The sequence below is a fragment of the Collinsella sp. SGI.180 genome, from assembly GCF_050313455.1.
Classification (GTDB): domain Bacteria; phylum Actinomycetota; class Coriobacteriia; order Coriobacteriales; family Coriobacteriaceae; genus Collinsella.
This window is the reverse complement of sequence record NZ_JBNPLL010000008.1, coordinates 1-57,671: the sequence shown is the minus strand read 5'-3', so window position 1 is coordinate 57,671 and position 57,671 is coordinate 1. Positions and strand designations below refer to the sequence as shown.

Here is a 57,671-nt window from a genome sequence, read left to right as displayed (position 1 = left end):
GGTTATCACCTTGGCCGATGGCGGCGCCACGGGCGTCGGCCGCCTAGACGAGACCATCCGCGGCTATGCAGGAAAAGAGCTCGGCCTCATTGCCGTCAACGGCCTGGTTTTCCTGAGCCTGACCGAGGCGCTGGCGCAGCTTGGCCCCTCGCTGCCGGCGGGGCTCAAGATCGCGACGTTTGACGACTGTCCCTGGAACCATGTGCTCTTTGGCGGAGTCACCACGGCCGTGCAGGACACCCTCACCATCGCCGAGCGCGTGGTCGATCGCCTCTCCGAGCGTATCGACGTTGTTACCACCACCGTGGGCGATGCCGCAAAGCTGGCGCCCGAACGCATCGAGGTTCCCGGCCACATCGAACACCGCGCTTCGACCTCGCGCTAGCCGCTCGTTCGTAACTGCCTGTTCGAGCACGTTTTTTGGGCGCTTGATACGCTTTAACCCTGCGGAAACATTTTTCTGCGATAGTATCTGCGATATAGACCAGTCGAAACCCGCCCGAAAGAAAGGGGAGCGACATGAACCAGCAGAACATCGATTACGTACTCCGTTCCGTAGAGCAGCGTGACATCCGCTTTGTGCGTCTGTGGTTTGTCGACATTCTCGGCCGCCTCAAGAACTTTGCCATTAGCCCCGAAGACCTCGAGGTCGCTTTTGAGGAGGGTATTGGCTTTGACGGCTCCGCCATCGAGGGCTTTGCCACGCCCGAGGAAGCCGACATGCTCGCGTTCCCTGACGCCTCGACCTTCCAGATCCTGCCGTGGCGCCCGAGCCATAACGGCGTCGCCCGCGTGTTCTGCGATGTGTGTACTCCCGATCGCAAGCCGTTTGCCGGCGACCCGCGCGACGCCCTGCGCCGCATGTTCTATAAGGCCGAGAAGGCCGGCTACCTGCTCAACGTGGGTGCCGCGCTGGAGTATTACTACTTCCCCGACGAGCACACCCCCGAGCCGCTCGACAACGTGGGCTACTTCGACCTTTCGGTGAGCGATGCCGCTCGCGACCTGCGCCGCAATACGGTGCTCACGCTCGAGAAGATGTCCGTGCCCGTGGAGTACACCTTCCACGCCGCCGGCCGCTCGCAGCACGGCATTAGCTTGCGTCACGCCGAGGCCCTGAGCATGTCCGACGCCATCACCACGGCCAAACTCATCATTAAGCAGCAGGCCTACGAGAGCGGTTGCCACGCCTCCTTTATGCCCAAGCCGCTGGCGGGCGAGGACGGCAGCGCCATGTTTTTGCATCAGTCGCTGTTCGACCACGACGGCAACAACGTCTTTTGGGGCGAGGACGACGAGAAGTACCACCTCTCCGATATCGCCAAGCACTATATGGCCGGCATTCTGGCACACGCGCGCGAGATCAGCGCCATCACCAACCCCACGGTCAACTCGTACAAGCGCATCACCACGGGCGGCGACTCCGTGCCACAGTACGCTACGTGGGGCCTGCGCAACCGCGCGAGCATGGTCCGCATCCCGGTCTACAAGCCCGGCAAGCAGCTGTCCACGCGCATCGAGCTTCGCAGCCCCGATCCCATGGCCAATCCGTACCTGGTCAACGCCGTCACGCTGGCGGCTGGTCTGGACGGCATCGAGCGCAAGCTGGAACTCCCGCCCGAGGCAACGGCCGAGACGCTCAAGCTTACCGACCGTCAGATGGTCGAGGCCGGCTATACGCCGCTGCCGCGCTCGCTCAAAGAGGCGCTCGACGTGTTTGAGGACTCGCAGTTTATGAAGGATGCTCTCGGCGAGCACATCCACAGCTTCTTCCTCAAAAAGAAGCGCGACGAGTGGCATAAGTTTGAGTCCACGATCACCGAGTGGGAGATCAAGCATTATCTGGCGAACTCCTAATCGCGCCGGCTTGTTCCAGTACGATTGAGCTCATTTCCTTGGAGGCCGATATGTCCGAAAAGAGTGCCCTGTTCATGGCGCGCACGACGCGCTTCCACGAGTTTGCCCGCAGCTTGACGACCACCCTGGGTGTCGAGGTGAGCCTGGCAACCCCCGATTCGCCGACTGCGGCGCACGACTTTGACCTGCTGATCCTCGATTCCGATGGCATCCGCAGCGACCGCATCGATCAGATTGACAAATGGCTCGACGACCGCGGCGGCGTTCCCATGTTGGTAATCGTCGACGACGAGGCGCTCGGCACCCTGCGCCTGCCCAATCACGCGCATGCCGACTTTGTATGCCCCACGGCGACACCCAACGAGCTGAAGGCTCGTGCGCAGCGCCTGATGGGCGAGGAGGAGACCATCACCGCCGACGATGTGCTCAACATCGATAACCTCGAGATTAACCTGGCTACCTACCAGGTGACACTCGACGACGAGCCCATCGACCTGACGCTGATGGAGTACTCGCTGCTGAGCTTTTTGGCGACGCATCCCAACCGTGCCTACAGCCGCGAAGTGCTGCTGCACCGCGTGTGGGGTTTTGAGTACTGCGGCGGCACGCGCACCGTCGACGTGCACATTCGACGTATCCGCTCTAAGGTGGGCCCGCAGATCGCGGCGCACATTACCACCGTCCGCGGCGTGGGCTATCTGTTTAAGGACTAGCTTTTCACCGCAAAGGGGGCAGGCGCCTTCGTGGTGGTTTTGCCGCATGCGTGGATCCCTTTCGAGTTTGCAGCAGAACTTAAGCATTCCTTAAAGATTGCGTTCTCATACACGTTCGCCCGCATATTGGGGTACAACTCAACGTGAACAATGATGGCCCGCCACATGTTTGGCGGGCCTTTGGTTATTAGACGAAAGGATCGCAGTCATGAGCGAGAACGATTCCCAGCGTCCCCAGGATGTGGGCAACGCTGGCGAGACCCAGCAGCAGCCGCGCGTGCAGGTGGAGTCGACGCCTGCCGACGGCAACATTCCCTACGTGCAGGCCTACGACACACGGACCGGCCAGCCGCTGGGTGGTCAGCAGGTTGTAAACAAGCACACGGTGGTCAAGACCAAGACCAAAAAGCTGCCGATCTTTATTACGGCGCTCGCCGGCTGCGCCTGCGGCGCCCTGCTGGTCATCGCGCTCATTATGAGTGGCACGCTCAACATTGGCGGCGGAAAGAATGTCGTGACGGCGGGTGCTTCGGGTTCATCGACGCAAAAGATTACGATCGACTCCGAGGACACCACGCTTGCCGAGGCCGTTTCTGCCAAGGCCCTGCCCTCCGTCGTTTCCATCACCGCCACTTCGAGCGGTAGCCAGAATGGCTCGCTTTCGCAGTCTGCCGACGAGTCGGATGGTTCGGGCAGCGTCGGTTCGGGCGTGGTGCTCGATACCGAGGGCCACATCCTCACCAACAACCATGTGGTCGATGGTTACGATCAGTACGTGGTTACCATGGACGACGGTACCACCTACGAGGCCGAGTTCGTGGGCAACGACGCCTCGAGCGACCTGGCCGTCATCAAGCTCAAGGATGCTGACGCCTCCAAGCTCACCCCGATCGAGATTGGTGATTCCTCCAAGCTCAACGTGGGCGAGTGGGTCATGGCGATCGGCTCGCCGTTCGGCAACGAGCAGTCTGTCTCCACGGGCATTGTCTCGGCGCTCTATCGCTCCACGGCCATGAGCTCTACCAGCGGCAACACCATCTATGCCAACATGATTCAGACCGATGCCGCCATCAACCCGGGCAACTCCGGCGGCGCGCTCGTTAACGACAATGGCGAACTCGTGGGTATTAACTCTCTTATCGAGAGCTACTCGGGCTCCAGCTCGGGCGTGGGCTTTGCCATTCCGGTCAACTATGCCAAGAACATCGCCGACCAGATCATCGACGGCAAGACGCCGGTTCACCCGTACCTGGGCGCCACGCTTTCGAGCGTCAACGCGCTCAACGCCCGCACTAACAATCTCGGCACCGATAGCGGCGCGTATGTGGCAAGTGTCGTCGAGGACGGTCCTGCCGCCAAGGCTGGCATCCAAGAGGGCGATGTCGTCACCAAGCTGGGTGACGATGAGATTACGAGCGCCGATGGCCTGATTATCGCGCTGCGCAGCCACGAGGTGGGCGAGAAGGTCGAGATCACGCTCGTGCGCGGCAAGGAAGAGAAAAAGGTCACGGTCGAGCTGGGTTCTGATGAGGAGCTGCAGAACCAGCAGCAGAACGACAGCGCGACCGACACCGGCAACGGCGGCATTACCGACGAGCAACTGCGCCAGTACCTGGAAGAACTGCTGGGCCAACAGGGTCAGGGGCAAGGCTACGGTCAGGGTTTCTAACGAGCTGTATCGCACATATCGAAGCCAGAGGGGCTGTTCCGCCAGCGCGGGACAGCCCCTCTTCTCTTATTGATCCGTTGGGGACGGAGGAAAACGGATCATTTAGAAATGGCAAGGGCATGGTTCGGAAGGGCTTGGACAGTTAGTTCAGATTTGTATAAAACGGGTGCGGTCAGAGGCGTGTTTTGAGCGGTTTTGAAATGAAAGACGGGCCGAGATGGGTGTCTCGAAGACGGAAGCAAACCTAATTTGCCGTTCAGAACGATTGATTGGGGCGAAAAGCCGATATTTCAGCTCGATTCGGCGCGCGTAATTATACAAATCTGAACTAACTGTCCAACCCTGGTCCGGTCGCTGCCAATTCGGTGCGGTTTGAGACTGCTATTCGGCCCCATCGCGACCGGTGGTACTCTTGTATCCGTTTGAAATCGAGCGAAGGAGTGCCGCTATGGAGCAATCGAGCCTGTTTGGTGACGGCGTGGACATCGATACCGAAACGCCAGCGAGCACGGATACCGCTGCGCCGGCCGATACCCGTGCCCAGGCGGCAGCGCGCGCGGCTGAGTTGCGCCACGAGCTCGACTACCATGCTTACCGCTACTACATGCTCGATGCGCCCGAGATCACGGACGCTGCCTTTGACAAAATGCTCGTTGAGCTGCAGGAAATCGAGGCTGCCTACCCCGACCTGGTGACGCCCGACAGCTATACCCAGCGCGTGGGCGGCTACGTGAGCGAGCAGTTTACGCCGGTCACGCACATGGCACGCATGTATTCCATGGACGATGCCATGGATCTGGACGAGCTCGACGCATGGCTCCAGCGCACCGAGGATGCGCTCGGTGCCGGTAGCGTTACCTATACCTGCGAGCTTAAGATCGACGGCCTGGGCGTCGCGCTTACCTACCAAAACGGCACCTTCGTACGCGCCGCCACGCGCGGTGACGGCACCACGGGCGAGGACGTATCGCTCAACGTGCGCACTATCAAGGATGTGCCCATGCACCTATCCGAGCCGGCGCTCGCCCATATGGGCACCGACCGCGAGCGCACCATCGAGGTACGCGGCGAGGTGTACATGCCCAAGGGCAGCTTTGTTCGTCTGAATGAAGAGGCCGATGCCGAGGGCCGCGACCCCTTCGCCAACCCGCGCAACGCCGCTGCCGGATCCTTGCGCCAGAAGGATCCCAAGGTCACGGCGCGCCGCGACCTGGCCACCTTTATCTATGCCATCGCCGATACCGATCCGCTGCACGTCCACAGCCAGCGCGAGTTTCTGGACTGGTTGCGTAGCGCCGGCTTTAGCGTCAACCCTAACGTGGCTCGTTGTGCCACGCCGGCCGAGGTCCACGAGTTCTGTGCCCAGGCGCTCGAGCACCGCGGCGACCTGGATTACGACATCGACGGCGTGGTCGTAAAGGTCGACAGCTTCCAGCAGCAGCTCGACCTGGGCTTTACCGCTCGCGCACCACGCTGGGCCATTGCCTTTAAGTTTCCGCCCGAGGAAAAGCAGACCATTCTGCGCGAAATTCGCATCCAGGTGGGCCGCACCGGTGTGCTCACGCCGGTCGCCGAGTTCGACCCGGTGACGGTTGCCGGCTCCACCATCGCGCGCGCCACGCTGCACAACATCGACGAGATCCGCCGCAAAAACGTGCGCGAGGGCGATACCATCATCGTGCACAAGGCGGGCGACGTTATCCCCGAGGTCGTGGGTCCGGTGCTCGACAAGCGTCCGGCCGATTCGGTCGACTGGTATATGCCCGAGGTCTGCCCCGTGTGCGGTAGCCCCGTGGTCCACGAGGATGGCGAGGTGGCTTACCGCTGCGTGTCCATCGACTGCCCCGCACAGCTCAAGGAGCGCCTGCTCCACTGGGTGAGCCGCGGCTGCATGGACGTCGATGGCCTAGGCGACGAGATCGTCGACAAGATGATCGCCGCCGGCCTGATCCACGATGTCGCAGACTTCTACCAGCTCACGGTCGACGACATCGCAGGCCTGGACACGGGGCGCACCTATGCCAGCTCCAACAGCAGAAAGGGCGTTAAGAAGGGCGACCCCATTCCGGTAGGCCTCAAGACGGCCGAAAAGATCGTCGCCGAGCTCAACAAGTCCAAGAGTCAGCCGCTCGGTCGCGTGCTGTTTGCCCTGGGCATCCGTCACGTGGGCAAGAGCGTGGGGGAGGTCATCGCCGAGCGATTCCTGTCGATTGACAAGCTTATCTTGGCGAGTGAAGAGGATATTGCCGAGTGCGAGGGCATCGGCCCCAAGATTGCGGCGAGCGTCAAGCAGTTCCTGGCCGTGCCCGAGAACCTTGCCGTCCTGGAACGTCTGCGCCAGGCGGGCCTGTCGCTCGAGGTCGATTTGGGCGCCGCGCACGCGCAAGCCGCAGCCGACGCTGGCGTGGCAGGCGAGCTCGCCGACGCACAGCCGCTCGCGGGTCTGACCTTCGTGCTGACAGGCACGCTCGTCAACCGCACGCGCGACGAGGCGGGCGCGGCGCTCAAGGTGCTCGGCGCCAAGGTCTCGGGCAGCGTATCAAAGAAGACGAGCTATCTGGTTGCCGGTCCCAAAGCGGGTTCCAAGCTTACCAAGGCCGAGCAGCTGGGCGTACCCGTGCTGGACGAGGACGCACTCGAGCAGATCCTGGCTACCGGTGAGGTGCCCCAGGCTTAAGGCATCAATAGTCAAATTGAAGAACCGCCCGAAAGCGCGATGCCTTCCGGGCGGTTCTTGCTTTGTTGGGGAAACCGGCATCGTGATCTGCGTCACGTAGGTCGCGGGGTCGTCGCTGATGATGTCGTCAATGAGGGCGATTTCGCGTTGCCCCGCTACGCTGCTAACTTGTCAAAAGCCCCGCGCCGGTTGAGCACGGTAAACGCGACAACACAGATGACTGCCGACAGAATCGACCCGCACGGCGAGGCAATGCCCATGGGAAACAGTGTGTCGGAATAGGCGTTCGACAGCAGCCAAGCGCCTGGCACGCGAATAAGTGCCACGGCCAGCACGTTGTGCGCAAAGCCGATGTAGCTCTTGCCATATGCAGCGAAAAAGCCGCTAAAGCAAATGTGGATGCCGGCAAAAATCGCGTCGAAAATATAGCTGCGCATATAGCCGGTGCCGGCAGCGACTACTGCAGCGTCCTTGGCAAAAAAGCCAATAAACGCCGGCGCCACCAGCCACATCAGCACCGTGATCAGGCAGCCGTACACCACCGAGATGGTCATGGCGTCTTTGAGCACCTGACGCGCACGGTCGCCCTTGCCCGCGCCGGCGTTTTGCGCCGTGAGTGCGCTGACGGTGGCGCCCATGGAACTCGGTACAATGAACAAAAAGCTGATCATCTTTTCGACCAGGCCCACGGCGGCGGCGTCGACCAGGCCGCGATGGTTGGCGATGACGGTGATAAACATAAACGCCACCTGGATGCAGCCGTCCTGCACGGCCACGGGCACGCCGATCTTAAGGATGCTGCCGAGCACCTCGGGCTGGGGACGCAGGTCGCTACGCTTAACGTGGATGTTCGTACGGCGGCTCTTAAGCCACACGAGCGCGAGGGCAACGCTTGCCGTCTGGGCGGTTACCGTGCCGAGTGCCGCACCCACGGGGCCGAGCCCCAAGTGGCCGATAAACAGAAAATCGAGCGCGATGTTGATGATGCACGCCACGCCGATCACGTACATGGGCGAGCGCGAATCGCCCAGCCCGCGAAAGATGGCCGAGAGGATGTTGTATGCGGCGATAAACGGAATGCCGACAAAGCAGATGCGCAGGTAGGCGGCGGTTCCTTCGACTGCCTCGGCTGGCGTGCCAATAAGTGCCACGATCTGCGGGCACAGTGCGAGCAGGATGGCTGCCAGCACTACCGAGACACCCATAAACAGCGTGATGGTGTTGCCGATGACGGTCTCGGCGCGATCGAAGCGGCGCGAGCCCACGGCGTGGCCGACGATAACCGTCGTTCCCATGGCCAGACCCACGAGCGTCACGGTAATGATATAGAGCGTCTGTGCGCCATTGCCCACGGCGGTGATGCCGGCGGCACCGCTAAACTGCCCCATCATGTACAGGTCGGCCATGCCGTAGAGCATCTGCAAAAAGTACGAGAGCATATAGGGCAGGGCAAAGACCGCGATGGTCTTAAGGACATTGCCGCGTGTGAGGTCGTGTTCCATAGGTGGGGCTTTCTGGCTGGGTCTGTTTCCGTACCAGTGTAGTGAAAACCCTACAACGATTGTAGCGTCAAGGTTTGCGTGTTGAGGATGGGCTTGGGAAGCCGGTCTTGCTCAAAGCGACCTGTCCTGTCGTACGGGTGTCGGCATGATTCTCTCGTGGGGGTATTATGTTTTTCGAAGAATAAAACGCCGCGTGAGGGGAGGGCTGCGTGGACGGGCACGTGCAGCATGACGGTTTTGGCCGCGATATCAACTACCTGCGCATCGCCGTTACCGACAAGTGCAATTTCCGCTGCATCTATTGCATGCCGGCCGATGGCGTGGCGCCCCGTGCACACGACGAGTTACTCAGCGCCGAGGAAATCGCCCGCTTTGTGCGCTTGATGGCGGGGGAGGGCATTCGCCGCGTGCGCCTGACGGGCGGCGAGCCGCTGGTCAGCCGCCGTATTATTCCGCTTATTCGCGACATCCGCGCGATCCCTCAGATCGAGGACATCTCGCTCACCACCAACGGCGCCCTGCTGCCCAAGCTGGCGCCGCAGCTCAAAGATGCCGGGCTTAACCGCGTCAACATCTCGCTCGACACGCTCGACCCTACGCTCTTTGGAAAGATCACGCGCCTGGGTCGGCTCGAGCAGACCATGGCCGGCATCGACGCGGCGCTGGCTTGGGGCTTTGAGCCCGTTAAGGTCAACTGCGTTGTTGTGCGCCGGCTCAACCAGGATGTGGCGGCCCTCGCGCGGCTCACGCTCGACCGTCCCATCCACCTGCGCTTTATCGAATATATGCCCATCGGCGACGAGCACACGAGCTCGCATTGCGCTGTGGACCCGCATGCGCCCGCGCTCAATCCCGAGCTGTGGGACGCGAGCGATACCGTGCCGAGTGACGAGCTGCGGGCGCGCATCAATGCCGGGGCCACCGCGACGGGACTGGGCGAGCTCGAGCCGCTCGACATCAACGACGCTCCTGCCGGCGCGGGCCCTGCGCGCTATTGGCGCGTTCCGGGCGCGGCGGGAACGGTTGGCTTCATTAGCGCCATGTCCAACCATTTTTGTGCGAATTGCAACCGTCTGCGCCTGACGGCCGATGGCAACGTGCGTCCGTGCCTGTTTAGCGATGCCGAGTATTCGGTGCGCGACGCCCTGCGCCGTGGTGATGATATGCAGGTACTTTCGATTTGGCGCGATGCCGTGGCCCACAAACCGCAGGAACACGCGATAATTGAGGGCACGCAACGATTTATGTCCCAAATCGGAGGATGATCATATGGCCAAGAGCAGGTACGCCGACGCCACCAAGGCCGCTCGCAGGGCCGCGATGTCTGCCCACAAAGTCACGGCCGCGGCGAATGCTGGCAACGCCGACGCGTCCACGCAGCCGACTTCCGGCGCGGCCACCGAACCCGCCCGTGACGCACGTCGCAACGAGCTGACGCACGTGGACGCCAAGGGCGAGGTGCGCATGGTCGATGTGTCCGACAAGGTCGAGACCCATCGCATCGCCATCGCCGAGGGCACCATCCTCATGCATCCCGAGACACAGGCCATGGTGCTGCAGGACCGCGCCAAAAAGGGCGACGTGCTTGCCTGCGCGCGCGTGGCGGGCATCATGGCCATCAAACGCACGAGCGACATCATTCCCATGTGCCATCCGTTGCTCATTACCAAGAGCAAGTGCGACATTGCGCCCATCGCTCCGGCGGGGACGCCAGCCGAGGACATGCCCGAGGGCTGGGCACCGGCGCGCGCGGACGGGCAGGTTGGCTTTCACGTACTGGTTACGGCCGGCGTGACGGGCAAGACGGGTATCGAGATGGAGGCCCTGACCGGCGCGAGTGCCGCGTGTCTAACGATCTATGACATGTGCAAGGCGGTCGATCGCGGTATGGAGATCGTCGACGTGCGTCTGTTGCACAAGGAGGGCGGCCGCTCGGGCGTGTGGGACCGCGCAGAGCGTCAGGCCGCTGCTGTTGAGGCCGTGGCCACTGACGGTGCCGCACCCGCGAGCGCACCCGTCGCCGTCGCGCCCGCAGCTCCGACACCGGCCGTCCCCGCGATCGCGTTTATCGGCTACCAAAACTCGGGCAAGACCACGCTCGTCGAGAAGGTTATCGCCGAGCTCACCCGTCGCGGCCTGCGCGTGGGTTCGCTCAAGCATCACGGGCACCACGGCTTTGATATCGACGTGCCCGCTAAGGATACCTGGCGCCATCACCAGGCCGGATCCAAGCACGTGGGCCTCATCTGCGCCACGCGCTGGGCGGAGTACGCCGACACGCGCGAGGAGGACGAGATGCCCGCGCGCGAGCTGCTGTCGCGTTACAACGATGTCGACGTGGTGATCATCGAGGGCTACAAGACCGAGGGCTTCGACAACATCGTGGTCGCGCGCTCCGGTGTCGACCGTCTGCGCGGCAAGAGCTCGCTCGACCTGGTCGACGGCCGCACGCTGGCCCTTGCCTGCAACGAAGCCCTGGCACGCCAGGCCTTCGACGCAGGCTTTGCGACCCGAGCCATCAACATCAACGACGCCCGCGCCATCTGCGACCTTATCCAAGACCATCTGGCCTAAAACCTGCCACAAAGGGACAGAACCTGCCAAAAAGGGACAGGTTTATTTTGTCAGGTTTTATCTGGGCAAACGTCATTTCCACCACAGAGGAGCCAGGCACCTTTGTGGTGGTTTTTGCTTTGGTAGATTTTTGTGACATGCCTTACAATCTACCAAGTAGTTCATGACGGGCGAAAAACGGAGAGAAGGGTCCTGATGCGTCCTTAATGTTTCATGCGGATAGATTGATTTGACAGACGGCGGCGAATGTCCACCGCCCGTATTCGTATGAAACGAGGAGTCTCCGTGCTCGTATCTCTTCTCTCAAAACCTCACCCTTCGTTGTCCGCGCAGGCTAAGCACCTGGTGGCAATGCGCTTCCTCATATATACCGGCTTTCAGACCAGCTACTTTATCGGTGTTATCGGAACACTCACCTATGCGGACGGCGCTTCGGTCGTTGCGACATCGCTTGCCGTCCTGTTTATGAACGTCTTCGTGATTCTGGGATCCTTTGCGGGTGGAGCGGCGCTTGACGCTTGGGGTCCGTGCCGGCATTTCCGGGCGAGTATCTTCGGCACGTTGGCAACCGGCGCGGCGATTATCGCCTTTGGCAGCGCGACCGGAACAGTCCTTGCCGGCGCGGTGCTCCTGGGCTTTGTGATAGGATTCGCCCAGCCCGTCGCCACGTCCTATCCGGCGTATCTCACCGACGACCCCGTCGAGCTCAAAGACATCAACTCCGCCATCGCCATGCTCTCCAACGTGAGCATTATCGTCGGCCCCACACTGGGCGGCTTTGTCGCGGCGGCTGCATCGTCACACGCGGTGTTTTTGCTCATGATGATCTTTACCGTACTGGCGCTCGTCGCCGGTTGGGGCTTTAGGCCGCAAGCAGGTCGCGTGGCCGCGCGCGAAAGTGCTCCCGCGGATAGCAGCACAACGGCAAGTACTGCCATTCAAAGCTCCGACTCTAATAAATCCACCCGCGCCACCTTCGTGACCAGCATCAAGACAGTCTTTACCAGCAGCGTCCTCGCCCTGCTGTTCTGCATTATTTTCCTTTCGAACTTTGGCTATGGCGCCTTCGATCCACTGGAGTCATTCTTCTACCGTGATGTCCTGCATGTCGGTGTCGAGTGGATGGGCTGGCTCTCGTCCGCCTGCGGCGTGGGCGCGGTGCTGGGCGCCGTGGTCGCGCTCCGCTTGCCGCCGCACCTGGTCAACCTTAAGACGCTGCTTGTGGCGCTTCTGTCCGTGGGTCTGGGAAGTTTGCTCTATGTGGGGACACCGTACGTGGGCGTAGCCCTTGTCGGCCAGATTGCCCTGGGCGTGGCCTGGGGCGTCGTCAACCCGCTCCACAACACGATCGTGCAAACGACGGCCCCGCTCGAACAGCTCGGTCGCGTCAACTCGGTCATGGGCTTTGGCAATATGTTCGCCGGCGTGGCGCCGCTGGCGATTGCCCCGTGGCTGGCGGCGACGTTTGGCGTGCAGCAGACGCTCATCGGGGCGGGTATGGTCGTGACGGCGGTTCCCGCGGCACTGCTGCTGTTTGGACGCCGGCATTTGGATCGTGCCGCAAAGCAGTAAAAACCATCACAACATTCGATGAAAATCGCGATTTTGCCGAATAACGTCGAATGTTGTGATGGTTTGCGCCCCGGGTCATGCCATCCTGCGGATCCGGCCACCACAAAGGGGCCAGGCACCTTTGTGGCGGTTTTTGCTATGGACGGTGCGGTTTCGCTGCAGAACCGCCGGCCCGCCGCCTGCCAACCGCTGCCCTCGTTACGTTTTCGCTGCATTTGGGTAAAGCGCCTGCTCCAAGCCGGCGTTGCCTTGTATACTAGAGCGGTTTAACTGTTATGCGGAAGGGAGCGCCTATGGCACTCAGCGAGAAAGACGTGCGCGGTATCGCCGAGTACGCAAAGATCGCACTGACCGATGACGAGCTCGCCCAGATGACGTCCTACATGAACGATGCCGTCCAGATGCTCGAGCCCGTCTTGCAATATGACTTGCCCGACGTGGAGCCCACGTTCCATCCCATCGGAAGCCTGTCCAACGTGATGGGCGATGACCTGCGCGAGCCCGAGCGCGACCTGCCGCTCGACGTCGCGCTCGAAAACGCCGGCAGCGCGCGCGACCGCTACTTCCGCGTGCCGTCCATTTTGGGAGAGGGGGAGAGCGAGTAATGGCGCAGAGCTTCGATTCCCTTACCGCTGTCCAGATTGCCACGGGCGTTGCCGCGGGCGACTTTACCGCTACCGAGGTGGCCCAGGCCTCCCTTGCCGCCATCGAGGCGCGCGAGGGCGGGGTCCAGGCATTCCTGCAGGTGGCGCCCGAGCTCGCGCTCGAGGCCGCCGCGCGCGTAGATGCCGATCGTGCCGCAGGTAAGCCGCTGCCCCCGCTCGCGGGCGTGCCGCTGGCCATCAAGGACAACATGAACCTTGTGGGCACGCGCACCACCTGCGCTTCCCGCATGCTCGAGAACTACCAGAGCGTCTACACCGCCACCTGCGTCCAGCGCATGCTCGATGCCGGCTGCCTGCCCATGGGCAAGGCCAACATGGACGAGTTTGCCTTTGGCAGCTCCACCGAGAGCTCGGCGTTCCACCGCACCAACAACCCCTGGGATACCGAGCGCGTGCCCGGCGGCTCCTCGGGCGGCTCCGCTGCCGCTGTCGCCGCGGGCGAGGTCGCGCTCTCGCTGGGCTCGGACACCGGCGGCTCCATTCGCCAGCCGGCGTCGCTGTGCGGCGTGGTGGGCTTTAAGCCCACGTATGGCGCCGTGAGCCGTTACGGCGTGGTCGCCTTTGGCTCGTCGCTCGACCAGGTGGGCCCCTTCGGCCGCACGGTCGAGGATGTCGCGCTGGCCATGAACGCGCTTACCGGCGCGGGCCACGATCCGTACGACTGCACCAGCCAGGATTGCGCCGTCGACTTTACCGAGCATCTCAACGACAGCATCGAGGGTAAGCGCGTGGGTATCATCCCCGCGTTTATGGAGGCCGAGGGCCTGACGTCCGAGGTCAAGGCCGCTGTTCAGCGCGCCGCCCAGGAGCTGCAGAACCAGGGCGCCGAGCTGGTCGAGGTCGACCTGCCGCACCTGGATGCCGCCATCGCCGCCTACTACGTCATCGGCCCGGCCGAGGCGTTCTCCAACCTGGCCCGCTTCGACGGTATTCGCTACGGCTATCAGGAGGAGGGCTGCGCCAACCTGTCCGACCAGAGCTCGCTGTCGCGCGCCCACGGCTTTGGCGCCGAGGCCAAGCGCCGTCAGATGCTCGGCGCCTACCTGCTGAGCTCGGGCGTGTACGACAAGTATTACTACGCTGCGCAAAAGGCCCGCACGCTCATCACGCAGGACTACGACACCGCGTATGCCAAGGTGGACACCATCCTCATGCCCGCCTCGCCGCGCACGGCCTTTAAGTTTGGCGAGATCAGCGACCCCACGCAGATGTACCTCTCCGACCTGTACACCATCTCGCTCAACATTTGCGGCAACGGTGGTATCTCGGTGCCGCTGGGCTTGGGCGAGGATACTCAGCTGCCCGTTTCTGCCCAGCTGGTGGGTCCGGCGTTTAAGGACCGTCAGCTGCTCACGTTTGCCCGCGCCCTTGAACGCGGCTTTGCCGATGCCGCCACGGGTGCGCCCGCGCTTTCCGTCGCGCCCGATTTTGCCGGGAAGGGAGGCGAGCTGTAATGAAGGAGCTTTCCGAGGTCCTGCAGGATTGGGAGGCCGTGATCGGCCTGGAGATTCATACCGAGCTCACCGCACTCGATACCAAGATGTTCTGTAACTGCAAGCTCAGCCACGATGACGAGCCCAACGCCAACGTGTGTCCGGTGTGCTTGGGCCTGCCCGGCGCCCTGCCGGTGCCCAACAAGCGCGCCATCGAGAGCATCGTTAAGGCCGGCCTCGCCACCAACTGCGAGATCAAGCGCCACTCGATGTTCTACCGCAAGCACTACTTCTATCCCGATATGGCCAAGAACTTCCAGACCACGCAGGGTCCGGTCGCCTTTGCCATGTACGGTCACCTGGACCTGGACGTGACTGGTCGCGGTGCTGCAGAGCGCCCCGATTGCGCGTTTGGCGAGGCCGAGGCCCAGAGCCTGGCGAGCGCCTCGGCCAACGCCGAGGGCCTGTCTACGTCCATGACGTCGACCATGCGCGAGGGCAATCAGCGTGCCGGCCATCTGGCCAGCTATGACGCGTCCAACCTGCAGATGCCCGAGCGTCGCGAGGACGGTTCCTACACGGTGCCCATCCGCATCCTGCGCATCCACATGGAGGAGGACGCTGCCAAGATGGTGCACGTGGGCGGTGCCGAGGGCCGCATTACCGCCGCGGCCGAGTCGCTCGTCGACTACAACCGCTGCGGCACGCCTTTGATTGAGCTCGTGACTGAGCCCGACTTGCGTACGCCTGAGGAGGCTCGCCTGTTTATGGAAAAGCTCCGTCGCATCTTTGTGACGCTGGGCATTTCGGACTGCTCCATGGAGAAGGGTTCCATGCGCTGCGACGGCAACGTGTCGCTGCGCCGCCGCGGCGAGACCAAGCTGGGTACCAAAACCGAGCTTAAGAACCTCAACTCGTTTAAGAGCCTGCACGACGGCCTTGCCTACGAGATTTGCCGCCAGGCCGAGGTGCTCGAGGAGGGCGGCATTATCTATCAGGAGACCCGCCACTGGGAGCCCAGCCGCAAGCGTACCGTGGTCATGCGTGTGAAGGAGACGGCTGACGACTATCGTCTGTTCCCCGACCCCGACTTGGCGCCGTTCGATCTGGACGACGAGTTCATCGATCGCTGCCGAGGTGAGATTCCCGAGCTGCCCGATACCAAGCGCGCCCGTTTTGAGGCCGATTTTGGCATTAAGGCGGCCGATGCCGAGCAAATCGCCGGTGACCCGGAGTTTGCCGAGTTCTTTGAGGCCTCCGCTGCCGGTATGGCTGGCAAGGAGGCCCAGACGGTTGCAAACTTGCTGGTGAACGAGATGATCGCCTACCTTAAGGGCGCGGGCGTGTCGCTCGCCGAGTCCGGCATCGCGCCGGCTCAGGTGGCAGCGCTTGCCAAGCTGCTGGCGACCGATGCCATCAGCTCCAACCAGGCTCATGAGGTCTTTGAGGCCATGGCCCAGACCGGCGACGACCCCAACAAGATCGTCGACGAGCGCGGTATGCGTCAGGTGAGCGATGCCGGCGCACTGCAGCCGATTGTGGACGAGGTGCTGGCAAACTGTGCCGAGCAGGCACAGCAGTATCGTGACGGCAACCAGAAGGTCATCGGCTTTTTGGTGGGCCAGTGCATGAAGGCGAGCCGCGGCAAGGGTAACCCAAAGCTCTTCAACGAGTTGCTGAGAACCTCGCTCTCGTAAGCGGGAACCGAGGGGCCGGGCGCAGGGCCTTGCCTCTCAATTTCGGACAGTCCTGACTCACGACGGAGGCGCCACTGGCGCCTCCTGTTCGTGCGGAACTCATTGAGAGGCAAGGCCCTGCGCCCGGCCCCTCGGTTCCGTGGCGACTCGGCCGTTCTGGTCAGTCGGGCTGAATGGAAATAGAGTGAATGGGCGCGCCGTTGGCGCGCCCATTGTTTTTGAAGGGAACTCATTTTGAGCAAGCGCCCGCCCTGCCGGGGCTCCCGGGTTCCGTGGCGACTCGGCCGTTCTGGTCAGTCGGGCTGAATGGAATTTGGTGAATGAGGGTGCCGTTGGCACCCTCATTTTTTTGTGGATGTGGCGCAGGGACGGTCCCTTGGTCACATTTTTGGGCTGTGGAAAGCGAAACTTAATACTTTTCCCGAGAAGTGAACGACCTTATTTGGACCTCTGAAGCATCGACACTATTTGGACGCTGTTTCCTGCGGTTTTGCCGAGTTTTCCCTGCGGTTTTGTTACTAAAAAATGCGGATGCTTCAGGGGTCCGATTTTGCTCGTTCACTTCTCGGGAAAAGTATTAGACCTCGATTTGCTGGGACGGGGGAGAGTCTTTCTTGGATGCCGGAGATGTACGTTGCGGCAGACCGATTGTCGAAAGTCGGTCGGTCTGCACCCTAAGATTTCCAGAAAGTTAACCATTTTTGACCTTAATAGTTAGTACTACTTAACTATTATCCAAAAGGGTGCTCATGCAAACTTATTCACTTGGGTGCTGAGGCACCGTGCCGTGTCCAATGCGGCAAAAGGGAGAAGCAACATGAAGAGGCCGACGTTTAACACCCTGCTTGTCGGTGGCGGTTTTCTGCTTGGTACGGCTGGCATCAAGCTGCTCGCCAGCGCTCCGGTAAAGAATGCCTGCGTGCAGGGCATTGCGTGCGGCATGCTGCCGTCGAGTACATCGTGGCGCACGGCATCGCTTCGTCCATCGAAGGGCGTCGCGCCATCATCGGTTCCGCGCACTTTGACCGATACGGATCTTGCTGCGATCGTGCGCCTGCGCCGTATGAGCCAGGGCCTCGTTGATCGTCTGACGAGCTCCTACTCTAAGGTGATGCTCACCAACTCGGCGCTCTTGGCACTGGGCAGTACCGGCGCGATTGCCTCGCAGGCATCGTCGCTGCTGCACAACGGCTCGACGATCGCCTACAGCCCGAGCAACGCGAAGGCTTACCTGCGTTAGCAGACGTGTTTGCCCACGTTATCTGGCCTGCGCCCAGACGGCATCGGTGTCGTCCGGGCGCAGGCCTTGTGCATCTGACCCCAATTGATAGCGTCTCTATATAGTGTTGCTATCGAGGATAGCAATTGAAGGGAGCGAGAGCGCCGTGGGTGCTGCTAGCGGCATGGCGCAGGTGAACGTTTGCGTGGATCGCCAGGTCAAGAACCGTGCCGAGGAGGCGCTGCGGCTTTCGGGCGGGTCACTGCCCGAGCTCATCAAAAAGGTGGTGGCCAAGGTAGCGCAGGGTGGCGGTTCGTGCGAAGAGGTGTTGTCGGCCGTTGACGACCAACCGCCTAGTGCTGGTGGCACCTCGCCGTTTGTCGCATCATGGGCGGCGGTGGATCGGCTTTACGCGGACCTGGGCATCGATACATCATCTGCGTCTGATGACCGCAGCTGGGACACAGTCTATTCCGAAGCCATGGATGAGCATTATCGCCAAAAGGGGATGATCCTGTGAGTGGAGGTCCCCTTAGGATCATGGTGGATGCCAACGTATGGGTCGATTCGTTTTGCGCCGACCATACCGAGTCGCTTGCCGCGCGTACGTTTATTGGGCAGGCGACGGAGACGGGGGCGTTGCTGTTCTTTCCGGTGCATATCGCCAAGGACGTGCTGTACGTTGTCCAACACGAGCCGAAGCGTAGCGTTCTTGCCGGCGGGGGAGCGCTCGACGAGGCATCTGTCCGTGCAATTGGCGATGCGGCGTCGGCGTTTGTTCGGAACATGACCGAAAACGCCACGGCCGTGGGCGCTGATGCATCGGACCTTTGGCTGGCCGACAAATACTTAGCGCTCCATCGCGATTACGAGGACAACTTGGTGCTCGCCGCGTGCAAGCGCGCGCAGATCGATTACTTGGTGACCAACAATCGCAAGCTGCTCGAACATGCCGATCTTGCAGCAAAGACCCCGCGCCAAATGATGCCGATTCTAGCTTTGGCCGAACGTGGTGGCGCGGCTATCGGTTAGCGCGAACTGTTTGCGTGGCCTTCGGAACGTCGGCGCTCAGAAGGCCACGCATCCTTTAATTACAAAAGCGCTGCCTTGATGACGGGAGCTTCGACGAACTTCTCGGCGGCCTTTTCGTCGGAATCGTTTAGTGCTGCTAGACTGCGGTAGACCCACTCGTTGACCTGGGTGTTCTTGACGCCTGCGGTCTGCATAAGGGCGCCTACCTCGCGGATTGCTGCAAGCAGATCGGCTTTGGGACCCGCGAGCTCGACCTCGATGCCGTGGTAGGCGGCCACGCCGCGGTTCTCGCTCACGTGGTCGATAAAGCCCGCGACGGTCTCAAACTGCTGGGCGAGAGCTGCATCATCGTCAGCGTTCAGCGCGACGAGTGCGTTTGATACCGTGAGGGCGGGATGTCCGCAGGGGACAAAGCCTTCGATGACATCCATAGCTTCGGTAATGGTTGAGCCCAGGCCTGCGAGGGCATTGACGAGTTGCTGCTTGGTATCCATAACTGTCCTTTCGACGGGTCAATTTTGCTTGGCGAAAATATACGTGACGCGTTCAGTGGCAAAAATGCGAAGTATGGTTCACATTAGGGTCTTCACAGCTCGTGCATAGAGCAGCTGTCTGCCTTTAGAACGTGGTAAGATAGCTATCCACGAGCGGGGTTTACCCCGCGTGTTCCTTGAAAAGTCGACGGCTATCGGGTGTTTGCAGGCCCGATACCATCCAGACTTTCCCAACATTCGGGGGCGACTGGTTTCGACACGATAGCTCTGAGAGAGGAAGCAAGCCGAGGTCTCCTCGCCTCGTTAAACAGGGGTACCGTCAAATTGAATTGACAACAACTCTTCTTTTGAGCCTATGGCTCTCGCTGCTTAGTTTATAGCGGCGCGTCAACCCGGTGATTTCCCCGACACCGGCGCGACGTCATGTTAGGGGAATGCTCCCGCGCACGTAATCGGTATGGCGCGGGCTAAGACCGAACCGGTTGGGATGCCGCGAGCGTGTCGCTGCGCGCAAAGCGTCCGAGACTAAACCAGCGACTGAGCTTGGAGATGCCAATCAGGGGGCTTTCGTGGACCGGAGTTCGATTCTCCGCGCCTCCACCAATAGCTACAGGCAGGTAGGTAAACGCACCTACCTGCTTTTTTATTACTTATAGATACCGCGGAGAATCGAACTCTATGCAGGGCGCGGGCGTAAAGAAAACGCGTAAGCGTTTTTAGCCCGCGGGCGAGGACGCCGGCAGGCGGCCGAAGCCGGTGCGGATTTGCGAAGCAAATACGCGGATTCTCCGCGCAAAGCCTCAACTTTATATGGACGCGATGTTATCGAATCTCAGCCTGCCATGCGCCGCATCAACGGAACCCCAAACCCGCGGAGAACCGAACTCTGTGCAGGGCGCGGGCGTAAAGAAAACGCGTAAGCGTTTTTAGCCCGCGGGCGAGGACGCCGGCAGACGGCCGAAGCCGGTGCGGATTTGCGAAGCAAATACGCGGATTCTCCGCGCAAAGCCTCTACAAGGTGGAGTAGTCAATTTGGGACGGGGCTATTTTAGCTACCCCTATAAGCCAGTCGATATTAGTTCCGATCCCCAATAATTCGTCGACAGTCAAAGGGCAGCTAAAATAGCCCCGTCCCAAATTGACTACTCACGTTGACGCCTCAAGCGGAAGTTGCATCCCAGAATCTACGCTCAGAATGGGATGCATTTTCCGGATGGGTTGTTGGCGGAAAGTCCATCCCGGAATCGCCCCCCAGAGCGGGACGTGCTTTCCGCCAGTCGCCCCGTCCTACTCAACTCCAAAACCCATACGCTCTCCATCTCAAAACTGGGTAGAAGAAGGCCAAAACGAAACAGTAGGAGGTCAACATGACGGCAGAAGATAAGGCAAAGAACGCCGGCAAGGTCGCGCTCGTTTTGGAGGGTGGCAGCTTCCGCGGGCAATTTACCGCGGGCGTGCTCGACGTCCTCATGGAAGCCGGCGTCGAGATTCCGGCAGTATATGGCGTATCGGCCGGCGCCCTCAACGGCGTGAACTACAAGTCGCACCAGATCGGCCGTGCCAACCGCATCAACCTGACTTTCTGCAACGACAACCGCTTCATGGGCGCCGCATCGTTTGCGTCCACGGGCTCCATCGTGGGTTACGACTTCATCTTCAACGATGTCCAGGACCGCTTGGATCCCTTTGATAACGAGGCATTCGACGCGAGCCCCATCGAGATGTACGCCGTCGCGACGGACATGCTCTTTGGAACCGCTGCATACCTGCCGGTCAAAAGCGCCGTGCTCGACCTCGATGCCGTGCGCGCCTCGACGTCGCTGCCGCTGGTGACGCCGCCGGTCGAGATCGACGGGCACAAATACGTCGACGGCGGCGTAGCCGATTCGGTCCCCATCGAGCACGTGCTGGAGGAGGCCGGCTTCGATCGCGCGGTTGTCATTGTCACGCAGGACCGCTCGTACGAGAAAAAGCCCTACGAGTTTATGCCTGCCGCACGCGCCCGCTATGCCGACTACCCCTATCTGCTCGAGGCTATCGAGACGCGCCACGACCGCTATAACATCCAGCGCATGCATCTGTGGAAGTATGAGCGTGAGGGCCGCGCGCTGGTCGTTGCCCCGCAAAAGCCTGTCGAGGTCGGTCACGTCGAGCACGATCCGGCAAAGCTTCTCGACCTGTATATTCAGGGTCGTCAGGAGGCAAAGCGTCTGCTAAGTGATATCAAGGCATTTGTCGAGCGCTAGCGTCGCGACATCATTACCGATGGACGACATGTGCAGAAAGTCTGGTCAGAGCCAAAATACCTGTTGACTCGGGCGACGGGCGGGGTAATATGGACGGGTTACTTGCAGAGCCCCGTGAATCTCTGTAACAACACGTACTGTACATGGAGGAGTCTAAGTGATTTCGAAATCGACTCACTACGCCAAGCAGGGCGAGGTCCAGCGCAACTGGGTTCTCGTCGACGCCGATGGTGCTGTCCTGGGCCGTCTTGCCACCCAGATCGCAATGATCCTGCGCGGTAAGAACAAGCCCCAGTTCACGCCCAACAGCGACTGCGGCGACTTCGTTGTCGTCATCAACGCCGATAAGGTCCAGCTTACCGGTAACAAGGCCGACACGAAGACCTATTATCGCCACAGCGGCTACAACGGCGGCCTCAAGGCTGAGAGCTTCCACCAGGCTATGGAGAAGCACCCGGAGAAGGTCATCGAGCGCGCCGTTCGCGGCATGCTGCCCAAGACCACCCTCGGCCGTGCCCAGATGACCAAGCTTAAGGTCTACGCTGGTGCCGAGCATCCGCATGCTGCCCAGAACCCCACGAAGATTGAGCTGGAGGCTTAAAGATGGCTGAGAACACCGTTGTCTACCAGGGTACCGGCCGTCGTAAGAACGCCGTCGCCCGCGTCCGTCTCGTCCCCGGCACCGGCAAGGTGACTATCAACAAGCGTGACGCCGAGCAGTATTTCGGCCGTCATCAGCTCGTTGAGAACGCCCTTGCTCCCTTCAAGGTGACCGATACCGCCGGTCAGTTCGACGTTATCGCTCTGTGCGATGGCGGCGGCATCTCCGGTCAGTCCGGCGCTCTGCGCCTGGGCATCGCTCGCGCTCTTCTGAACGCTGGCGACTACCGTGCTGACCTCAAGAAGGCCGGTTTCCTTACGCGCGATGCTCGCGTGGTCGAGCGCAAGAAGTACGGCCTCAAGAAGGCCCGCCGCGCTCCCCAGTTCTCCAAGCGTTAAGGTTTTTCTCCTTACGAGATACAATGTACAAGCGGGGCCTGCCGATTGCTCGGCGGGTCCCGCTTTTCTTTTTCGACTAGGGTGGGCGAGTGCGTTTTGCCCACTTGGGAAGGAGCGATCCTATGCCCCAGAACATCTTTGGCACCGACGGCGTCCGTGGCGTCGCCAACGCCGACCTCTCGTGCGACCTCGCGTTTCGCCTTGGCCGTGCGGCGACCAAGTTCCTTGGTCCGGACATTTGCGTTGGCCGCGACACGCGTCTTTCGGGCACCATGCTCGAGAGCGCTCTGACCGCTGGCATTATGGCCGAGGGCGGCCGTCCGCACTGCTGCGGCGTTATCCCTACGCCGGCCGTGGCGCTGCTCACCGTCCAAAACGAGCTCGACGGCGGCATCGTCATCTCCGCTTCGCACAATCCGCCGGAGTTCAACGGCATCAAGTTCTTTAGTCGCAAGGGCATGAAGCTTCCCGATGCCGTTGAAGAAGAGATCAGCGCCTGGGTCATGTCCGAGGAGGCCATGGCTGCCGACACGCTGCCGACCGGCGCCGGTGTGGGCCACATCATCAAGATGAAGGACGCTCGCAAGGCATACGTCGACCACGCTATCAGCACCCTCGACGGCCTTAAGCTCGACGGCCTGGTCGTTGCCGTTGACTGCGGTCACGGTGCTTCCTGCCAGACCACGCCTGCCGCGCTTCAGCGTCTAGGCGCCACGGTCCACGCCATCAATACCGACTACTGTGGCACCGACATCAATGTCGAGTGCGGCTCCACTCATCTTGAGCCCCTGCGCGAGCTCGTGCTGCGCACCCACGCCGACATCGGCCTGGCCCACGACGGTGACGCCGATCGCGTGCTGTTCGTGGACAGCGAGGGCAACGAGATCGATGGTGATTACATCCTGGCCATCTGCGGCTCTGACCTCGCCGCTCGCGGCAAGCTCGCCAACTCCGAGATCGTCTCGACCGTTATGTGCAACTTGGGCTTTTCCATCGCTATGAAGGAACAGGGCTTTGAGATGGTGCAGACCGCCGTGGGCGACCGCTACGTGCTGGAGCGCATGCTCGCGGACGGTGCCGTTATCGGCGGAGAGCAGTCCGGCCACATCATCTTCCTGGAGCACAACACCACCGGCGATGGCCTGGTGACGGCGCTGCAGCTGCTGGCCGTGCTCAAGCGCACTGGCCGCACCCTCACCGACCTTGCCGGCATCATGAAGAAGTACCCGCAGGTGCTCGTCAACGTGCATTCCGACAACAAGGCCGGTCTGGACGATTGCCAGCCCATTTGGGACGCTGTCGCTGCCGCCGAGAAGGAGCTTAACGGTCGCGGCCGCATCCTGGTGCGCCCGAGCGGTACCGAGCCGTTGGTTCGCGTGATGGCCGAGGCCGAGACGCACGAGCTGACTCAGCGCGTCGTTGACGACATCGTCGAGGTTGTCAAGCGCGAACTTCCCTAATGGTCAAAAACCAATGCCAAGTGGTAAACTACTAAAACTGGTTTTGATTATTGGTATGTCCAAGGGGGAGCATGTTCACTAAAGTCCTAAGGTCTTTTGGTATGCGTGGTCGAGTCCTTACGCTGGATGCTCCCATCTCGGGCGATGTCATTCCGCTTTCCGAGGTTAACGACCAGACGTTTGCCACTGGCCTTTTGGGCCAAGGCGTTGCCATTCGGCCTACGGGCACGCGCGTGATTGCACCTGCGGATGCCAAGATCGAGGCGATTTTTCCAACGGGACACGCCGTTGCGCTCAACACGGTCGATGGCTTGGATGTTTTAATCCACGTTGGACTCGATACCGTTCAGCTCGAGGGCAAACACTTTACCGTGCATGCACAGGTGGGCGATATCGTCCATAAGGGCGATGTGCTTATCGAGTTTGAACGCGAGGCAATCGAGGCCGAGGGCTACGATGTGACGGTTCCCATTTTGGTGTGCAACTCTGTTGAGTTCTCGAGCATCAAGGGCTCCGTTGGCGAGCATGTCGAGGAGATGGATCAGCTCATCGTCGCTCGCGAGCGCTAACTCGTTCGCTTGCCCTTTGGCCTACAATTCAAACACGTTTACGGAGGGCGCCCTTGAAAGAGGGCGCCCTTCGTGGCAAGATGAAAAATGTCCGAGGCTAAAAGGCTTCGGGTCACCGTGGACGGGCAGGGGCCTCGACGCGGCTAGACACGAGATACATACATTACGCGACCTCGCCCTGGTGGCCGCACACGTTGGTTGCGGCCGACGCAGGCCGCGGGCAAGTGCTTGTAAGGGGAGCCTTGCCTCTCTTCTACGAGAAAGGATGCGTAATGAAGATCATTAAAGCTAAAGACTACGAGGATATGAGCCGCAAGGCCGCCAATATCATCTCGGCGCAGGTTATCCTTAAGCCCGATTGCGTGCTCGGTCTTGCCACCGGCTCCACTCCGATTGGCGCCTACAAGCAGCTCGCCGATTGGTACAAGAAGGGCGATATTGACTTCTCCGAGGTCAGCACCTATAACCTGGACGAGTATCGCGGCCTTTCGCACGATGATCCCCAGAGCTATCACTACTTCATGCGCGAGAACTTCTTCGATCACATCAACGTCGATCTGAATAACACGCACGTGCCCGATGGCTCCAACCCCGATGCCGCCGCTGCCTGCTCCGAGTACGATAAGATCGTCGCTGCCGCCGGTTACCCGGATCTGCAGCTGCTCGGCATTGGTAATAACGGTCATATTGGCTTCAACGAGCCCGATGACCACTTCTCCAAGGGTACGCACTGCGTCGACCTCACCGAGAGCACCATTCAGGCCAACAGCCGCCTGTTCGATAGCATCGACGACGTTCCCCGCCAGGCTTACACCATGGGTACCCAGACCATCATGTATGCCCGCATGATCCTGGTCATCGCCAACGGCGAGGCCAAGGCTCAGGCTGTGCACGATATGTGCTATGGCCCGGTTACGCCCGAGTGCCCGGCTTCGATCCTGCAGCTGCACACCAACTGCGTCGTCGTTGCCGACGAGGCTGCCCTTTCGCTCTGCGAGTAGTACAATCCGAGCGATTTGTTATTACTTTGTTACAGGCTCCCGTTCTGCGGGGGCCTTTTTTATTATGCATATGCGGGATGGCGGCTAGCTTATAGACTCATGAGTCCTTATACTGCGTCCGTCCGCAATATCTGCCAGTGGAACCAGATGAGCGCGGACTTTATGGTGTGCATAACATTAGCTTGCCAAAAGCTTGACGGTGGTGCCTCGTATAGCGTGATGCATTCTCTAGCATATTCTATTCAAAAATGCTACTAATGAGTCGCAAACGGTATCAGCGCGTAGGTGAGTTGCGCAACAAAATATTACAAGCCCCATTGCGTTACACTGCCAAATGAGTGGGACATGCTGGCAAGCGCATTGACCTGCGCAAAGACCGGTTGGTTGGGGGAAAAGTTTCAATCGGCGCTCGCTGAACAAAAACTTGCCAAATGCGAACCGAAAGACAACCTAAAACTCTGCGTCGTTCGATTTACGGGATGGCTTGGGCTGTCTTGCGATTACGGTGTCCATGTGGCCGAGGTAAGGAGCGAGCATGATGAACGGGCTGAACGATACGGACGATCTCGAATTGGCGCCATTGGGCACAGGTTATATGGTCCGACGTGATCGCCTGATGAGCGAGTTGATTGTCAAGGGCCGCAAGGCGGGCATTGTGTTGCTCTATGCACCAGATGGGTTTGGGAAAACATCGATATTGCTTCAGTACACTCAGGAAGTCAAAAGCGACCCGACGCGCGGTCTGGTACGAATCATCGAGGCTGACCGCGCGATTGCCCGCGAGGTGTTTATGCAGCTCGAAGTGGTCACAGATGAACTTGAGGACAAACCGCGATCGTTGATTGCGATTGATAACGTCCCCAACCTCGATCAGCAAGATACCGAGGAGCTTATCGATCGAATTCGAGGCCTGCGCACTATGGGGATCGGGGTCTTTGTCACCTGCCGCCCCTCAAATCGCCAGTTGATTCGCGGGCTGGGTGACTCGGTCAAGATCAATGCGCAGATGCTCAAGGTGCATGCCTATGAGTATTCGGCTTGGGCATCGGCGTTCTCGATTAGCACGTCGCTCGATTTTTACCAGCTCACACAGGGTGTTCCCGAGTTGGTTTCGGCTATGCAGACGGGGCTGTACGGAGAGGGCGACGTTGCCAGCTTGCTCGAAAACGAGATTGTCAACGTATACGGTGCGGCACTTGCCGATATGGCATCAATCGATAACGGCGCCCTATTTAACGTGGCGTGCGTGATGGCCCTGATGGGCGAGGGCAAGATTGCGGAACTTGAGGCATGCGGTGTCAGGCTCTCCATGATCGATCAGTCCTATCTTGTTCGTGATTATCCGATTTTTGGTGTCGATCCGGTCGACCGAAGCTTTACGTGTATGGGCACCGAGGATAACGCGCGCCTGAGATTACGAAAAATGGTTGCGGAAATTCGTCCAGAGCTCGTTATGCGCGCGGCACGCATTCTGCTCAAGGCGGGCCGATGCGATGCTGCGATGGATTTGGCAGATGCCTTTTTGGATCGCGACGCCGTCCTTGAGCTTGCTGGACAGTATGGTGTCGATTTGGCTCTGACTGGGCATGGAGGGGATGTCTGTCGCGCGGTACTGAGGACGACGGATACCGACAAGCCCGCGTTGGAGCCGACGCCCACCGAGGCACTTGGTGTCTATTTGGCGGCGGTAAGCGTTTCGAATACTAAACTGGCCCGGTATATGGCCTCGATTGTCGAACATGCGAGCGCACAGTCGGTCCGCGAGATTGATTTGGTTTCTTGGAAAGTCGCCCAGGTGCTTACGGTCGTCTGTTATGGAGATTGCGAGCTTGGGCTTCCAGCCAATCCTGCGCTTCCAAAAAATGAGGCATCTTGTGCTGCGCTCGATATGCTGTCGGCGCATATCGAGGTTAAGAGCCGGCTGACCGAACAGGCGAAAGACGGCGCAGCGCTTTCGGGACTCAAGGCGAACAAGGTATATGATTGCGAACTCGATATTGCAGAGATTCTCATACGGGCAGATCGGATGTTGGTGGAGCTCTTCGATGGGTCCTTTATGGGAATCGATGAGCGTGACGACGAGATGTCTCGGACACGGGAGGCACTCGATGCTCGTGGGCTTAAGGCACCGGCTGTCTGGGTGCGTATGGTGCTGGCGGCACGGCGTCTGCTTGCAGGCCTGCCAATGACTGACGATACGGCGTTTAATGAGCTCGATCGCTTTGCCGTGCGCGTGCGTGACAATCAAATCCAGCTGTTTGGCCTGCTACTCGAAGGCTGGCAGGCGCTCGCCGAGGGGCGCCCGGTCAACGCGAAGTTCCGCGCGGTCCAGGTGCTCAAGCTTGCTGACGAGTCGATCGCATACATGCGCGACAACGCGTTGCTGTTGGAGCGTGCATCAAGCCTTCGCAATACGTCGATGGTGTCGGTACGAGAAGAGGCAGAGCTGCTCGACCTAAGTCGGACACAAGTCGGCGGCGCGGAGGCTTGGGTCGTAGCGCTGCATTTGGCGTCTGCGGGCCGTGACAGCGATCTTGCCGCCTGGATGTCTATGAATCGTTCTGGGATTCTGGAGCCAGCGTATCGGCTGTTTGCACGCCTTGCGATGCATTGCCTGGGCGAGCCTGCTGCCAAGATTCGAAAGAAGCTCCCGGTGCGTGAGCTATCGCGATATTCGCTGCGCGACGATTTGGAGGGAGAGAGCGAGCGGCTGTTCCAGGTCGGCGAGGTCGAACCCGTCGACGCTATCGATCATATCGAGATTCGCATGTTTGGCGCGTTTCGTGCCGAGCGCGACGGATTTCCCATCACAGACAAGATGTGGCGTCGTAAGAAAGCGGCAACGCTTGCCGAGCGGCTTGCGTTGGGTATCGATTCGTTTGTCGATCGCGAGACCTTGGCTATGGAACTGTGGCCACATGCCGAGTACAGTAGCGCCCGTAACAACTTGTATTCGACTGTGTCACGCTTACGATCCGCTTTGGGACCCACGCCAGATGGCAAGTCGTGCGTCCTGATTCAAAACGACTGCCTTGGCCTCAACAGGGATTACGTTAAGACCGATGTGAAGCTATTTGAGCAGATAAGCCGCGAGATTTTGGGTAATCGCACAAGAGTGCGTGGGCCTCACCTGGTCGAGCTGTGTCTTAAGATCGAACAGCTCTATACCGGACCGCTGTATATCCCCAACGGTTGCAATCCGACGTACTTTTTGCGCATGCGCCGCATCATGCAGTCGAAGTTTATCGACTGCATGATTGTGGGAGCAAGCGCTGCCTTGGAAGAAAACGACCTGCAGTCGGCAATTTGGCTGGTAGAAGCGGGGCTACGTCAGGAGACCGCACGCGAGGACATGGTGCGATGCGCCATGCGCGTGTACGGAGCGGCGGGGAGACGCCGCGATATCGTCGAGCTCTACAGCGGGCATATCCATCATCTTAAGGAACAGGTCGCAGGCGTTCCCGAGCCCGAGACCAAGCGTCTCTACGAGCGTCTGGTCGAAAGCAGGGTCAACCGACCGTTCATTGAACGATAAAAAACGGGCGCCCGCATCATTCGGACGCCCGCAGGCTTGCTCTGTGTGAACCGATCGGCCCTTAGACGAGCTTGATCTTCTCGATATCCTTGCGCGAGGACTCTCGATACAGCGAGAACTTGCGGCCGATAACCTGAACGACGTCGGCGTGGCAGCGCTCGGCGAGTTCCTCGGCGGCCTCGCGGGCAGAAAGGCTGGAGCCGTCCAGCACGGAGCACTTAACGAGCTCGTGCTTTTCCAGGTAGGCGGCCGTCTGCTCGACGGTACCCTCGTTGACATCGGACTTACCGATGATGATGGCGGGGTTGAGGTGATGGGCCATGCTGCGAAGCTGCTTGACCTGGGCTCCTGTCAGTGCCATGGGATCTCGCTTTCTATGTATGGGGCGCCCCGCGATGGGGCCTTAATCTACGTGAGCTGTCCCACGATAGCGCAGGAACGGCGCGGTGTGGAGCGCGTTTGCCAGTTCGCAAAGAATGCGGATGCCGGGCGGGTAGACGATGCATACTTTAGATGGGCTACGGTCGGGGCGCAGAGACCGGCTCCCAGGCGATGAACGCCCATCGGACCTTGCGGATGTGGTCGAGCATGTAACCTCCCTGCGGCACGCCCTTGGATCCCGGCTCGCCGGCATGGGGGTTCTCGATCATATGTTGGGCGATATAGTCGCGCAGACGATCGATCTTATCCTCGTTGCCATGCTCGAGCATACGGGAGAGGTCTGCCACGGCGGCCTCGAGGCTATCGAAGGTGTCACGACGGGGCGATTCAAAATACGTGACCTGCGGTAGTGCACCCATCTGAATAAGGATGTTAAAGGCGTACACAAAACCATTGCTACGGGTAACCGAGGCGCCGATGGCATTCATCACGTGCAGGTCATAGCGCGGGCTGGAGTTGGCGACCATCGTGACAGCACAACGCCGCCGACCAGCCTGCAAGCGCATCCATTCGCCATTCCAATCCGCAGAAAGAAGCTCAGATTGAATTACACCATCAACCACGGGCCATCCCTCCTCACAACAAAAAAGCGACTCCTCCCAAAAGAAGAGCCGCAACCAGCATATATCAGAAAAAGAACCGTTCCAACGCCAAACCGCCGCACCAGCCAAGTGGTGCAGGAGCGAAGCAACTGCAACCGGGATAGAACCCAACTGAGGTCCCGTTGTGCGGGAGCCCCGGTGAGGGCAAATATATAAGGTCGATCGCGAGTTCCGCACGAGCCGGAGAGCACTTAATGTGCTCTCCGTGCGAGTCAGGACTGTCCGAGCAGGCGACCTTATATATTTGCCCTCACCGGGACTCCCGCCCGAACCCTTCAGCTAGTTCTTGAGCGAGTTCAGCGGCGCCGGGAAGCGTCCACCGCGGTGGGCAAGCACGGTGCCGGCGTTGGGGTTCACTGGCATGATGGGCGCACGGCCAAACAGGCCGCCATACTCGACGCAGTCGCCCACGCCCTTGCCGATGGCGGGGATCACGCGCACGGCCGTGGTCTTATTGTTGATGACGCCGATGGCCATCTCGTCGGCGATAATGCCGGCGATAGTCTCGACCGGGGTGTCGCCGGGAATGGCGATCATGTCCAGGCCAACGGAGCACACACAGGTCATGGCCTCGAGCTTCTCGAGCGAAAGCGCGCCGGCCTCGACGGCGGCAATCATGCCGGCGTCCTCGGACACGGGGATAAAGGCGCCCGAGAGGCCGCCCACGCTGGAGCTGGCCATGACGCCGCCTTTCTTGACGGCATCGTTGAGCATGGCGAGCGCGCAGGTCGTGCCGGGGCCACCGCAGGTGCCCACGCCGATGATCTCGAGGATGCGCGCGACGGAGTCGCCGACGGCAGGCGTAGGCGCCAGCGACAGGTCGACAATGCCTTTCTCGACACCTAGGCGACGGGCGGCCTCGCGACTCATGAGCTCGCCGGCACGGGTGATCTTAAAGGCGGTCTGCTTAATCTTTTCGGCGACTTCCATCATCGATGCGGAATCGGGCAGCTTCTCCAGGGCTGCGGCCATAACGCCGGGGCCCGAGACGCCTACGTTGATGACGGCGTCGGCCTCGCCACCGCCGTGAACGGCGCCCGCCATAAACGGGGAGTCCTCGACCATGTTGGCAAAGCAGACAAACTTGGAAGCACCGACGGAATCCTCATCTGCCGTAAGCTTGGCGGCATCGATGATGGTCTGAGCCGCCATGAGCACGGCGTCCATGTTGATGCCGGCGCGCAGGCTGGCGACGTTGACGCTGGAGCAGACGCGGCTGGTGGTAGCGAGCGCCTGGGGGATGGACTGAATGACGCGGCGGTCGGCGTCGCCGATGCCCTTCTGGACGAGTGCGGAGAAGCCGCCCAGGTAATCGATGCCGAGCGTCTCGGCCGCGCGGTCGAGGGCATGCGCGATGGGGGTGAGGTCCTCATCCTTGCAGCACGCGGCAATCTGCGCCACCGGGGTGACGGAAACGCGCTTGTTGACAATGGGGATACCGTACTCGCGCTCGAGGTTCTCGGCGGTCTCGACCAGATGCTCAGCCGTGTGCGTCACGTGGTCGTAGATCTTCGTGCACATGCGGTCGAGGTTCTCGTCGCCGCAACCCATGAGCGAAACACCCATGGTGATGGTCCTGATGTCGAGGTTCTGCTCCTCAACCATGCCGCGGGTTTCCGCGATTTCTGCGGGCGTGATCGCCATCCTTGCACTCCTATCTGCCAAAACGAGCATAGTCTTGTCTATTCTAACGTGCCGCACGTGCCAAGTGGCGCATGCGGCACGTTTTGGTGCTCGGTTGTTTCCGTTGTGTTACTGCCCAAAGACCTCTTCGGCGATACGAGCGCTTTCGGCGGCGTCCTTGGCGTAGTAGTCCGCGCCGATCTGCTTGGCGTATTCGGGGGTGAGTACGGCGCCGCCTACGATGATCTTGACGCCCGGCACCTCGGCATGAAGCAGTTTGATGGTCTCCTCCATAGCGACGACCGTGGTGGTCATAAGCGCCGAGAGGCCGACGAGCTTGATGTCGCGCTCCCGTACGATCTTGAGCACCTCCTGCGGGTCGACGTCGCGGCCTAGGTCAAAGACGGTATAGCCGTAGTTATCGAGCAGCATCTTGACGATGTTCTTACCGATGTCGTGGATGTCGCCTTTGACGGTGGCCACGCAGATTTTGCCCTTGTCGGCAATCTCGCCGGCGGGCATCAGGCGCTTGATGGTGTCAAAACCCACGCGCGCGGCCTCGGCCGAGGCCATGAGCTGCGGCAAGAAGAACTTTCCCTGGTCAAAGAGGACGCCAACCTCGTCGAGGGCGGGGATAAAGTGGTTGTTGATGAGGTCCATGGCGTCGTGGTCAGCCAGCAGACGCTCGGTCTCGGCCGCAATCTCGCCTTTGCGGCCCGAGACGACCATGCGACGAATCGGGTCGTCGTTGCCGTCGCTGCCGTCGGTGCCAGCGGCGGGCACAGTGTCGGTCGATACTGTCTGAGCCGCCGCCGGGTTCGCGGTGATCTTGTACGGATCGGTCCAGCCGGCGTAGCGCTCGATGTATCCGGTCGAGCCCTCGTCCTCAACGCTCAAGACGCGATAGCTGTAGACGGTATCCATAAAGCGCTTGGAGCCCGGGTTCATGATGGGGGCGTCCAGGCCCGCGCCAAAAGCGGCAGCCAAAAAGACCGAGCCCAGCAGCGGGCGGGCGGGCAGACCAAAGCTGATGTTCGACACGCCGAGCGCACATTTGACGCCCAGACGCTCCTTACACAGGGACATGGCGCGCAGGATCTGTTCGGCTTGGCGTTGATTGGTCGAGGCGGTCATGACCAGGCAGTCGATGAGGATGCGGTCCGGTCCGATGCCGTAGCGGGCGGCCTCGGCCACGATGCGCTCGGCGATGGCGAAGCGAGCCTCGGCGGTATCGGGAATGCCGCCTTCGTCGAGCGTGAGGCCGACGACGTTGGTGCCGTAATGGGCGACCAGCGGAAAGATCTCATCCATGATCTGCTGCTTGCCATTGACCGAGTTGATGATGGGCTTGCCGGCGTAGCGGCGCACGGCGGCCTCGACGGCTGCGGGGTCGGTGGAGTCGATCTGCAACGGCAGCAGCGTGGAACCCTGGAGCTGCTCGGTGGCCTGTTGGATGATCTTGACCTCGTCGATCTCGGGCAGGCCCACGTTGACGTCCAGGATGTCGGCGCCTTGCTCCTGCTGGCTGATGCCCTGGCTTACGACGTAGTCCAGGTCGCCGTCGCGCAGGGCCTGCTGCAGGCGCTTTTTTCCGGTGGGGTTGATGCGCTCGCCGATGACGGCGATCTTGTGGCCGTCACAGGGAAGGTCCACCACGGTCTGGGCGCTTGTGACCGACATGCTGGGCTTGCGGTGGCGCGGGCAGGGCGTGTGGTTGTCGATAAGCGTGCGCAGCGCTGCCATGTGCGCCGGCGTGGTTCCGCAGCAACCGCCCACGACGCTTACGCCGTCGGCGATCATGCCGGCGACGGCCTTGGCGTATTCGGGGGCCTGGATGTCAAAGACGGTGTTACCGTCGTCGTCCACGTGGGGGAGTCCCGCGTTGGCCTGCACCATAACGGGCTTGTCGGTAACGGTGAGCATGCGTGCGGCGAGTCCTCGGAGCTCGGCCGGTCCCTGGCTGCAGTTAATGCCCAGGACGTCGGCGCCGATGGCGTCGAGCGTGATGGCGGCAACCTCGGGACTCGTGCCCAGGAAGGTACGGCCGTCCTCCTCAAAGGTCATGGTGGCAAAGACGGGCAGCTCGGAGTTCTCGCGGCAGGCAAGGACCGCCGCCTTGATCTCGGCAAGATCGGTCATGGTCTCGATAATAAAGAGGTCCACACCCGCGTCGACGCCAGCGCGCACTTCCTCGGCAAAGAGGTCATAGGCCTCGTCGAAGCTGAGGGTACCCAAGGGGCGAAGCAGCGCACCGATGGGGCCGATATCGCCGGCGACGTAGCGGGCACCGGACGCGCGGGCGCAGGCGACGGCGGCGGCAAAGACATCTGCCACGGTGGCGGCACCGTCGAGCTTGTGGGCGTTGGCGCCAAAGGTGTTGGCGGTGATCACATCGCAGCCGGCCTCGACATACTGACGCTGAATATCGGTAATGACCCGGGGCTCCTCAAAGTTGAGCAGCTCGGGCAGGGCGCCGGCCTTCATGCCGGCCGCCTGCAGCATGGTGCCCATGCCGCCGTCGAACAGCAGGTGCCCCGTGCCCTCGATGGCGGCGCGCAGGCGATCGTCCTTAATGTAAAGGTCGTCGATCGTGCGCGTCTTGTACGTGGCGCCCTTGCGGCGGGCAGCATCAACGGGCGCCGCCAGCGCGGCGCCGTCCAGATCATGAGTGATAAGCGGGGTGAACATCGGGGGCTCCTAATGGCTGGAATAGCAGGTGGTGTGGGCGGCGCGGAAGCGGCAGTGCTCGCGCATGCGGCAGATATTGCAGGTGGGGCGACTCTGGGCGTCGTGGACCTCGCCGTCAAACAGGCCGATCACCGCGGTCACGCTCTTGGTGGGCATGAGCAGGCTGGTAGGTGTGACGGTAAGCCCAATGAGCCGCGTGGCGTTGAGTGCAGCCACGATTGAACGCTGAGCCGTAAGCGGGCAGTCGCCGTAGCCGGGACTGAAGCGCCAGTTACCGGCGAGTCCGTGTGCGGCGGCCGCAGCCTTGACCTGCTGGTCCATCTGCTCGACGGCAGCTTCCACATAGGCGGAGCACGCGGCATCGAGCACGGCTCCCTCTAGGGGCTGCTGGGTTCCCGTGGTGCGCAGACGACGCTCGGCGTCCATGCCGAGGGTGCATGCCATGAGCGCGGCAAAGCGGGCGTCTTTGAGATGTCGATAGATATCGCGACCGCGCAGCTCAACGTTGGTTCCAACCAGACGGATGTTGGGCTCTCCCTGCTCGTCCACGCCCATGGCATCGACGGCAAATACGCGGCGCACGCCACGGGGCTCAATGTCCAGTTCCAAACGTTCAACGACAAGCTCAATACGCTGCGACAGCTCGGGCTCAATCTGCTGGCCGCCGTAACCCAGATACCGCAGCATCTCGGCACGATCGACGCGGGGATGGTGGGCATCATCGATACGGTAGAGCGCCGGCGACGCAAGGTCGGCCGGCACTTCACCAAAAGCTGTATCGATGTGCGGTTTTTCCATTACCCCAGGCGCTCCATAATGGTTGCGGCGATCGCAGGACGATTCATAGTGTACAGGTGCAGGCCGTCGGCGCCGTGCTCCTTAAGGTCGCAAAGCTGGCGGGCTGCATAATCTACACCGGCTGCCTGCAGGCTCTCGGGGTCATGCTCGTACTTGGCGAGAATCTTGATGACGGGGGAGGGCAGCGACGCGCCGCACATAAAGACCATGCGGCTGATCTGCGACTTGCCCATAAACGGCATGATGCCCGCGGTAATGGGCACAGTGATACCGGCCTTGTCGGCAAGCTCGCGAAAACGGTAGAAGCACTCGTTATCAAAAAAGAGCTGCGTCACAAAGAAGCTCGCGCCGGCGTCCTGCTTTTGTTTGAGATATTCGACCGAGAGGTTGAGGTTCTCACAGGCAATGTGGCCTTCGGGGTAGGCTGCGGCGCCCACGCAAAAGCCGGCGTCGACGAGCTCGGGGATGAGATCGCGGGCGTAGGCGTAGTCCGAGGCGGGCTTGTCATCCTCGCTCGCGCCGGCGGGAAGATCGCCACGCAGGGCCAGCACATTTTCTACGCCGGCGGAGCGGTATTCGTCGATCTTGGCAGCGATATCGGCATGCGTGCGGCCAACGCAGGTGAGGTGCGCCACCGAGGGCGTATCGAATTCGCTCGTAATCATATGCGCGATGGGGGCGGTGGTGGCGCCGTTGCCCGAGCCGCCGGCCGAGCAGGTGACTGAGACAAAGCTCGGCGAAAGCTTGCACAGATTGCCAGCCACCTCGCGAGCCGTGTCGAGGGTAAGCTCGCCCTTGGGCGGGAACATCTCAAACGAAACGGGCGTGGTGCCCTGGGATGCTGCCTGCTTAAAAACCTCGTCGACGCGCATGTCGTGCTCCTTTAGATACATTAGCGTGATGTGTTGTAAGGATTCTACAGCACCGCTGCGCTACGGTGGAGTTTTACTCGCTATTTGGAAATATCAATCGAAGATGTTTCGCTATCGGCATTCCCTATAACAGCGTAGCTAATTTGGAGCTTTTTTACCCCATCAACCAGGTACGCAGGGTAGTCTTTTTGGGACGGGGCTTTTTTAGCTACCCAATCCGGCGCCTCCAAAGCTTGAGACCATATTTAAATAGGGCAGCTAAATTTAAATAGGGCAGCTAAAAAAGCCCCGTCCCAAAAAGACTACCCGTAAACCATGCGGAGAGGTCTGCAATTTATACAGTTGATTGACTGTTGAGGGTGGCAACATCGCCGCGATGCGGTAACCTCATTGATTAGTTTCGCGACGGCAACATAACGGTAATGTCGCGGAAACACGGCGAGTCTAAGCTATGACTCGTTCGTTAGTAATCAACACCGCTTCTCACGCGGTGCCGATACGAAGGGAGTTCCGTATGGCCGAACTTACTGACCGCTTCGGGACCATGGTGTTCTCTGAGGAAGTCATGAAGGACTACCTCCCCAAGGACATTTGGAAACGCCTTGCTGCAACCCTCGAGGACGGTGAGCCGCTCGACCTGGATGTGGCCAACGCCGTTGCCCATGCCATGAAGGTTTGGGCCATCTCCAAGGGCGCGACGCACTACGCGCACTGGTTCCAGCCGCTTTCGGGCATTACTTCCGAGAAGCACGACAGCTTCCTCGAACCCAACCACGACGGCACCGCTATTACCAAGTTTACGGGAAAGAACCTCATCCAGGGCGAGCCGGACGCCTCCAGCTTCCCCAACGGCGGCCTGCGTGCCACCTTCGAGGCCCGCGGCTATACCGCTTGGGATCCCACCAGCCCCGCCTTTATCAAGGACGATGTCCTGTGCATCCCCACGGCTTTCTGCTCCTACACGGGCGAGGCCCTGGACAAGAAGACCCCGCTGCTGCGCTCCATGACCGCGCTCTCGCGTGAGTCCAAGCGCGTTTTGGCGCTGTTTGGTAAGACCCCCAAGAAGGTCGTTCCTTCCGTGGGCGATGAGCAGGAGTACTTCCTGATCAAGAAGGACGCTTACCGCAAGCGCAGGGACCTGGTTATCACCGGCCGCACCCTCTTTGGTGCTGCTCCCTGCAAGGGCCAGGAGCTCGAGGAGCACTACTTTGGCGCTATCCGCCCCACCGTCTCGGCCTATATGAAGGACCTGGACGATGAGCTGTGGGCGCTTGGCATTCCCGCCAAGACCAAACACAACGAGGTCGCTCCCTGCCAGCATGAGCTCGCCCCCGTCTATGGCGAGGTCAACGAGGCCATCGACCAGAATCTGGTCATGATGGAGAAGATGAAGCTCATCGCCTCCCGCCACGATTTGGTCTGCCTGCTGCACGAGAAGCCCTTCGAGGGCATCAACGGTTCGGGCAAGCACAATAACTGGTCGCTTGGCACCGAGTCCGAGAATCTGCTCGATCCGGGCGACACCCCGCTCGACAACCTGCAGTTCATCGTCTTCCTCACCGCGGTGATCGAGGCCGTCGATAACTATCAGGAGCTCCTGCGTGCCTCCGTTGCCTCGGCCGGCAACGACCATCGTCTGGGCGCCAACGAGGCTCCTCCGGCGATTATGTCCATCTTCCTGGGCGACCAGCTTACCGAGGTCGTCGAGAAGATCATCGATGGCAAGGCTTCCGTCCATGCCACGCGCGGCGTGCTCGACCTGGGCGCCGATACCCTGCCCAAGCTGATGCAGGACAACACCGACCGCAACCGCACCTCTCCGTTCGCCTTCACCGGCAACAAGTTCGAGTTCCGTGCCTGCGGCTCCGAGCAGAACGTCTCCGACTCCAACCTGGTGCTCGATGCCGCCGTGGCCAAGTCGCTCAAGTCCTTCGCCGATGCACTCGAGGGTACGCCCGAGGATAAGTTCCAGGACGCCGCGCTCGAGTACTGTAAGAAGGTGCTGACCGATCACCAGCGCATCCTGTTCTCCGGCGACGGTTACTCCGACGAGTGGCCCATCGAGGCCGAGAAGCGCGGCCTTGCCAACAACAAGACCACGGCCGACGCTCTTCCCGCTTTTGTTTCCGATAAGGCTATCGCGCTCTTTGAGGAGACGGGCGTTCTGACCAAGGCCGAGGCACAGTGCCGCTACGACTGCAAGCTCGAGAAGTACAACAAGCTCATGAACATCGAGGCTACCACGATGATTCGCGAGGCACGTCGTACCTATCGTCCGGTCATCACCGCCTATGCCACCAAGGTCGCTAAGGGCCTTGAGACAATTCGTGCCGCCGGTGCTGAGGCCGCCATGCAGTGCGAGCAGAACACGCTCAACAAGCTCTGCAACGGTATCACCGCCATCAACGACTCCATCAAGGCGCTCGACGCCGTGCATCAGAAGGCCGAGGCTCTCAATGGCCAGGAGCAGGCCAATGTGTATGCACACGAGGTCGTTCCCGCTATGGATACGCTGCGTGCCTCCGTGGATGCCATGGAGGAGATCGTGGCCGCCGACTACTGGCCGGTCCCGACCTACGATGACATCCTGTTCTACGTGTAGGGCATAGCCAACATATCGTCACGGTATTAAGCCGGGGTCCGCATCGCGCGGGCCCCGGCTTTTTGATGCGAAGGACGCTTTGGAGTCCGTTTTGCCGCCGATTTGCCGGGGTCCGCACCCTGTCGGGTTCGAATCCCGGCGTTGGGGTAGAAAAAAGCCCGCCACCGCGAGGGTAACGGGCTTCTCGTTTCAAATGGTGCCCCCAGCGGGATATCCGCGTGCGGCTGGCGCCGCCCGCCTTCGCTGCGTCGCTTCGCTCCTTGCGTGCTGCGCTGGAAAACGCTTCGCGTTTCCTCAGCTCCGCACCCTGTCGGGTTCGAATCCCGGCGTTAGGTAGAAAAAAGCCCGTCACCGCGGGGGTAACGGGCTTCTCGTTTCAAATGGTGCCCCCAGCGGGATGTCCGCGTGCGGCTGGCGCCGCCCGCCTTCGCTGCGTCGCTTCGCTCCTTGCGTGCTGCGCTGGAAAACGCTTCGCGTTTCCTCAGCTCCGCACCCTGTCGGGTTCGAATCCCGGCATATGGGTAGAAAAAAGCCCGTCACCGCGGGGGTAACGGGCTTCTCGTTTCAAATGGTGCCCCCAGCGGGATTCGAACCCGCGATATCCACCTTGAAAGGGTGGCGTCCTTGGCCGCTAGACGATGGGGACAGCGGGAAAGAGTATAGCAGACTTTTTTGTCGGCGCGTATATCGTTGGCAAACTGGAAAACCACCACACAGGAGCTGGCCCTCTCCCCCCGATCTTCAAAAATCTCAATCTATAACATCTGGGCGGGTAAATCGGCCTTATCTGTTACAGATTGAGACAAAATGCAGGCGTCGGGACGAACGTCTCAATCTGTAACAGTAAGACGACCTTTGGTGGTCTAGATGTTACAGATTGAGACAAACCGCTGGGACGGGTCAAAACCACCACAAAGATGCCTGTCCCTTTGTGGTGGCGGGGCGTTAGGGGAGGAGCTTCATCGCGGCGTCGTGGGCGGCGTGCTCGTAGGTGTCGTCGAGGGGCTTGAGCGGCAGCAGGGCGGCGGCCTGTGCATCGCCACGGCGCTCGAGGGCATGGGCGATGAGCCAGTCGGCGAGCTCGGGGTTCTTGGGCAGTGCCGGTCCGTGTAGGTACGTGCCGATGACGCCCTTGTAGATGAGGCCCTCAAAGCCGTCGTCGCCGTTGTTGCCGGTGCCCGTGACGACAGATGTTCCGAGCGGCGTGGCCTCTGCATCGAGCAGGGTGCGGCCGCCGTGGTTCTCGAACCCCACAAAGGGCTCGGGTGCCAGGTCGGTCTTGACGGCGACGTTGCCTATCAGGCGGTCGGAGCCGCGCACGGTCTCGGCGGCGATGACACCTAGACCCTCGATGCGATTCTCGCCCATATAGTACGAACGACCGAGCAGCTGATAGCTGCCGCAGATAGCGAGCAACGAGCCGCCGTCCTCAACATATGTCGCAACCTTGTCCTTTTGAGCGAGCAGCTCGTGTGCCACAGCCAACTGATCGCGGTCGGCACCGCCGCCCATCATGACGATGTCGGCGTCGGTAAGATCGAGCGTCTCGCCCATGCGGACCTCGTCCACGCGCGCGGGAATGCCGCGCCAGGCGCAGCGGCGCTCGAGGGCGATGACGTTGCCGCCGTCGCCATAGAGGTTGAGGGCATCGGGATACAGATAGACGATGCGCAGCGGGCGCGGAAGCTCGACCGGCGCAATATCGGTGGGGACGGCGCTGCCATCGGTGCGTGTTACGGCGCAGGAGGCAACCGAGCTCGCATCGGCGTCTTTAAGTCCGTCGAGCTCTTTGACCAGCGGCGGGAATGCCGTGTAATTGGCGACGGCGTAGAAGGTGTCATCGGCTGCCTCATCTGCCACGGCGCCGATCGCCTGCTCGATATTCGAGATGATGGCGGCGTCGATGCCGGCGTACTTCAGGCGCACCTGCATGTCGTGCGCGCGCGTACCCCCGGCAAAGGCGATAAGCCCTGGGGTATCGGCGATGCGCTCGAAGTCGACGTCGTAGATCCACGAGACATCGTGGCCGTCGGCGTCGTTGTCATTCAGGAAGAAGGCGCAGAGTCTGCCGCCTGCCGTTTTAATGGACTGGATCTGGCGATCGAAGCCCACGGGATTTTTGGCCAGGTTTGCCTCGACGGTGCGGCCGGCGATTTCCCAGCGGCCCATGCGTCCGCCGGCGGGGACGTAGGCATCGAGCGTGGGCTGCAGATGCGCTGCGTCCACGCCCAACTCGCGCGCCGCAAAGAAGGCGGCGGCAACGTTGTAGACCATGTACAGGCCGTTGTAGCGTGTGGCGATGTGCGTTGCGGGCGCTTTTGCCTCGGGTCCAAAGGTCAGGTCAAAGCCGTAGCCGTCGCAGCCGAGCTCAACGCCTGTCACGCGACGGACCAGCGCGGGGCGACTCCAACCGCACGAAGGACAATGATAGGCGCCGAGCTGGCCGTACTGCACATAGTCGTACTCCAGCGGCGCGTTGCATTGCGAGCAAAAACGCGAGTCGCTAATGCGATCGGACTCGGTGCCCGTGGCGCCGTCGATGCCAAAGGCGATGCTCACATTGGGGACGCGTGCGGCGATCGAGGCGCAGAGCGGGTCGTCGGCGTTATAGATGAGCGTCGTTGCCGGCGAAAGCTCCAACGCGTGGGCTATGACGTCCTGGGTGTGGTCGATCTCGCCGTAGCGGTCCAGCTGGTCGCGGAACAGGTTGAGCAGCACAAAGTAGGTCGGCTTGAGCTTGGGCAAGACGCGCACCGTGTAGAGCTCGTCGCACTCAAAGACGCCTACGCGCTTGCTGCTGGCGGCACGCTTAAGATCGCTGCGGCCCTCGAGCAGGGCACCCACCACGCCCGGCTCCATGTTGTTGCCGGCGCGGTTGCATACCACGGTGGCGCCGCTGGCGGCAACGGCGTCGGCGATGAGGTTGGAGGTGGTGGTCTTACCGTTGGTGCCGGTGACCACCACGCTGCAGTCGACAAGGCTCGCGAGGTCGCTTAGCAGCTCGGGGTCGATCTTCATGGCGATACGGCCGGGGAGTACGCCGCCCTGGCGCTTAAGGATGGAGCGCAGCCCCCAGCGGGCGATATCGCTCGAAGTGCAGGCGAGAGATGAGCGGAAGTTCATGAAGCCGTTCCTAACGTGAATGACATGGTCATGGCGATCGTGCCGTTAAAAGCCGTAACGGCGCGCAAATTCCTGGGCAAGCTGCGATACGTCTTCGCAAGCGCTGGCCCAGGGGGCAAAGTCGGGAGTATCCGAGATGATGCCGTCGGCCTCCCAAACTGCCTGATGCGAAAGGTCCCAGGGGTCGTGCGGTTCGGGCCGGCAGGGAAGGTACGGCGTCTGATACATGGGGTTCAGCAAAAAGAACGCGCCGCCCTCGCAGCGGTTGGCAAACTCACGCAGCGCGCGTGTCGCCGGGCGCATCTTGTTCGTTTTGAACAGCAGGATCGTGCGGGCGAGCAGGTACCAGGGGGAGTTCTCGAGGACATCGGCCCCCATCTGCTCCTCGAGCTGGTGGGCCAGGGCAAAAAAGCCGTCCTCGTCTTCCAGACGAGCGAGGGCGAGTAGCACGGTGCCGGCAGCTCGGGTGGGATAGCCTTCCGCCTTAAGAACACGGCGAGAATAGTTGACGGCAGCACGGTAGCGAGCGCTCGCCATGCACAGCTGCGAGATGGCCTCGAGCGTGTGGAGCCACCCGATAAGCGCCGGCTCGCTCACGGTGAGATCGGCCGCCGTCACGCCGTCTGCCAGCACCTTGTTGGTCCAGTAGTGCGGGGCCTCCATATCGAATCCGGGCACGCTTTGCCGTAAGTAATCGGCTGTGGTCGCCTCGAGCTTCATCAGGTCGCCCAGGCAGGCGTCGACGGGCGTGTCCGCCAAAATGATGGCAAGCAGCTGGGCATCGAAGACATACGCATCGACGCGGACGATCTTGAGCAGCTCATCGCGCATATCGTCGAACAGGCGGTTGCGCGTCTGCTCAAACTCCTCATCGCTGCCCATATCCTCGATACGATGGAGCTCGTCGAGCAGGTGGCGGTGAACACCGGCATAGGAAAGCAGTGCCTGGGCATGCTCGGTCTGCGCATACTTATGAGGGTTGACGCTTACGTCGTTATGGACAAGATCGCGTGCTGCATCGGTGAGTTCGGGGTGCGACGCAACGTAGGCGCGCTCCAGGTAGGCGGGGATGTAGACGCTCGGATCCATTAGAGGTCTCCTCCCTTAAACGGCAAGCCCTGCTCGGCCGCCCGCAGGATGCGCTCGTCGATCTGGGAACGCACGATATCGTTGGTGGCGACCCAGGCGGCAAAGCTGGCGTTGTCGGGGGCGCCCAAGCCCTCCTGCAGTACCGGCGTCGCTTCGGACAGCGCAAGGACAAGCTCGTCGGTGGAGCCCACGCCCACGTTGACGCGGGCATAGACGCCATCGGGAAACTCGGTTTGAAAGTAAAGCGCCTCGGCTGCGTGCGGGCACGAGCGCGCAAGGATGCGCAAGTAGTGTTCGGCGCCCTCGTAGTCCAGCTCGCGCCAGGCAGCGCTCATCAGCGCGATGAGCGTCCACGGGTCTAAGTCGCGCTCCGCGTCCTTGGGACGACGGCGCAGCGGCGTGTTGGCAAGATAGGGGACGGAGTGGGCAGAGCGAAAGCGTTTGAGCTCCTCGGCGGGGTATTCGAGTTTTGCCATGGCGAGCATCGCAGTGTGGCGGACACCGGCCGGATCGTTGGGGGCAAAGTCCAGGCTGCGGTTTGCGGTTTCGAGCGACAGGCGGTAGCGGCCGCTAATGAGGGCGCGCGACGCAAGGGCGGCAAGCCAGCGCAGGTAGGGGCGGCGTGTAAGGTCGCCTGCGGCCTCGCGCTCGTAGGGGTCCTGCGCCGAGGCGATCTTGAGTGCCAGGTCGTGCTCGACTTCATCGCGCTTGGATACCAAGTACTGTACGTACTCCTCGTTGGAGTTAGCGGTGAGGGCGGTCAACATGCGCTGAGCGTCCCAGTTGGTCGGGTCGAGTGCGGCTGCCTCGCGAAGCATGTTTTCGGCAGCGGTCTCTTCTTGCTCTGCCTGGGCATCGTCAGGGATAAAGGGAATGCGGTAGTCGACAGCCTCGACTACCTTGGCAATCAGATGTCCGGCGCGGTCGCGGTCGTGCACGATGAGCGGCGCGGGGTTGCGGGTGAATTGTTCCATCAGACGCTCTACGGCAGGGCCGTCGGTGAGCGGGATATTGTCGCGGCGCAAGGCCTCAAGAACGAGGCGATGGCAATCTTCTTGAATGGGATCGAATGCCATGGGGCCTCCTTTGCTGCGGTTAGGGTTCAAATGTCTCTATATAAGGTTCTAGTTTACCCGCATGAGGCACATTGGGAGTGCCGCACTTGGACATGCACCTTTGCACCACGAAGACGGATGTCGCACAAATGTCGGCACCTTGGACGACCGAGTGGTATCACGGTGCCGCAAACGGTCGATTTTTGGCGGCGAACGGTGTGTCTTTTGGAGGGGCACAGTCCTGCCCTGGATATGTGGTCAAGCTTGATAAAACGTTTGCCCAGCTTGGGAGTATGAATGCCGCATAAGGGTCTTCAGGGATAGAAAAAACGTTTCATCATTGTCGGCTTTCGGTAAATAACTGACCAACCAGAACGGTAAAATACTATTTGTCTGAGCGTTGAGACGTTTAGACATCGCGCATTGTCATCGCCGGCAACGCGCGAAACGGTCCTAACGGAGCCAATCGGGTGCTCCGTTATATACGCAAGTCTAAGAGGGGCTTGTTTAGGAGGCACAGTATGGGACGTTTTACCAATCCTCGCGATCTGTACTTTGGTGAGGGCGCTCGCCACGAGGTGAAGAACCTCAAGGGCAGCAAGGCCATCATCGTGACCGGCGGCGGCTCCATGCGCCGCGGCGGTTTTTTGCAGGACGTCGAGGCCGACCTCAAGGAGGCCGGTTTCGAGGTCAAGCTGTTCGAGGGCGTCGAGTCCGATCCGTCCGTCGAGACGGTCATGAAGGGCGCCGAGGCCATGACCGAGTTCCAGCCCGACTGGATTATCGCCATTGGCGGTGGCTCGCCCATCGATGCCGCTAAGGCTATGTGGCTGTTCTACGAGTATCCCGAGGAGACCTTCGAGGAGGCAGTCGTCCCGTTCTCCTTCCCGGAGCTCCGTCAGAAGGCTCACTTCTGCGCCATCTCCTCTACCTCCGGCACCGCTACCGAGGTCACCGCGTTCTCCGTCATCACCGACTACGCCAAGGGCATCAAGTACCCGCTGGCCGACTTCAACATCACCCCTGATGTCGCCATCGTCGACCCCGAGCTCACCTACACCATGCCCGCCAAGCTGTGCGCTCACACTGGTATGGACGCTCTGACTCACGCCATCGAGGCCTACGTTTCCACCGCTGGTTCCATGTACACCGACGCCAACGCCCTGCATGCTATCCGCGAGATCGTCGAGTGGCTGCCCAAGTCCTATCAGGGCGATCATGAGGCCCGCCAGCACATGCACGACGCCCAGTGCATCGCCGGCATCGCCTTCTCCTCGGGTCTGCTGGGCATTGTCCACTCCATGGCTCACAAGACCGGTGCCGCCTTTGAGGGCGACCACATCATCCACGGTTGCGCCAACGCCATGTACCTGGGCAAGGTCATCCAGTTCAACGCCAAGGACGCTCGCGCCAAGAGCCGCTACGCCTTCATCGCCAAGGAGATCCTGCACCTCGCCGGCGAGACCGAGGACGAGCTGGTCGAGGCTCTGGTCCAGGAGATTCGCGACCTCAACGACAAGCTCGACATCCCGCAGGGCATCAAGAACTACGGTGCCAAGGGCGTGAAGGCCGACGAGTCCATCATCGATTACGATGAGTTCGAGGCTAAGAAGCACGACGTTGCCGCCAACGCCATCCTCGACGCCTGCACGGGCTCCAACCCGCGCCAGCCGTCTCAGGAGGAGATGGAGCAGCTGCTCGAGTGCGTCTACACCGACACCCCGGTCACGTTCTAATCGGCACACATTGTTCTGATAAGGGTCTCGCGCTCTGTGCGCGGGACCCTTTTTGCTATGGTGCAATCTAACCTGTCCTCAATGCGCCAAGTTGCCACAAGGGGACAGGTGGCTTTGCACCAATCGTTGTTTGATGAAGGGCGGATTCTCGTATGGCGCTTCCTATGGTTTATGGCGGTCCCGGCCGGTATGTTCAGGGGCCGGGCGAACTTTCGCGTCAGGGCAGATATTTGTCATGGTTGGGCTGTGCTGCCTATGTCTTGTTTGACCAGGGCACCGAGGATCGGCTGTGCAGGCAGATCGTCGATGGATTTCTGGACGAAGATCTAAGCGAGCCGTTCTTTAAGATTTATGACGGTCCGTGTACGGAAGATGCCGTTGTCGAAATGGCCAAGGAAGCCCAGGCCGAGTATTGCGACATGGTGGTCGGCATCGGTGGTGGCAAGATGCTCGACATCGCCAAGGCCGTTGCGTTTTATGCCGAGCTGCCGTTGTGCGTATGCCCCACGGCGGCTTCGATGGACGGCCCGTGCAGCGCGATTTCGGTGCTGTATCACGAGGATGGGTCGTTCGACCGCTATCTGATGCTCGAAAAGAATCCAGATTTGGTTGTGGTCGATACCGGCGTGGTCGCGGCAGCCCCGCTGCGTATGACGGTCGCTGGCATGGGCGACGCACTGGCAACGTATTTCGAGGCGCGTTCGTGCGCCGCGGCGCACGGCGCTAACGAGCACGGTGGCGCGCCGGGACACTTGGCCTTGGTTGCGGCTCGTGCCTGCTATGACACACTCATGGAGTGCGGCGTCGCTGCCAAGCGCGATCTTAAAAAGGGTCGTATATCGCCGGCGGTTGAGCGCCTGATCGAGTGCAATATTCTGCTCTCGGGTGTTGGCTTTGAGAGCGGTGGCCTAGCGCTTGCCCATGCCATCGCCAACGGCCTGACGATTCTGCCCGAGTGCAAGGCCATGCACGGTGAGGCCGTGGCATTTGGCCTGGTGGTGCAGCTTCGTTTGGAGCGCGCACCCGAGCTTGATCAGGTGCTCGAGTTTTGCCGGCGCGTTGGTCTGCCGACGACACTCGAGGAGCTGGGCCTTGGCGAGATTTCCGATGATGACCTGCTGAGCGTTGCGGACGCAACTTTTAAGAACGAGCGCAATATGGCTAACGAACAGGCCAAGGTGACCAAACAAAAGCTCGTGCAGCTCATGTGCGAGGCATAGCTTGGCGCTTGATTGACCTTGTGCAATCGAGGCGGCGATAGGCCATAGGCTATTTGTCTCAATGATGCGCCGCATGTAATTTGCCCGAGGCGTGGGCCGATGGCGTATCATTATCTCTTGCTTGTTTGCACTGCTCAGGGAGGGGCCGCGCATGGCGCAGGAACACGATCTGTTTGATGACATTATCGAGATCAGCAAGGGTTTCGACTTTCTTAAAAACCCACTTGGCGGCGTGACCGATGCGCTCGATCCGTCGGCGCCGCAGTGGAATCCCGCCGACTATAAGGAGCGTCCGCGCGGCAACACCATTCCGTGCCTGACCTGCAAAAACGAAAAGAGCGGCTGCTCCGCGTGCATGGATGTGTGCCCGGTCAACGCTATCGAGGTCGAGGAAGACTCCATCGAGATTCTCGACTCCTGCCGCAAGTGCGGCCTGTGCGCCGCTGCCTGTCCGACCGAGGCAATCATCTCGCCGCGCCTGGCGCCCAAAAACCTGTATGACGACATTGTCTCGGCGGCAACGAGCCACGAGACCGCCTACGTTACCTGCACGCGCGCCCTCAAGCGCATGCCGCGCGAGAACGAGGTCGTCGTTGCCTGCGTGGGCGATATTACGGCCGAGACCTGGTTCTCGGTACTGGCGGACTATCCCAACGTGAGCGTGTACCTGCCCCTGGGCGTGTGCGATAAATGCCGCAACACCGGTGGCGAGGATATCCTGGGCGAGGCGATTGCGAAGGCTGAGGAGTGGTCTGGCACGGGTATGGGCCTGGAGGTCGACCCCAAGAGCCTCAAGTGCCATAAGCTCCGCGAGTACGAGCGCAAGGAGTACATGGAAAAGATTGCCCGCACGACGGGTCTGACGGTGACCAAGCTCAACCCGGCGACGGCGGCGCTGGCCTCGGTGACGCAGAAGTTGAAGGCCCATCGCCATCAGATTACCCAGCTGGAGCGCACGCTCAACACCATGTGCGGCACCACGACGGCAAAGCGTCGCCGTTCGCTCACGCATGGGCGGCAGCTGGTGCTTTCGACACTGCAGAACCATCCCGAGCTTGCCCAGAACATGCAGGTGAGTACTCCTGAGTGCGATTTTGACAAGTGCACATCGTGTGGCGAGTGCGTCAATGTATGCCCCACGTTCGCCTGCGATTTGGTGGGAAGCGGCCGCTTTGCGTTGGAGTCCACATATTGCTTGGGCTGCGGCGCCTGTGTCAAGGTTTGTCCCGAACATGCGCTCAAGCTGGTCGAACACGATGCGTCCAACTTGGTTGTCGTCGACCCCGAAGCCGAGGAAAAGGCCGCTCAGAAGGCCAAAGCCCACGAAGAGGCCCAAAAGGTAAAAGCCGAGGCGAAGGCCAAGCTCGACAAGATGCTCGACCAGGTGGAGAAGCTCGCGGACTAGCCAGCTACCCCAATCTCTGCTTCATTTGCGCCGCCGCGGTGTCCGGATTCGCCCGGATGCTGCGGCGGCGCTATACTTATGCAGTTTGAAGTACCTGTACCAAAAGGAGCTGTCGTGTCCCTTTCCATCGGTATCGTGGGCCTGCCCAACGTGGGCAAGTCGACGCTGTTCACCGCGCTTACCAAAAAGACCGGCCTTGCCGCCAACTACCCGTTCGCCACGATCGACCCCAACGTGGGTATCGTCGATGTGCCCGATAGCCGCCTGCAAAAGCTCGCCGACATTGTCAACCCTGGCCGCATTGTGCCGGCTACGGTCGAGTTTGTCGACATCGCGGGCCTGGTGAAGGGTGCCAACGAGGGCGAGGGCCTGGGCAACCAGTTCTTGGCAAACATTCGCGAGACCGACGCTATCTGCGAGGTCGTGCGCTATTTTAAGGATCCCAACGTCATGCGTGAGGTGGGTCGTACGGGCGAGTTCGTCGATCCCGCCGGCGATGCCGACACCATCATGACCGAGCTTATCCTGGCCGACATGGGCACGCTCGAGAAGCAGCTGCCTAAGCTCGAGAAGGAGGCCAAGCGCGACAAGGAGCTCATGCCCAAGTTTGAGGTCGCCAAGCGCCTGCTCGCCTGGCTCAACGAGGGCAAGCGCGCCGCGTCCATGGAGATGACCGACGAGGAGCGCGCCGCTGCCAAGGGCCTGTTCCTACTCACCATGAAGCCCATCTTGTATGTGGCCAACGTGGACGAGGACATGCTCAACGAGGACCTGGCGCCCATCGATGGCGTCAAGCCACTGCCGATCTGCGCCAAGATCGAGGCCGAGCTTTCCGAGCTCGATCCCGAGGATGCGGCCGACTACCTGGAGAGCCTGGGCCTGGAGCAGCCCGGCCTGGACGTGCTCGCGCAGGCAGCCTACAAGCTGCTCGGTCTGCAGTCGTTCTTTACGGCTGGCGAGATGGAGGTCAAGGCCTGGACGGTGCGTCAGGGCGCGACCGCCCCGCAGGCCGCCGGTGTCATCCATACCGACTTTGAGCGCGGCTTTATTAAGGCCGAGGTCATTGGCTATGATGACTACATCGAGCTCGGTGGCGAGCAAGGCGCCAAGGCTGCAGGCAAGCTGCGCATCGAGGGCAAAGAGTATGTCATGGCCGATGGCGACGTCGTGCACTTCCGCTTTAACGTGTAAGGACGGCGAGCATGTTTAAATATGGAAAAAAAGCTGGCTACATGGGCATCGCGCTGCTGGTGCTTGCAGTGCTTCCGCTGGTGGTCGCAGCGTTTGTAATCCCTAACATTGGTCCCGAGGTGGCAACAAAGTTTAATGCCGCCGGCGAGGTGACGCGCTGGGGCAAGAGCTACGAGCTGCTGGCGCTGCCGGTACTCAACCTGCTGCTGAGCGTGGCGACGTACTTTACGGCGGGACGCCAGGCAAAGAACAATGAGGACTCCGCCGCCATGGCGCGCATCGTGTGCGAGCGCTACCTGCGAAACGGCTGCATCACGGGCGCATTCCTCAACGTAATTAACGTCTACTTTATGTATTCGGCGATTACCGGCACAGGCTTTGGCCTGGGCTTTTAGCTTGCGCCTTTAGGCAACGAGCCTGCAAGCATATTCGATGGCTGCTGCGAGGCCGCCGCTCGATCGTGGTTGAAAGACCACATCGGCGGCGGCCTCGTTTTCGTATCCGGCACCGCGAAGGCAGAGCGCAATACCGGCTTCCAAGAGAAGGGGCAGGCCACGCCGGCTGGTTGCTATTACTACGGCCTGGTCAAGGGTGCAGCCGTGCGCTTGGCATTGGATGGCAAGTTCACCTTGCGCCGGGCAAGGGACCAAAACGGCGGCGACGCGACTTGATAGCAATGCAAATGCTGTGCGCTCATCGGGCGAAAGGCACTCTGCCTCAACGACGACGAGCTTGGGCGGTGCGCTGTTTGTGCGAAGCGTGGCTCGGTACATGCGGACCGAAGAACCCGACATAGAAAACTCCTGTATATTGGGCAAAACGTAAACTATAGTTTACGTTTTTGTTTTGCTCCATTTCAAACTCGTCTGCATGAACGAACATGCGAAACAGATTCTTGGCGAGCGAGTCGAGCGGACGCGCAAGGCCCTTGGTATCTCCAAGGTCGATTTTTGCGTGGCGGTTGGAATCAGCCGACCTTATCTCGATCAAATCGAAAGCGGAACGGCAAACAGCACGCTCGAGATTTTATTTAAACTTGCGCCCGCGCTTGGCATGACGGTGTCAGAGCTTCTCGAGGGCATTGAGTAGGCGTTTTTGCTAGATTTGTCGTTTGCTGAACGGGTCCCCCCGACGGCGGCGTGCAAAAACCCGAGTATTCAGCATCCCTCAATAAATTGACAGCAACCGAAGGCGCAAATACGATGCTTGCTGTTTTGGATTTTCCACAAAATTCATTATTATGAGGAATAATAGACGCGTGGGACGAGCCTATCGAACCGAAAAGCGATTTACAGCTAGCGGTTTTAGCGTTTCCGGAAGGGGCGGGTGCTGAAAACTCCGCTTTTTGCACGTTCCGAGAGGTACCACGTGCCCTACAAGGCCCAAAGAGGCGGATTTTGTTTTAGCTACACCATCGGGATGCGGTCATGGTTGACTTGGCTGTAGAACAGGCGCTGAATCTCGGCCGCATCACGTGACTGGCCGAGCGCCCACATGGTCTTGGCCACGAGCGTTTCGGTGGTCATATCGTCGCCGCGTAAAATACCCGGATGGTCGGCGTAGGCACGGCCGACCTCATAAACACCCAGATCGAGGCCCTCTTCGGGGACCTGTGTGGTCATAACGACGGTGCGACCCGAATCGACCCAGCGGAAAATCGCCTCCTGGAATGACTCGCCGGACTCGCCAAACTCGGGAATACCGCCAATGCCAAAGGTCTCCAGAATTACGGCGTCGTAGCTATCGGTCAGGGCGTCCAATATGCCTGGATTCACGCCGGGTGTGAGCTTAAGGACAAACACGCGCGGGTCGATACGGTCGTAGAAACGAACCGGGCTCTCATTCTGGTGGGTGCCGTGGAGCCCGTTGCGCACGATGCGGTCGTTGCGGATGTAGGCAATGGGCGGATAGTTGACGCTAATGAACGCGTTAAAGCTCATGGTGCGCTGCTTGCGGGCGCGCGTGCCGGCGATGGCCACACCGCCAAACACGATTGAGACGTCGTGCGAATGCTCGTCAAGCGCATAGAGCAGGCTCTGGTACAGATTGAGCTTGGCATCGGTAAAGGGGTTGCCCATGGGCTTTTGCGAGCCGGTGAGCACGATGGGCTTGGGGCTGTCCTGAATCAGGTAAGAAAGCGCCGCCGCGGTGTAGCTCATGGTGTCGGTGCCGTGCAGAATCACGAAGCCGTCGTGGTCAGCATAACCCTCGACGATGACGTCGCGGATCCGCATCCAGTCACTCGGGCGCATATTGGTGCTGTCGATGTTCATGGGCTGCACGACGTCGAGCTCGCAGAGGCCCGAGATCTCGGGGACGCTCTGGGCGAGTTCCTCACCGGTTAGGGCGGGGGAGAGGCCGTTGCCGTCCTCGGTCGATGCGATGGTGCCGCCCGTGGCGATGAGAAGGATGCGCTTCATGTTGGTGTTCCTATCGTATTTGCCGCCCCAGAGGCGGAGTCGTTCGGCAGTATTGTGGCACAGGGTGTCCAATGTTCAAACGTATTACATCATCTGTAACGTTTGGTAACACTTCAATTGCCGTCAAATAGGGGCCCAGGTCGTGCGTTTGCCGTGCGCTGATGGCTGCGAGGGACGAGAAACCCCATATAACGTGTACACTATGAAAGTTATTCTCGTTTATTCGCGCGGGTGGGCATCGGCTCCCCGCCAACAAGAGGGGGAAACCATGGATCAAAAGGCTTCCGCAAAGGTCCTCGTACTCGACTTTGGTGCGCAGTACGGTCAGCTCATTGCCCGTCGCGTCCGCGACCTCAACGTGTATTCCGAGATTGTTCCCTGCGACATCTCGGCCGATGAGATTCGCGAGATGAACGCCTCTGCGCTCATCCTTTCCGGCGGCCCGGCCTCCGTGTATGCCGAGGACGCTCCGTCCATCGATCCTGCCATCTTTGACCTGGGCCTTCCCGTCCTGGGCTTCTGCTACGGCCATCAGATCACGGCCGTGACGCTCGGCGGCAAGGTCGGCCACTCAGAGGTGGGCGAGTACGGCCGCGCTACCATCACACGCACGGCCGGCGCCAAGCTCTTTAACTCTACGCCCATGAAGCAAACCGTGTGGATGAGCCACCGCGACGCCGTTTCCGAGGTACCCGAGGGCTTTACCGTTACCGCCAGCACCGACGTGTGCCCGGTTGCCGCCATGGAGTGCCCCGAGCGCAAGATTTTCACCACGCAGTTCCACCCCGAGGTCAAGCACTCCGAGTACGGTCAGCAGCTGCTGAGCAACTTCCTGTTTGAGATCTGCGGTCTGGAGCCCAACTGGAGCATGGACAACCTGGTCGAGACCATGACGGCCGAGTTCCGCGAGAAGGTCGGCGACGACCGCGTGATTCTGGCCCTGTCCGGTGGCGTCGACTCCTCCGTCGTGGCTGCGCTGGGCGCTCGCGCCGTGGGCAAGCAGATGACCTGCGTGTTCATCAACCACGGCCTGCTGCGCAAGGGCGAGCCCGAGCAGGTGGAGGAGGTCTTCACCAAGCAGTTCGATGTCGACTTTATCCACGTTCACGCCGAGGACCGTTATGCCGAGCTTCTGGCTGGCGTGACCGAGCCCGAGGAGAAGCGCCGCATCATCGGTACTCAGTTCTGGAAAGAGTTCTTCGCCGTGGCGCAGCAGCTCGAGATCGATGGCAAGCCGGTCAAGTACCTGGCTCAGGGCACCATCTACCCCGACATCATCGAGTCCGGCGCTCGCAAGACAGGCGGCAAGACGGCCACCATCAAGAGCCATCACAACCTGATCCCGTTCCCCGAGGGCGTACACTTCGACCTCATTGAGCCGCTTGATCACTTCTTTAAGGACGAGGTCCGCGCGCTTGGTCTGGCACTGGGCCTGCCGGGTCATATCGTGTTCCGTCAGCCTTTCCCGGGCCCGGGTCTGGCCATCCGCATCATCGGTGCGGTCGACAAGGAGAAGCTCGAGATCCTCAAAAACGCCGATGCCATCGTGCGCGAGGAGCTGGATGCCTACAACCAGCGCCTGTTTGAGCAGACCGGCGAGCGCAACTCCGAGCACAGCTGCTGGCAGTATTTCGCGGTCCTGCCCGACATCAAGTCCGTTGGCGTTATGGGCGACGAGCGCACCTATCAGCGCCCGATCATCCTGCGTGCCGTCGAATCCAGTGATGCCATGACCGCCGACTGGGCCAAGCTGCCCTACGATGTGCTGGCCCGCATTTCCGGCCGCATCGTTGCCGAGGTCCCCGGCGCCAACCGCGTGTGCTACGACATTACGTCCAAGCCGCCCGCGACCATCGAGTGGGAGTAGTCGAAAGGCTATTTCGAGGCGTCGAATTTCCGTCCGCTGAGTACCGCAGAGTGTCGCAGCGTACGGAAGAAACGCAAAGCCCCCAGCAACTTGGGGGAATAAATTGAGCGAGATACCCCCGATTTCCACTTGAAATCGGGGGTATTTTTTATGCTTTGACCTGCTGTTTTAGGAAGTTTTACTCCTAATTGCCGTACAGGGCGGACATGGCGGCACCCCACGGACGGGGAGTAAAAGGTTTGTTGGGGGAGTAAATTGTCCCAGTCGCCTGTCCCAGTGGGGCAAAACGGACCCCAAAACTCAACTGAAACTCAACGGGGCGAAATATGGTGGCTTTTCAGCAAAACCGCAGGTCAACAATGGGGAGTAAAAAATTACTCCCCCAAGCGATTTTATCGGCTTTAACCCACTTCGAATGGTGGGTTTCGGGCATAAGAAAAGCAGGTGTTTCACTCCCAATTGCGGGGGTAAAGCCACCTGCTCGCGTTTCAGTAAATATTTACTCCTAGAATTTGGCCTTCCAGTCGGCGTATTCCTCCGGCGTGATCTCTCCGGATTCCAGCTCGTTTCGCTTTGCGGCCCAGGCCTTGAGCATCTGGGCCGTCTTGGGCGCCTTCTCGGCAGACGCGTCGATAGAAAGACCAGAGCCATCCTCAGCGGGCACGATGCCGAACTCGTCCTCCAGCTGCAGAAGGAGGCCCAGGAGGTCTCGGGCGTTCTCTACCCCGAAGTCCTTCAGGGCAAGCGGGGAGATGTCGAGGGCTTCGGCAATGGCCTCCACCTGAGGCTGCTTGGGGGTCCTGAAATCCGTCTCGTAGTGGCGGATCGCACCCTCCGAGACGCCGATCCTCTCGCCCAGTTCTCCCTGGTAGAGCCCGCGCAGCTTGCGGTAGTACCTGATCTTCTCGCCAGTCGTCATCTTCCCTCCTGAAAATCTAAACCTCGTAATTCTAGCACCGTACGCAAACGTACGCAATTTCTTGACAGTACGAAAGCGTACGATTATGATTCGCTCATATCAAACGTACGTAATCGTACGATATTAGGAGGACAAATGAACCAGGAAGAAAACAGGCCCACCATGCTCAACGCCGAGCAGGTCGCACAGAGGCTGAACATGTCGAAAGGGTTCGCCTACAAGATCATCCAGGAGATGAACGAGGAGCAGATCAAGAAGGGTCGCGCGGTGGTCAAGGGCCGCGTCCGCTCCGACCACTTCGAGGCAAGATTCTTTGCCGGTGATGAAGATGCCCGTATATAGAAGCGAGAACGGGACGTTCTACTCCCAGTGCTTCTACCGCGACGGCAGGGGCGCGAAGCGGCACAAGGTCAAGAGGGGCTTTGCCACCGAGCTCGAGGCGCTCATGTGGGAGAAGGACTTCCTTGCTGTCCACAACGGCACCATGGACATGCTCTTCGCGGACTTCGTCGACGTGTACGCCACCGAGATCAAGCCTCGAATCAGGGAGCACACCTGGCTGACCAAGGAGTACATGATCAAGGACAAGATCATCCCCTTCTTCGGGAAGATGAGGATGTCCGAGATCAAGCCCATCGACGTCGTCCGCTGGCAGAACCAGCTTATCGACCACAAGGACGCCAACGGGAAGCCGTACTCGGCCACCTACCTCAGAACCATCAACAACCAGCTGAACGCCATCTTCAACCATGCCGAGCGCTACTACGACCTGACGGGCAACCCGTGCAGGAAGGTAACGAAGATGGGCTCGAAGAAAGGCGGAGAGATGAACTTCTGGACGAAGCAGGAGTATCTGAGGTTCTCGGAGGCCATCATGGACAAACCTCTTTCCTTTTACGCTTTCGAGGTCCTCTACTGGACAGGTATCCGCTGTGGAGAGCTCCTCGCCCTCACCCCATCCGATTTCATCTTCGAGACCTCGGAGCTCAGCATCACGAAGTCGTATCAGCGTTTGAAGGGCATCGACACCATCACCGACCCGAAGACTCCGAACTCCGTGCGAAGGATCGCCATGCCCAAGTTCCTCGCCGAGGAGATGAAGGAGTACCTGGAAGACTTCAGAGACGACCTTGGTCCCCATGACCGCATCTTCGACGTGACGAAGTACTACCTGACGCACGAGATGGAGTGCGGATGCAAGGAGTCCGGAGTCAAGAGGATCAGGGTCCATGACCTGAGGCACAGCCATGTCTCCCTGCTCATCGAGATGGGCTTCTCCGCGTTGGCGATCGCTGATCGCGTTGGCCACGAGAGCACCGATATCACCTACCGTTACGCCCACCTCTTCCCGAACAAACAGACCGAGATCGCCAACGCTCTTGAGTGCACCAAGGAGGGCTAGCCATGCCCTGCCCCAACTCTGCACGCAAGAGGTCGAAGACCATGGCTTTCAGGGTGAGCCCGGAGGAATACGAGCGGATCACCAATTTGGCCAAGTTGAGCGGGATGGACAAGCAAGATTTCATCATGGCCAAACTGATGGATCACGAGATAGTCGTAAGACCCTCTACGAGGGTCTACAAGGCCTTGAAAGACGCAATGGCGGAAATATACCAGCAACTGCTCAGAATCCGCGCAGGAGGCGAGCTGGACGCCTCAATGGAGGAAACTATCGGACTGCTGGCGAAGTTCTTTGACGGCCTTGCGCCAGCTGCAGACACCACCAGCAATATCGACCGAGAATACGAAAGTGTTTGGGATCTTGAGAGATACTAGGGTGTCCGTTGGTAGGGACAAGGTGCCATCGTACTCATCGTAAAATTCTTCTGGCATTGATACACAACGACAGGGGTTTGGCATATGAATTTCAATGCGTGCGTAAGGCCCGAAACCATCAGCAGCCCAACTAGCTTGGCGCATCCTTTTGGACGCGCCAAGCTAGTTATCCCCAATCAAAAGAACGATTATGGGAAGAATGAATCCGCCACGCTCGAAGACCTGTATGGGATGGAATTTGTAGCGGCCTACGTCCTTTGTAACGCTTACGCAAACGGTGAAGCGAAACCTCAGGCCGTTTTATTTCGATTTGAGAACTGCGATGTTCTGCTTAAAGTTAATCGGTGTTCAGGTTGTTTAGAGATGCAATTGGAAGCTCTTGATCTTCGAGCAATCCGTTATTCAGTCCCACTCAATCAAGATTGCTATTACTGGCAACTCGACTATAGTTCCTTGCATTTAACTGGGAATACCCTGATTTCTTTCAAGCTCAAACTGGACTCATCAAGCAACGATGCACAACGAGCTGAGTTTAACCTTGGAAATGGGAGGATAATCTTTGAAGCAAATCGCCTTTACATCATCGATACGTAGTAGTAAAGGACTTCGCTTGCCGGCAGTCTTTCCTCGTAAATCTCCAGGCCATTTTGAAGGTTAACCTGACTTGAATCAATTTTAAAATGCAGCCTGCTTGATCGCGTTTCCGACGGAAGGATCAATGCGGAACAAGTATCTAAGCAATACTCCTCACCGGTTTTTGGGTTGATTAAATGAGAAAGCAGCATCGTATACACAAGTTGCTTGTAATCAACATCGTCAACAGAAGAGTAGTACTTGGCATCAAAGATGCACTGCAACCCATCGTCTAAAAGATAGTAATCTGGCTCCATGGTTTGGCCGGGGCTTGCAATATTTAACGCATAGTATGCTTTATTAAAATCGGAAGGTCCCGTTGGCGAGTCCGACAAACAAAGTTGTCCATTACAAACTCCCTGAAAACGAGAACGTAAATACGATAAGGCAGCGCTCTCCCAGATTTTTTCAAACGAGTAATGCTTCAAGTAATATGGGCCGCCTATATTGGTCCCACTAAAAAAGGAAATGAGAGCATCAATCAGATCAATTTTTGTGTCAAGAAACGAGCGATTGCGTTCCTCCAATAACTTCCCGATAACATAGTCCTTATTCTCGAGAAGATTACGATTCGGATAATGAGAAAAGCTTTCACCCTCAAACAAAAAACCAAACCGAGAAAGCGTATACCCAATAACGAAAGACATACACTCCGTAATCAAGGTCTCAACGTTTTTTGTGGCCCTGTATCTTAAAG

Annotated in this window: 48 protein-coding genes, 1 tRNA gene and 1 other RNA gene (1 of these 50 running past the window's edge); 35 read left to right on the top strand and 15 right to left on the bottom strand. The window is 60.1% G+C overall.

Annotated elements, in window-relative coordinates:
• The 5 genes from ACQRAP_RS04875 to ligA all read left to right on the top strand — a co-directional run.
• On the top strand, positions 1-385 hold the end of the coding sequence (locus ACQRAP_RS04875) for a LacI family DNA-binding transcriptional regulator (RefSeq protein WP_427795046.1). 638 nt of this gene lie to the left of the window's left edge; only the last 385 of its 1,023 coding nucleotides appear in the window; its start codon lies off the left edge, out of view; the stop codon is at positions 383-385.
• 134 nt (positions 386-519) lie between these two features.
• Entirely contained in the window at positions 520-1,857 is a 1,338-nt protein-coding gene (locus ACQRAP_RS04870) for a glutamine synthetase family protein (RefSeq protein ID WP_427795045.1), read from the top strand.
• 50 nt (positions 1,858-1,907) lie between these two features.
• Complete coding sequence (locus tag ACQRAP_RS04865) at positions 1,908-2,570, top strand: response regulator transcription factor (RefSeq protein WP_427795044.1); 663 nt, start codon at positions 1,908-1,910, stop codon at positions 2,568-2,570.
• A gap of 208 nt (positions 2,571-2,778) precedes the next feature.
• Positions 2,779-4,239, top strand: a complete 1,461-nt coding sequence (locus tag ACQRAP_RS04860; RefSeq protein ID WP_427795043.1) for a S1C family serine protease — start codon at positions 2,779-2,781, stop codon at positions 4,237-4,239.
• Positions 4,240-4,687: 448 nt separating this feature from the next.
• Positions 4,688-6,916, top strand: a complete 2,229-nt coding sequence (gene ligA, locus ACQRAP_RS04855; RefSeq protein WP_427795042.1) for an NAD-dependent DNA ligase LigA — start codon at positions 4,688-4,690, stop codon at positions 6,914-6,916.
• Between the two features lie 155 nt (positions 6,917-7,071).
• On the opposite strand, the gene ACQRAP_RS04850 is transcribed toward ligA, so the two are convergent.
• A complete protein-coding gene (locus tag ACQRAP_RS04850) occupies positions 7,072-8,418 on the bottom strand; it encodes an MATE family efflux transporter (RefSeq protein WP_427795041.1) in 1,347 nt (448 codons plus the stop codon).
• 209 nt (positions 8,419-8,627) lie between these two features.
• Between ACQRAP_RS04850 and moaA the strand changes: the two genes are divergently transcribed.
• The 9 genes from moaA (at position 8,628) to ACQRAP_RS04805 (ending at position 18,610) form a co-directional block, all read left to right on the top strand.
• A complete protein-coding gene (gene moaA / locus ACQRAP_RS04845) occupies positions 8,628-9,683 on the top strand; it encodes a GTP 3',8-cyclase MoaA (RefSeq protein ID WP_427795039.1) in 1,056 nt (351 codons plus the stop codon).
• A 4-nt stretch (positions 9,684-9,687) separates the two neighbouring features.
• On the top strand, positions 9,688-10,992 hold the full coding sequence (mobB, locus tag ACQRAP_RS04840; RefSeq protein WP_427795038.1) for a molybdopterin-guanine dinucleotide biosynthesis protein B: 1,305 nt from the start codon (positions 9,688-9,690) through the stop codon (positions 10,990-10,992).
• A gap of 285 nt (positions 10,993-11,277) precedes the next feature.
• Complete coding sequence (locus ACQRAP_RS04835; protein WP_427795036.1) at positions 11,278-12,564, top strand: MFS transporter; 1,287 nt, start codon at positions 11,278-11,280, stop codon at positions 12,562-12,564.
• A 293-nt stretch (positions 12,565-12,857) separates the two neighbouring features.
• Positions 12,858-13,169, top strand: coding sequence for an Asp-tRNA(Asn)/Glu-tRNA(Gln) amidotransferase subunit GatC (gene gatC, locus ACQRAP_RS04830; protein ID WP_035136890.1), 312 nt, complete (start codon positions 12,858-12,860; stop codon positions 13,167-13,169).
• Positions 13,169-14,683 (top strand): Asp-tRNA(Asn)/Glu-tRNA(Gln) amidotransferase subunit GatA, encoded by a 1,515-nt coding sequence (gene gatA, locus ACQRAP_RS04825; RefSeq protein ID WP_154518578.1) that lies wholly within the window; start codon positions 13,169-13,171, stop codon positions 14,681-14,683. The genes gatC and gatA overlap by 1 nt, the downstream gene beginning before the upstream one ends.
• Positions 14,683-16,359, top strand: coding sequence for an Asp-tRNA(Asn)/Glu-tRNA(Gln) amidotransferase subunit GatB (gene gatB, locus ACQRAP_RS04820; RefSeq protein ID WP_427795035.1), 1,677 nt, complete (start codon positions 14,683-14,685; stop codon positions 16,357-16,359). Before gatA ends, gatB begins: the two co-directional genes overlap by 1 nt.
• 817 nt (positions 16,360-17,176) lie before the next feature.
• Positions 17,177-17,599: a hypothetical protein gene (locus tag ACQRAP_RS04815; protein WP_427795034.1), complete on the top strand. Its 423-nt coding sequence runs from the start codon at positions 17,177-17,179 to the stop codon at positions 17,597-17,599.
• A gap of 145 nt (positions 17,600-17,744) precedes the next feature.
• Positions 17,745-18,098, top strand: a complete 354-nt coding sequence (locus tag ACQRAP_RS04810) for a hypothetical protein (protein WP_427795033.1) — start codon at positions 17,745-17,747, stop codon at positions 18,096-18,098.
• Positions 18,095-18,610, top strand: coding sequence for a type II toxin-antitoxin system VapC family toxin (locus tag ACQRAP_RS04805; protein ID WP_427795032.1), 516 nt, complete (start codon positions 18,095-18,097; stop codon positions 18,608-18,610). The genes ACQRAP_RS04810 and ACQRAP_RS04805 overlap by 4 nt, the downstream gene beginning before the upstream one ends.
• Before the next feature lie 59 nt (positions 18,611-18,669).
• Here the strand turns inward: ACQRAP_RS04805 and ACQRAP_RS04800 are convergent, their stop codons facing one another.
• On the bottom strand, positions 18,670-19,104 hold the full coding sequence (locus tag ACQRAP_RS04800; RefSeq protein ID WP_427795031.1) for a hypothetical protein: 435 nt from the start codon (positions 19,102-19,104) through the stop codon (positions 18,670-18,672).
• 239 nt (positions 19,105-19,343) lie between these two features.
• On the opposite strand from ACQRAP_RS04800, the gene ssrA reads away from it, so the two are divergent.
• The 8 genes from ssrA (at position 19,344) to ACQRAP_RS04760 (ending at position 28,914) form a co-directional block, all read left to right on the top strand.
• Positions 19,344-19,707, top strand: a transfer-messenger RNA (tmRNA) gene (gene ssrA / locus ACQRAP_RS04795).
• A 764-nt stretch (positions 19,708-20,471) separates the two neighbouring features.
• On the top strand, positions 20,472-21,350 hold the full coding sequence (locus ACQRAP_RS04790) for a patatin-like phospholipase family protein (RefSeq protein ID WP_427728677.1): 879 nt from the start codon (positions 20,472-20,474) through the stop codon (positions 21,348-21,350).
• Between the two features lie 157 nt (positions 21,351-21,507).
• Positions 21,508-21,951: a 50S ribosomal protein L13 gene (rplM, locus tag ACQRAP_RS04785; RefSeq protein WP_370450665.1), complete on the top strand. Its 444-nt coding sequence runs from the start codon at positions 21,508-21,510 to the stop codon at positions 21,949-21,951.
• A 2-nt stretch (positions 21,952-21,953) separates the two neighbouring features.
• Positions 21,954-22,349, top strand: a complete 396-nt coding sequence (gene rpsI / locus ACQRAP_RS04780; RefSeq protein WP_022094634.1) for a 30S ribosomal protein S9 — start codon at positions 21,954-21,956, stop codon at positions 22,347-22,349.
• 122 nt (positions 22,350-22,471) lie between these two features.
• Entirely contained in the window at positions 22,472-23,809 is a 1,338-nt protein-coding gene (gene glmM / locus ACQRAP_RS04775) for a phosphoglucosamine mutase (RefSeq protein WP_427795030.1), read from the top strand.
• Between the two features lie 101 nt (positions 23,810-23,910).
• On the top strand, positions 23,911-24,378 hold the full coding sequence (locus ACQRAP_RS04770; RefSeq protein ID WP_427719420.1) for a PTS sugar transporter subunit IIA: 468 nt from the start codon (positions 23,911-23,913) through the stop codon (positions 24,376-24,378).
• 272 nt (positions 24,379-24,650) lie between these two features.
• A complete protein-coding gene (gene nagB, locus ACQRAP_RS04765; RefSeq protein WP_427795029.1) occupies positions 24,651-25,379 on the top strand; it encodes a glucosamine-6-phosphate deaminase in 729 nt (242 codons plus the stop codon).
• 616 nt (positions 25,380-25,995) lie between these two features.
• The gene (locus ACQRAP_RS04760; protein ID WP_427795028.1) at positions 25,996-28,914 is read left to right on the top strand and encodes an AfsR/SARP family transcriptional regulator; all 2,919 of its coding nucleotides are present in this window, start codon (positions 25,996-25,998) and stop codon (positions 28,912-28,914) included.
• 61 nt (positions 28,915-28,975) lie between these two features.
• Here ACQRAP_RS04760 and ACQRAP_RS04755 read toward each other — a convergent pair whose 3' ends face one another.
• The 6 genes from ACQRAP_RS04755 to ACQRAP_RS04730 form a co-directional block, all read right to left on the bottom strand.
• Positions 28,976-29,275, bottom strand: coding sequence for a YhbY family RNA-binding protein (locus ACQRAP_RS04755; RefSeq protein WP_427795027.1), 300 nt, complete (start codon positions 29,273-29,275; stop codon positions 28,976-28,978).
• A 157-nt stretch (positions 29,276-29,432) separates the two neighbouring features.
• The gene (locus ACQRAP_RS04750) at positions 29,433-29,918 is read right to left on the bottom strand and encodes a hypothetical protein (protein WP_427795026.1); all 486 of its coding nucleotides are present in this window, start codon (positions 29,916-29,918) and stop codon (positions 29,433-29,435) included.
• Positions 29,919-30,236: 318 nt separating this feature from the next.
• On the bottom strand, positions 30,237-31,601 hold the full coding sequence (locus ACQRAP_RS04745) for a PFL family protein (protein ID WP_427719427.1): 1,365 nt from the start codon (positions 31,599-31,601) through the stop codon (positions 30,237-30,239).
• 108 nt (positions 31,602-31,709) lie between these two features.
• Entirely contained in the window at positions 31,710-34,268 is a 2,559-nt protein-coding gene (locus ACQRAP_RS04740; RefSeq protein ID WP_427747554.1) for a homocysteine S-methyltransferase family protein, read from the bottom strand.
• Positions 34,269-34,277: 9 nt separating this feature from the next.
• Entirely contained in the window at positions 34,278-35,066 is a 789-nt protein-coding gene (locus tag ACQRAP_RS04735; RefSeq protein WP_427747553.1) for a hypothetical protein, read from the bottom strand.
• Positions 35,066-35,938, bottom strand: coding sequence for a methylenetetrahydrofolate reductase (locus tag ACQRAP_RS04730; RefSeq protein ID WP_427795025.1), 873 nt, complete (start codon positions 35,936-35,938; stop codon positions 35,066-35,068). The genes ACQRAP_RS04735 and ACQRAP_RS04730 overlap by 1 nt, the downstream gene beginning before the upstream one ends.
• 514 nt (positions 35,939-36,452) lie before the next feature.
• Here ACQRAP_RS04730 and ACQRAP_RS04725 point away from each other — a divergent pair.
• Positions 36,453-38,540: a glutamine synthetase III gene (locus ACQRAP_RS04725; RefSeq protein WP_427747551.1), complete on the top strand. Its 2,088-nt coding sequence runs from the start codon at positions 36,453-36,455 to the stop codon at positions 38,538-38,540.
• Positions 38,541-39,109: 569 nt separating this feature from the next.
• On the opposite strand, the gene ACQRAP_RS04720 is transcribed toward ACQRAP_RS04725, so the two are convergent.
• The 4 genes from ACQRAP_RS04720 to ACQRAP_RS04705 form a co-directional block, all read right to left on the bottom strand.
• Positions 39,110-39,186, bottom strand: a tRNA-Glu gene (locus ACQRAP_RS04720).
• A gap of 299 nt (positions 39,187-39,485) precedes the next feature.
• On the bottom strand, positions 39,486-41,663 hold the full coding sequence (locus tag ACQRAP_RS04715; protein WP_427729125.1) for a MurT ligase domain-containing protein: 2,178 nt from the start codon (positions 41,661-41,663) through the stop codon (positions 39,486-39,488).
• 45 nt (positions 41,664-41,708) lie between these two features.
• Entirely contained in the window at positions 41,709-42,752 is a 1,044-nt protein-coding gene (locus tag ACQRAP_RS04710; protein ID WP_427729127.1) for a hypothetical protein, read from the bottom strand.
• Entirely contained in the window at positions 42,752-43,828 is a 1,077-nt protein-coding gene (locus tag ACQRAP_RS04705) for a hypothetical protein (RefSeq protein WP_427795024.1), read from the bottom strand. Before ACQRAP_RS04705 ends, ACQRAP_RS04710 begins: the two co-directional genes overlap by 1 nt.
• A gap of 500 nt (positions 43,829-44,328) precedes the next feature.
• On the opposite strand from ACQRAP_RS04705, the gene ACQRAP_RS04700 reads away from it, so the two are divergent.
• The 7 genes from ACQRAP_RS04700 to ACQRAP_RS04670 all read left to right on the top strand — a co-directional run bounded on the left by ACQRAP_RS04700 (position 44,329) and on the right by ACQRAP_RS04670 (position 50,448).
• Positions 44,329-45,543: an iron-containing alcohol dehydrogenase gene (locus ACQRAP_RS04700; RefSeq protein WP_117794788.1), complete on the top strand. Its 1,215-nt coding sequence runs from the start codon at positions 44,329-44,331 to the stop codon at positions 45,541-45,543.
• Positions 45,544-45,695: 152 nt separating this feature from the next.
• Positions 45,696-46,763, top strand: a complete 1,068-nt coding sequence (locus tag ACQRAP_RS04695; protein WP_427795023.1) for a glycerol dehydrogenase — start codon at positions 45,696-45,698, stop codon at positions 46,761-46,763.
• A 151-nt stretch (positions 46,764-46,914) separates the two neighbouring features.
• A complete protein-coding gene (locus ACQRAP_RS04690) occupies positions 46,915-48,168 on the top strand; it encodes a 4Fe-4S binding protein (RefSeq protein ID WP_154517950.1) in 1,254 nt (417 codons plus the stop codon).
• Between the two features lie 114 nt (positions 48,169-48,282).
• The gene (gene ychF / locus ACQRAP_RS04685; RefSeq protein ID WP_089572784.1) at positions 48,283-49,359 is read left to right on the top strand and encodes a redox-regulated ATPase YchF; all 1,077 of its coding nucleotides are present in this window, start codon (positions 48,283-48,285) and stop codon (positions 49,357-49,359) included.
• A gap of 11 nt (positions 49,360-49,370) precedes the next feature.
• Entirely contained in the window at positions 49,371-49,754 is a 384-nt protein-coding gene (locus ACQRAP_RS04680; protein WP_154517947.1) for a DUF1648 domain-containing protein, read from the top strand.
• Positions 49,755-49,823: 69 nt separating this feature from the next.
• Positions 49,824-50,030 carry a hypothetical protein gene (locus tag ACQRAP_RS04675; RefSeq protein WP_427795022.1) on the top strand — a complete coding sequence of 69 codons (207 nt, stop codon included), beginning with the start codon at positions 49,824-49,826 and terminating at the stop codon, positions 50,028-50,030.
• A gap of 199 nt (positions 50,031-50,229) precedes the next feature.
• Positions 50,230-50,448, top strand: coding sequence for a helix-turn-helix domain-containing protein (locus tag ACQRAP_RS04670; protein ID WP_427719445.1), 219 nt, complete (start codon positions 50,230-50,232; stop codon positions 50,446-50,448).
• A 317-nt stretch (positions 50,449-50,765) separates the two neighbouring features.
• Here ACQRAP_RS04670 and ACQRAP_RS04665 read toward each other — a convergent pair whose 3' ends face one another.
• Positions 50,766-51,779, bottom strand: coding sequence for an asparaginase (locus ACQRAP_RS04665; protein WP_427795021.1), 1,014 nt, complete (start codon positions 51,777-51,779; stop codon positions 50,766-50,768).
• Positions 51,780-52,047: 268 nt separating this feature from the next.
• On the opposite strand from ACQRAP_RS04665, the gene guaA reads away from it, so the two are divergent.
• Positions 52,048-53,646 carry a glutamine-hydrolyzing GMP synthase gene (gene guaA / locus ACQRAP_RS04660; RefSeq protein ID WP_427795020.1) on the top strand — a complete coding sequence of 533 codons (1,599 nt, stop codon included), beginning with the start codon at positions 52,048-52,050 and terminating at the stop codon, positions 53,644-53,646.
• Between the two features lie 505 nt (positions 53,647-54,151).
• Here guaA and ACQRAP_RS04655 read toward each other — a convergent pair.
• Positions 54,152-54,565 (bottom strand): helix-turn-helix domain-containing protein, encoded by a 414-nt coding sequence (locus tag ACQRAP_RS04655; protein WP_427729137.1) that lies wholly within the window; start codon positions 54,563-54,565, stop codon positions 54,152-54,154.
• Between the two features lie 135 nt (positions 54,566-54,700).
• Between ACQRAP_RS04655 and ACQRAP_RS04650 the strand changes: the two genes are divergently transcribed.
• The 4 genes from ACQRAP_RS04650 (at position 54,701) to ACQRAP_RS04635 (ending at position 56,935) form a co-directional block, all read left to right on the top strand.
• Entirely contained in the window at positions 54,701-54,907 is a 207-nt protein-coding gene (locus ACQRAP_RS04650; RefSeq protein WP_024963414.1) for a hypothetical protein, read from the top strand.
• Positions 54,888-55,967 carry a tyrosine-type recombinase/integrase gene (locus ACQRAP_RS04645; RefSeq protein WP_427795055.1) on the top strand — a complete coding sequence of 360 codons (1,080 nt, stop codon included), beginning with the start codon at positions 54,888-54,890 and terminating at the stop codon, positions 55,965-55,967. The genes ACQRAP_RS04650 and ACQRAP_RS04645 overlap by 20 nt, the downstream gene beginning before the upstream one ends.
• A gap of 2 nt (positions 55,968-55,969) precedes the next feature.
• Positions 55,970-56,341: a plasmid mobilization protein gene (locus ACQRAP_RS04640; RefSeq protein WP_058985406.1), complete on the top strand. Its 372-nt coding sequence runs from the start codon at positions 55,970-55,972 to the stop codon at positions 56,339-56,341.
• Positions 56,342-56,425: 84 nt separating this feature from the next.
• Positions 56,426-56,935 carry a hypothetical protein gene (locus ACQRAP_RS04635; RefSeq protein ID WP_427729139.1) on the top strand — a complete coding sequence of 170 codons (510 nt, stop codon included), beginning with the start codon at positions 56,426-56,428 and terminating at the stop codon, positions 56,933-56,935.
• On the opposite strand, the gene ACQRAP_RS04630 is transcribed toward ACQRAP_RS04635, so the two are convergent.
• Positions 56,917-57,671 (bottom strand): hypothetical protein (locus ACQRAP_RS04630; protein ID WP_427795019.1); only part of this gene is annotated, 755 nt, incomplete at its 5' end. The two genes, ACQRAP_RS04635 and ACQRAP_RS04630, sit on opposite strands and share 19 nt — an antisense overlap.

Bases quoted from the DNA above. Each gene is read 5' to 3' on its own strand.
- ACQRAP_RS04870 (WP_427795045.1), top strand. From the start codon at position 520: ATGAACCAGCAGAACATCGATTACGTACTCCGTTCCGTAGAGCAGCGT.
- guaA (WP_427795020.1), top strand. From the start codon at position 52,048: ATGGATCAAAAGGCTTCCGCAAAGGTCCTCGTACTCGACTTTGGTGCG.
- ACQRAP_RS04715 (WP_427729125.1), bottom strand. From the start codon at position 41,663: ATGAACTTCCGCTCATCTCTCGCCTGCACTTCGAGCGATATCGCCCGC.
- gatB (WP_427795035.1), top strand. From the start codon at position 14,683: ATGAAGGAGCTTTCCGAGGTCCTGCAGGATTGGGAGGCCGTGATCGGC.
- ACQRAP_RS04760 (WP_427795028.1), top strand. From the start codon at position 25,996: ATGAGCGAGTTGATTGTCAAGGGCCGCAAGGCGGGCATTGTGTTGCTC.
- ACQRAP_RS04790 (WP_427728677.1), top strand. From the start codon at position 20,472: ATGACGGCAGAAGATAAGGCAAAGAACGCCGGCAAGGTCGCGCTCGTT.
- ACQRAP_RS04650 (WP_024963414.1), top strand. From the start codon at position 54,701: ATGAACCAGGAAGAAAACAGGCCCACCATGCTCAACGCCGAGCAGGTC.
- gatC (WP_035136890.1), top strand. From the start codon at position 12,858: ATGGCACTCAGCGAGAAAGACGTGCGCGGTATCGCCGAGTACGCAAAG.
- ACQRAP_RS04710 (WP_427729127.1), bottom strand. From the start codon at position 42,752: ATGGATCCGAGCGTCTACATCCCCGCCTACCTGGAGCGCGCCTACGTT.
- ACQRAP_RS04865 (WP_427795044.1), top strand. From the start codon at position 1,908: ATGTCCGAAAAGAGTGCCCTGTTCATGGCGCGCACGACGCGCTTCCAC.
- ACQRAP_RS04850 (WP_427795041.1), bottom strand. From the start codon at position 8,418: ATGGAACACGACCTCACACGCGGCAATGTCCTTAAGACCATCGCGGTC.
- ACQRAP_RS04725 (WP_427747551.1), top strand. From the start codon at position 36,453: ATGGCCGAACTTACTGACCGCTTCGGGACCATGGTGTTCTCTGAGGAA.
- ACQRAP_RS04640 (WP_058985406.1), top strand. From the start codon at position 55,970: ATGCCCTGCCCCAACTCTGCACGCAAGAGGTCGAAGACCATGGCTTTC.
- ACQRAP_RS04730 (WP_427795025.1), bottom strand. From the start codon at position 35,938: ATGCGCGTCGACGAGGTTTTTAAGCAGGCAGCATCCCAGGGCACCACG.
- glmM (WP_427795030.1), top strand. From the start codon at position 22,472: ATGCCCCAGAACATCTTTGGCACCGACGGCGTCCGTGGCGTCGCCAAC.
- ACQRAP_RS04800 (WP_427795031.1), bottom strand. From the start codon at position 19,104: ATGGATACCAAGCAGCAACTCGTCAATGCCCTCGCAGGCCTGGGCTCA.
- ligA (WP_427795042.1), top strand. From the start codon at position 4,688: ATGGAGCAATCGAGCCTGTTTGGTGACGGCGTGGACATCGATACCGAA.
- ACQRAP_RS04670 (WP_427719445.1), top strand. From the start codon at position 50,230: ATGAACGAACATGCGAAACAGATTCTTGGCGAGCGAGTCGAGCGGACG.
- ACQRAP_RS04860 (WP_427795043.1), top strand. From the start codon at position 2,779: ATGAGCGAGAACGATTCCCAGCGTCCCCAGGATGTGGGCAACGCTGGC.
- ACQRAP_RS04655 (WP_427729137.1), bottom strand. From the start codon at position 54,565: ATGACGACTGGCGAGAAGATCAGGTACTACCGCAAGCTGCGCGGGCTC.
- ACQRAP_RS04700 (WP_117794788.1), top strand. From the start codon at position 44,329: ATGGGACGTTTTACCAATCCTCGCGATCTGTACTTTGGTGAGGGCGCT.
- ACQRAP_RS04740 (WP_427747554.1), bottom strand. From the start codon at position 34,268: ATGTTCACCCCGCTTATCACTCATGATCTGGACGGCGCCGCGCTGGCG.
- ACQRAP_RS04755 (WP_427795027.1), bottom strand. From the start codon at position 29,275: ATGGCACTGACAGGAGCCCAGGTCAAGCAGCTTCGCAGCATGGCCCAT.
- ACQRAP_RS04735 (WP_427747553.1), bottom strand. From the start codon at position 35,066: ATGGAAAAACCGCACATCGATACAGCTTTTGGTGAAGTGCCGGCCGAC.
- rpsI (WP_022094634.1), top strand. From the start codon at position 21,954: ATGGCTGAGAACACCGTTGTCTACCAGGGTACCGGCCGTCGTAAGAAC.
- ACQRAP_RS04745 (WP_427719427.1), bottom strand. From the start codon at position 31,601: ATGGCGATCACGCCCGCAGAAATCGCGGAAACCCGCGGCATGGTTGAG.
- ACQRAP_RS04635 (WP_427729139.1), top strand. From the start codon at position 56,426: ATGAATTTCAATGCGTGCGTAAGGCCCGAAACCATCAGCAGCCCAACT.
- ACQRAP_RS04690 (WP_154517950.1), top strand. From the start codon at position 46,915: ATGGCGCAGGAACACGATCTGTTTGATGACATTATCGAGATCAGCAAG.
- ACQRAP_RS04645 (WP_427795055.1), top strand. From the start codon at position 54,888: ATGAAGATGCCCGTATATAGAAGCGAGAACGGGACGTTCTACTCCCAG.
- gatA (WP_154518578.1), top strand. From the start codon at position 13,169: ATGGCGCAGAGCTTCGATTCCCTTACCGCTGTCCAGATTGCCACGGGC.
- ACQRAP_RS04680 (WP_154517947.1), top strand. From the start codon at position 49,371: ATGTTTAAATATGGAAAAAAAGCTGGCTACATGGGCATCGCGCTGCTG.
- ACQRAP_RS04665 (WP_427795021.1), bottom strand. From the start codon at position 51,779: ATGAAGCGCATCCTTCTCATCGCCACGGGCGGCACCATCGCATCGACC.
- nagB (WP_427795029.1), top strand. From the start codon at position 24,651: ATGAAGATCATTAAAGCTAAAGACTACGAGGATATGAGCCGCAAGGCC.
- ACQRAP_RS04815 (WP_427795034.1), top strand. From the start codon at position 17,177: ATGAAGAGGCCGACGTTTAACACCCTGCTTGTCGGTGGCGGTTTTCTG.
- ACQRAP_RS04770 (WP_427719420.1), top strand. From the start codon at position 23,911: ATGCGTGGTCGAGTCCTTACGCTGGATGCTCCCATCTCGGGCGATGTC.
- ACQRAP_RS04695 (WP_427795023.1), top strand. From the start codon at position 45,696: ATGGCGCTTCCTATGGTTTATGGCGGTCCCGGCCGGTATGTTCAGGGG.
- mobB (WP_427795038.1), top strand. From the start codon at position 9,688: ATGGCCAAGAGCAGGTACGCCGACGCCACCAAGGCCGCTCGCAGGGCC.
- ACQRAP_RS04705 (WP_427795024.1), bottom strand. From the start codon at position 43,828: ATGGCATTCGATCCCATTCAAGAAGATTGCCATCGCCTCGTTCTTGAG.